Here is a 55816-nt window from a genome sequence, read left to right as displayed (position 1 = left end):
GCGATCAGCAGCCGTCCGTCCGCGGTGACGAGCTCGACCGAGATCAGCGCGTCACAGGCGAGCCCGAACTTCCGTTCCAGCCAGCCAGAACCGCCGCCGAGCGTCAGGCCCGCGACCCCGGTCGTCGACGCCCGCCCACCGGTCGTTGCCAGCAGGTACTTCTGGCAGGCCCGATCGACGTCGCCCCAGGTCGCGCCGCCGCCGACCCGCGCGATCCGGGCGAACGGATCGACCTGAACACTGTTCATCCGGCGCAGGTCAACGACCAGGCCGCCGTCGGTGACCGCGGTACCGGCCACCCCGTGACCGCCGCCGCGGACCGCGATCTCCAACCCCTGATCGGTGCCGTACCGCACCGCCGCCTGGACGTCGCCGACCGACTCGCACTGGGCGATCAGCGCGGGCCGCTTGTCGATCATCCCGTTGAAGACTGTGCGCGCCTCGTCGTACGCGGCGTCGGTGTCCCGCAGCAACTGGCCCCCGAAGCCCTGTGGACGCAGCTGTTCGGTGGTTTCGGACATGGTGGATCTCCCCCTCGCTCACTCCCCCAGGCGATCCACCGATCGTCCATCGCGCCCCGCCCGCGGTCAACGCCCGGCCGATTACCGCGCGATCACACGATCGGCTGTCCACCAAGGGCTTTCACGCGATCACGCCCCGAGATGATCTGGGCTCACCCGCCGTACGTCGGTAGTGTTCGAGCTGTGACTGATGCGGCGGTGATCGGTGGGGTGGGTCAGGTCCTGACCGAGGACGAGGTGACGGCGTTCGTCGGCGGAGTCCTGGCCGGCGCGGGCCTGGAGGGACGCAGCGTCTGCGTGATCGTCCCGGACGCGACCCGCAGCTGCCCGCTTCCCTTGCTGCTGAAGGCAGTCACGGATGCCTTGAAGGACAGCCAGGTCACGATCCTGGTTGCCCTGGGCACTCATGCGGAGATGACGCCCGAGCAGCTCCGCGAGCACCTCGGCGGCGACTACCCGAACGTGATCAACCACGAGTGGTGGAAGCCCGACACGTTCGCCGACCTCGGCACGATCGGGCCCGACCGGGTCGGGGAGATCTCGGACGAGATGCTCCGCGACGAGGTCCCGGTCCGGCTCAACCGCGCCGTCGTCGAGCACGACGTGGCCCTGGTCGTCGGGCCGGTCTTCCCGCACGAGGTGGTCGGCTTCTCCGGCGGCAACAAGTACTTCTTCCCCGGTGTCGCGGGGCAGGAGGTCATCGACTTCTCGCACTGGCTCGGTGCCCTGATCACCAGCGCGAACATCATCGGTACGCCGGGACTCACCCCGGTCCGCGCGCTGATCGACGAGGCCGCCGCGCTCATCCCGGCCGAGAAGCTCGCACTGTCGGTGGTCGCCCAGTCCGGGACGGACGCGCTGCACGCGGTCGCGTTCGGCGACACGATCTCGTCCTGGCAGGCGGCCGCCGAGATCTCCGCGCAGACCCACGTGCGCTACCTGGAGCATCCGATCCGGCGGGTCGTCTCGGTGATGCCACCGAAGTACGCCGACATCTGGACCGCGGCCAAGGGCTTCTACAAGGTCGAGCCGATCGTCGCGGACGGCGGCGAGGTGATCCTCTACGCGCCGCACGTCACCCAACTGGCCGCGATGCACCCCGAGATCGAGGAGATCGGCTACCACTGCCGCGACTACTTCGTCGGCCAGTGGGACAAGTTCCGCGACCTGCACTGGGGCGTCCTCGCGCACTCCACGCACCTGCGCGGCGCGGGCACCTGGGACCCGGTGAACGGCGAGCACCTCCGCGTCCGGGTCACGCTGGCGACCGGCATCCCGGAGGACGTCGTACGGCGGGCCAACCTCAAGTACCTCGACCCCGCGACCGTCGACCTGGCCGCGTACGAGGCCGACCCGGACACATTCGTCGTACCCAACGCCGGCGAGACCCTCTACCGGCTCAAGCCGTAGGCGGACGCCAGACACTCACCAACCGCTCCGCTCCGGCTCCGAGTCCGCCGGATCACGCTCGCGCCGGCTGCGGTGGGCCGGGTTGATGAGTGGCGCAGGTCCGCGCACCTCTTCCGTCGCAGGGTGACTCGCCGGTAACCTCGGCTGCTATGGCTGAGGTCGTCATCATCGGGTCCGGGTTCGCCGGCCTGTGTATGGGAATCAAGTTGCAGCAGGCCGGCTGTGAGGACTTCGTCATCCTCGAGAAGGCGGACGACCTCGGCGGCACGTGGCGGGACAACACGTATCCCGGGTGCGCCTGCGACATCCCGTCGTACCTGTACTCGTTCTCGTTCGAGCAGAATCCGCGCTGGACGCGGATGTTCGCGCCCTGGGACGAGATCCTCGCGTACCTGCGGCACTGCGCGGACAAGTACGGCATCGCCGGCAAGATCCGGTACGGCGCCGAGGCCACCGAAGCCGTCTTCGACGAGGCGACCGGCCGCTGGACCGTCACGGTCAACGGCGACGAGACGATCGAGACCCAGTCCCTCGTGGCCGGCGTCGGCAGCCTGCACCGGCCGAAGCTCCCGGACATCCCGGGCCTCGACTCGTTCGCGGGTACGACGTTCCACTCGGCCGCCTGGGATCACTCGGTGGACTTGCGCGGCCGGAACGTCGCGGTGATCGGGACCGGCGCGTCGGCGATCCAGTTCGTGCCGCAGATCGCTCCGCAGGTCGCCCAGCTGGACCTGTACCAGCGGACGCCACCGTGGGTGACGCCGAAGCCGGACCGCGCGATCGGCGGCTGGGAGCGCAAGCTGCACGAACGGTTCCCGGCCGGCCAGCGGACGATCCGCAACGTCATCTACTGGGGTCTCGAGGGTCGCGGCGCGGGCTTCGCCGGGAACCCGAAGTTGATGAAAGGCCTTGAACTGCAGGCGAAACGGCACCTGCACAAACAGGTCACCGATCCTGAGCTGCGGACGAAACTGACCCCGGACTACCAGATCGGCTGCAAACGGATCCTGATCTCGAACGACTACTACCCGGCGCTCGCCCGGCCGAACGTCGACGTCGTCACCACCCCGATCACCCGGGTCACCCCGACCGGCGTGGTCACCGCCGACGGCACCGAACGGGCCTGCGACACGATCGTGCTCGGCACCGGGTTCGACGTCTCCGCGAACCTGACCCGGATGCCGATCCTCGGCAAGGACGGCGTCGACCTTGCCGATCACTGGAAACGCAACGGCATCGGCGCGCACCTCGGCATCACGGTCGCCGGGTACCCGAACCTGTTCCTGCTGGTCGGCCCGAACACGGTCCTCGGCCACTCCTCGATGGTCTTCATGATCGAGGCCCAGGTCCGGTACGTGATGCAGGCCCTGCACCTGCTCCGGCAGCGCGACGCGACGTACGTCGAGGTCCGCGAGGAGGTCCAGGAACGGTTCGTGAACGGGATCCAGGGTGAGCTCGGAGACACCGTCTGGCAGTCCGGCTGCACGAGCTGGTACATGGATGCCTCAGGGCGGAACTCGACGATCTGGCCGGAGTGGACGATGTCGTACTGGCGCCGCACCCGGCGGCTCGATCCGGCGGACTTCGCGGTGGTCCACTAAGGGATGACCCGGACTCCTCTAGTAGGAGTCCGGGCGGCTCGGCGTACGACCTTGGGATGAAGGAAAGACCGATCCGGAGGCCGATGTTTCGCGGGCGCCGTTGAAGGACTCTTGAGACATGGAAATCCTCGAGATCGCCGGAGCGGCAGCCATCGTGATCGGCATCGTGATCACGGCGCTGATCGCCATCATCCCGTCAGTCGTAGACCGCTGACTCAGTCGACGGACAGATGGACCAACAGGTCCTGCCGGGTCAGTACGCCCACCGGCTTGCCGTCGTCCAGAACCATCAGGGCGTCCCTACCCTCGAGCAGTTCGACCGCCTTGGCGACCGGTTCACCGGCGCCCAGCGACGGCAGTGCCGGGTCCATGTGCTGCTCGACGATGTCGGCCAGCCGCGCCTTGCCGGAGTACAACGCGTCCATCAGCGTCCGCTCCGACACCGCGCCGGCCACCTCGGCCGCCATCACCGGCGGCTCCGCGCGGACGACCGGCATCTGCGAGACGCCGTACTCCCGCAGGATGTGGATCGCCTCGGCGATCGTCTCGTGCGGGTGGGTGTGCACCAGCGGCGGCAGGCTGCCGTCCTTGCCGGCCAGCACGTCACCGAGCGTCGTGCCCTGCTTGGTGTGCGCGAGGAAGCCGTACTGCGACAGCCATTCGTCGTTGAAGACCTTCGTCAGGTAGCCGCGGCCGCCGTCCGGCAGCAGGACCACGATGACGGCTTCGGGGTCGTCGAGCTCGTGCGCGAGCCGGATCGCGGCCGCGGCGGCCATCCCGGCCGAACCGCCGACCAGCATCGCCTCCTCACGGGCGAGCCGCCGGGTGAGCGCGAACGAGTCCGCGTCCGACACCTCGATGACGCGGTCGCAGATGTTGCGGTCGTACGTCTCCGGCCAGAAGTCCTCGCCGACACCCTCGACCAGGTACGGCCGGCCGGTGCCGCCGGAGTACACCGAGCCCTCCGGGTCGGCGCCGATGATCTGCACCCGGCCGCCGGAGACCTCCTTCAGGTACTTCCCGGTGCCGCTGATCGTGCCGCCGGTGCCGACGCCCGCGACGAAGTGCGTGATCCTGCCCTCGGTCTGCTCCCAGAGCTCCGGGCCGGTGGTCTCGTAGTGCGAGCGCGGGTTGTTCTGGTTCGCGTACTGGTTCGGCTTCCAGGCGCCCTCGATCTCGCGGACGAGACGGTCGGAGACGTTGTAGTACGAGTCCGGGTGCTCAGGGGCGACCGCGGTCGGGCAGACCACGACGTCGGCGCCGTACGCCTTGAGCACGTTGCGCTTGTCCTCGCTGACCTTGTCCGGGCAGACGAAGACGCACTTGTAGCCCTTCTGCTGGGCGACCATCGCGAGCCCGACGCCGGTGTTCCCGGAGGTCGGCTCGACGATCGTGCCGCCGGGCTTGAGCTCGCCGGAGGCCTCCGCGGCCTCGATCATCCGGACCGCGATCCGGTCCTTCACGGAGCCGCCCGGGTTGAAGTACTCGACCTTGGCGAGCACGAGGGGCTTGGCCCCGTCTGTGGTCTTGGACAGCCTCACCAGCGGGGTGTTGCCGACGAGGTCCAGGAGAGAGTCTGCGTAGCGCACGATCCTTACTGTAGTGATCTGCGTGTCCATCCCCTATTTTCACTTGCGTCGACGTAACACCGTGTAATCCTTGTCAGTATGAGCACAGCCAGGGCAGCCAAGAAGCTGGCCCAGGCCGCAGCCTTCGGGGGCGGGGGACTCGGACTCATCGGTGCCACGTTGTACGGCGTACTGACCGCTGAGGCCGAGTACGCGAAGCGCGTGATAGGACCGGCGAGGTACTACCCCACTCCGGGCGACGGCCTGTACGGCCGGTATCCAGGACATCCGATCACCTTCGCCATGCTCGGCGACTCCAGCGCCGCGGGGTACGGCACCGAGTCGCCGGACGAGACCCCGGGCGTGCTGCTGGCCTCCGGGCTGACAGATCTCGCCGAACGTCCCGTCCGACTGGTCGACGTGTCCAGGACCGGGGCGAAGTCGACGGACCTGGCGGCCCAGGTGGACGCCGCCCTGCAGGCCGGTCCGCACATCGCCGTCATCCTGATCGGCGTCAACGACGTGAAGGCGAAGATGCCCCCGTCGACGTCGGTCCAGTTGCTCTCCACTGCCGTACGCCGGTTGCGCGCCGCGAACTGTGAGGTGGTGGTGGGAACCTGCCCCGACCTGGGCGTGGTCCGGACGATCATGCCGCCGCTGCGGCAGGTCGCCCGGTCCTGGAGCCACCGGCTGGCCGCCGCTCAGACCATCGCAGTCGTCGAAGCAGGCGGCCGTTCCGTGTCCTTGGGCTCCTTGCTCGGCGAAGTGTTCCGCACCAACCCGTCGATGTGGGGCCGGGACAACTTCCACCCGTCGGCCACCGGGTACGCCGCCGCGTCGGCGGCCCTGCTGCCGTCGGTGGCCGCCGCGATGGGCGTCGGGACCGAGTCGTTCGTACACCCGGAGCCATTTCGGGGCGAGGCGATCCTGCCGATCGCGGAGGCCGCCGTACAGGCTGCTCGCCGGGCCGGCACCGAGGTCGCGGCCACCGAGGTCGCCGGCCGCTCCCGTGGTCCGCGTGGCCGGTGGGCCGAGCTGCGCCACCGCCGCCGGCATCCGAAGGCGGAGGTCGATCGGGTCGACGAACCGACGGAGGAAAGCACCGCGGCGGTGCCGGTCGGTCAATAGTTGCTGGCTTGTGCGTCCGCTGAGCGGGGACTTTCATGTCGGGAGTCTTGCCTCCGGGCGGCCACGTGGTGCACAGTCGATAACTACGCGGTACCCCGATAACGGGAGGCGAAGATGGGCTTGAACCACTCCGAAGAGACGCATCAGCGTTTGGTGGAGGCCGTGCCCAGATGCACCGGACGCGCAATGACCGAGTGGTTCCAGCTGATGAACGACGGACCGTCGTTCCTGCGCTTCGACGACAGAGTGAGATGGCTGGCCGGCGAGTACGCACTCGCGCACGGGCACGCTACCGCCATCGTGCATGAATTCGACCTGGTCAAGGCGCACCGGCGAATGAGCTGAGCCGCAAAGGAGTCGACTAGAAGACCTGCCCTTTCAGGTGGAGGGGCAGGTCTTTCACGTTCCGACCAGCACCTCGTTGCCCTCCGGATCGGCAACCAGGTAAGGCTTCTCGGCCATCAGGTGCCCACCCGCTGACAACGCTGCCTCGACGCGATTCGTCACCGCATCCTCCGGTACGGCGAGCTCGAAGCGGATCCGGTTGCGCTGCGGCCGAGGCTCCTCCAACTGCTGGAAGAACAGCACCGGATTCAACCGCCGCGGATCGTAGATGTCCGTGACGTTCGGCCTGTCGTCCTCCGCGTAGCCCAGCAGCGCCACCCAGAACGCCCGGACCGCCGGTACGTCGACCGCGTCGATCCCGAACTGCACGAACCGCAACGGCGCCAGGTCCGCCCGCAACCCGAGCTCCTTCGCCGCGGCCTCGATCTGCGCGGCCAGCTTCAGGTACGCGCCGTCGGCGTCCTCCCACTGGTCCTTGCCGCTGTCGAGCACGACGCCTTCCGCGCGTACGTCGATCATCAGCGGAACGCCCGCGGCATCGGCCAACTCGGCCGCCTTGGTCGCCAGTTGGGTGGGTGTGGACGTCGGGTAGAACGTCATCGCGGCGAACAACGCCAGCCAGTCGGTCGTGCCCGGCACCGGGTCCCCTGGCACCAGGTCGACCTCGTTCCCCTCGTCGTCGGGCAGCATCACGCCGAACGCCCCGGACGGCTCCCGACCCGTCACCGCGCGTGCCTCGTCCACCGCCGCCGACGGCCGGACCACGTCGACATGGATCCGGTTCCGCAGCGGTCGCGGCTCCGCGAGGCGACGTACCGTGAACTTCGGGTCCCGCCGCAGCGGATCCCCTCCAGCCGGCTCGTAGCCCAGCACCGTCTGCCAGAACGTCCGCACCCTCGCCGGATCTGCCGCCTCGATCACGACGTCGAGGGTCTGGACACCCGCCGGGTTCGCGGTCAGGCCGAGCTCCTCGGCTGCGATCTGGGCGTCTTCGGCAGCCCGCACACGGACGCCGGTCGAACGGATGTCGACATCCCGCACCCCATGCCGCGCGAGGCGTTCCGCCAGCGCGGCGCCGGCGGCGTGCGACGGAGCGTCGTACCAGGCTGTGGTCATGGGAACCACCGTAGAGCCGGAACCGGTCGAACTGCGTCCGGAAAGCCGGAAGGGCCGGCCCACCTGGACCGGCCCTTCCGTCGTCATGCGGTTCTGGATCAGTCGCCGCCGCGGAGGATGGCGAGGATCCGCAGGATGTTCCAGTACAGCCAGACCAGGGTGACGGTCAGGCCGAACGCGGCCCGCCAGGCCTCGTTCTGCGGGGCGCCCTGGCGGACACCCTGCTCGATCATGTCGAAGTCGAGGATCAGGTTGAACACCGCGAGACCGGCGCCGAGCGCGGCGAACAGCAGACCCATCGGGCCCATACCGCTGATGCCGGTGCTGATCCCGAAGAAGCTCAGCAGCAGGTTGATCAGCAGCACACCGGCGAATCCCGCCGTACCGATGACCACCATCCGGGTGAACTTCGGCGTCACCTTGATCGCGAAGTACTTGTACGTCGCCAGCGTCAGGCCGGCCGTCACCATCGTGGCCAGGACGGCCTGCACAATGATGGCGGAGTCGCCGACCCAGGCGGCGATGAACTTGCTGCCGATCCCGAGGAACACGCCCTCGGCGACCGCGTACAGCATCACCAGCGCCGGGTTGATCTTGCGGGAGAACGACAGCACCATCGCGAGCGCGAACCCGACCAGCGCACCGGCCAGGAACGCGGGCGTGACCAGCGATACCGGGATCATCCACCACGCGACCGCGGCAGCCGCCACGACCACGCCCAGGGTGATCGCGGTCTTGACGATCACGTCGTCCAACGTCATGGGGCGGCTCGAGGCAGGAGCCCCCTGGAACTGCTGCTGCGGCGGCATACCCGAACCGCCGTAGCCGTAGGGGCTCTGCTGACCGTACGGAGCGGCCCCCGGATAGGCCTGGCCCTGGCCAGGCGCGAACGCACTCGACCGGTTCAGCACCGGGTTACTGCTCTGCATCTCTTCCTCCTGATGACCCACATCCGGGGCCGTATCGAGATACTACGGTCCCACCCTTAACAACATCTGAGAATCGCCCCGATGTTCCCCAACCCGAAACCCCGGCAAAAACCCGGCAAGTCGCAGAATTCAATCGGCCACCGATGCAATTCCGGGATATGCCGCCCGCAACCACCCGATCCGCTCACTCGGAAGTGTCCCCGCACCGCTCCACAGCCACCGCAGGAAGTTCGCCGGGCCGAGCCGGAACTGCCGCTGCTCGAGTCCTTCCAGCACGGTTTCCGGCCCGAGGATTTCGACCATCCGGGCATCGACCTTCCGAGCGAGCCGCCGGGAATACACCGCCGAGAACGCCGTGAACAACACCCAAGCAGCCGGAATCCACCACCAGATCGCGGAACCGCCGACGCTCAGACCGAGCACGAAGCCGACCGCAGCCGTCACCGCGGTAACCCAGATCTTGAACTGCCGCTGCTGCCGGTACGCCCCGAATCGGGCACTCAGCAGGATCTCGGCGATCAGCACGTCGCGCAGACTCGAACACCAGTGAGCCGCCTCGGGCCGCAGCCGCAGAGCCGGTCCGGCGACCCGTTGTTCGTCGAACGCCACCACCCTCCCGCGAGCTTCCGTCCACTCGATCGACGGCATCGGGTACCCGATCGCAGTCGCCAGTTCGCCGACCCGGATGTACATCTCCTGCTCGTTCATATGCGGATCATCGTCAGGCCCGCACCAGCGTTACACGACAGCCGGTTGCTCGGCGTCGTGCTCGTATGGGCGGGCACGACGCCGGGACCGGCGGCCACCCGGGACGTGGTGCTCCCGCAGGCCGGATCGTGGGGTCAGATGTGCGGGCGGGCGGGTTCGTGGCTGGTGAGGGCGGCGCCGACCTGGTCGGCGAGGGCTACGGCTACCAGGCGTTGTTCCAGGTCGGGACGGGCGATGCGAGTGGCGGCGGTGAGGAGGAAGCGGCCGCGGGGTTCGCCGGCGTGCTGGACGGTGAGTTCGATCTCGGCGTTGGTCGGAAGGCCGTCGCGTTCGACCTTCAGGACGTGGGATCCGCGCGTCACCGAGCCGTCCGGGTTCAGCCGCGGACCCGAGGTCTGCTTGCTGCTGGCAACGAACTTCGCGCCGTCGATGCCCAGTACGGCGGTGAGTTCGGCGCGCACCTGCTCGATCAGGTCGTCGGTCGACCCACCGGCCGCGACCGCCTGCGAGGTGGTGATCACGCCGTCCAGGTATCCGGCGCGGCGCGACGCCTTGGCTTGTTGCCCGCGGCCCCAGATCGCGATCTGCGTGACCGCGATACCGATCACCAGCAGCAGCACGGCCTGCTCGACGTCGTTGCTGCTGTTGATGGTGAAGCTGTCGTACGGCACGGTCAGGAAGAAGTCGAACCACACCGCGCTCGACACCGCCGCGATCACCCCGGCGAGCCGGATCCCGAACACGGCCACCGCCACGATCACCACGACCAGCAGCAACGCCGCGTTCGCGTTGTCGAAGTGCTCCCGGAACGGCGTCAGCAGCGCACACACCGCCGGAGGCGCCAACACCGAGGCCGTCAGGACCGGAGTTCGATAGTTCTCCACCCCTCTATTGATGCGCACGACTCCCACCGGATCAACAGTTCTCACAAACGTCTGTCATCCGTACCGTGGTCGCATGCCCGAGATCGCCCGCATCCGGCCCGCCGAGGACACCGACGAGCGCGGCACCCTGACCGGCCTACTCGACTTCCTCCGCGCAACCGTCGAACTCAAGGCCACCGGCCTGACCGACGAGCAGGCGTTCGCCCGCCCGGTGCACCCGTCGGCGCTCACTCCGGGCGGAATCGTCAAGCATCTGACCGGGGTGGAGCGCTTCTGGTTCGCGATCGACTTCGCCGGACAGGACGTCGCGTGGCCGTGGACGGAGGAGGATCCGCACGGCTGCTTCCCGATCTCGCCCGGCGACACGGTCGACGGCGTGCTGGCGGCGTACCGCGCCGAATGCGCACGCTCCCGCGAGATCACCGCGGCCGCATCGCTCGACGAGCGGGCGCATTCGGACGGTATGACGTTCACGCTGCGCTACGCCCTCGCACACCTGATCGAGGAAACCGCCCGCCACCTCGGCCAGCTCGACCTCCTCCGCGAATCCACCGACGGCCAAGTCGGCGAATAATCCCCTTGTGACGCAGGCGCGGGTGGGTCGGCGTGATGCGGGTCGGCGTACGCCGTACCCAAGCCCTTCGACCAACCAGCCCCGGAGCCACACGCGAACGGATAACCCCTCGCGTTGGGGGTTCTCCCCTCGCACACCAGGGGAGAACCCCCAACACGCGGGGATATCCATTCATGTGACTGATCGTTGGGCGCCCCGGGATCCGGGGCGCTGGCGGCTCTGGGGGTGTTGGGGAACTTGGGCGTGTTGGGGAGGATCGCCTTCCGAAACGGGCGGGTAATCCTCCCCAACACCTCCGTCCTGGCGGAAGGAGCGGATAATCCGTCGCGCCTGGATGTTCGCCTGCGTAAGTTGCCTCGTATGCACCGGATCCGACTGGCTACGGTCGCGGACGTCACGTTTCTGGCCGATGTGACGCTGGCCGCCACCGACGCGCAGGGCCGCCTGCCCGCCGACTTCGACGAGCCTGCCTGGCGGGCGCGATTCGCCGAGTGGACTCGGGAGTCGATCGAGGATCCGACCACCGACCTGTACGTCGTCGAGGTCGACGACGTACGCGCCGGACGTCTGCGGGTCAGTCGTACGGCGGAAGGTGTCGAAGTGAATGGGATTCAGCTCCACCCGGACGTCCAGAACCGTGGAACCGGTACGGCGATCTTCACCGAGTTGCAGTCCGAGGCCGCGAGGTCCGGCGTACCGCTCACGGTGAATGTCGAGCGGGACAATCCGGATGCGCGGCGCCTGTACGACCGGCTCGGCTTCGTCAAGGTCAGCGAGGAGGGCGGCGAGGACGTGCTGCAGTGGTCCAAGGCCGCGGAGCAGACGGCACCGAGGCCCAACTCTTCCGCACCCCGCACCGCTACGTTTGGCCCGCCGAACTCGACCTGATGGCCCAACTAGCCGGCTTCGCCCTCGAATCCCGCCACGCCAACTGGACCGGAACCGAGTTCACCGCCGACTCCCGTCCCACGTTTCGGTCTACCGCCTGACCTCCTGAGCGCGACACTGTTCCAATGTCCACCGACCCGCTGTTCACCCGCCTGGCGCCGGTCCTGAACGTCTCTGACCTCGCCGCCGAGCGCGCGTTCTACGAGAAGCTCGGCCTACCGGTGATCTACGAAGGACCGGAGTACCCGGACTTCATCGCCTTCGGCACCGACACCATCCACTTCGGCATCCAGCAGGCATCCGCGCCGAACGACCCACCGAGCGTGCTCACCTGGCAGATCGCGGTCTCCGACGTGGACGCGGCCGCCGCCCGTTGCCGTGTGGCCGGACTCGAGTTCGAGCTGGAGCAGAACGACCCCGCCCCCGGCTGGACCTACCGCCGCCTCCTACTCCACACCCCAAGCGGCTACCGCCTGGCCCTGGAAGGCGAATCCGAATAGCTGGGAGTCAGCGTTCGGTCTTCGGGTAGCCGCCTAGTTGTTCGAGTACGTCGAGCCAGTCCATCACGACGTCGGTGTCGGCCATCACGCCGTCCGCGAACCTGTCCAGGGACATCCCTCGAAAGGTCACCTTCTTACCGGTTGCGGGGACTCCGAGCCACTCGCCCCGGTGCGTACCTTGATAGTCGAAGCGAACCGCCAAGCGGTCGCCCTCGACGACCCGGTGCGCTTCGGTGCAGGCGTAGTCCGGAAAGGCCGCGCGGATCTCTCCGAGACCTTTCTTGAAGTCGGCGGCCAACTCCGGGCTCATCAGCGCGTCGAATGCCCCCAGGTCACCCGCGCCGATCGCATCGGTGATCGCCTCGTCGATCCGCACCATCTCGTCGCGGTCCATGACTCTCCCCCTTCTCCTCGTTGCGACGCTAGGACGCTGCACACGACCCGGCAAGGGCCGGCTTGCGGTTGTGTGTCGGGGGTGGTGGGTACTGCCTACACGACCCACCATGAGGAGATGAGAGGTCCCTCGGGTGGGGGATGTTCGGTGGGTGAGATCACTCTCGGGAGGGTTTGTGAAATCTTTCACGAGCGTTTAGCGTTGAAGTGAACGTGAAGTCTGAGAACCACTCAGGGAGAGTGAACCGCATGACAGCCCAGGTGCCGCACATCCTCGTCGTCGGAGGCGGTTACGTCGGGATGTACACCGCGTACGGCCTGCGCCGCGCCGCCCGTCAGGGCCGGATCCGGGTGACCGTGGTCGACCCGCGGTCGGTAATGACCTACCAGCCGTTCCTGCCGGAAGCCGCGGCCGGTTCGGTGGAGCCGCGGCACGTCGTCGTGCCGCTGCGCAAGACCCTCAAGGGTTGCCGGGTGGTGACCGGCCGCGTGACGGGGATCGATCACGCGCACAAGGTCGCCAAGGTGATGCCTGAGGAGGGCCCGGAGTACGAGCTCGCCTACGACCAGATCGTCGTCGCGCTCGGCTCGATCGCCCGCACGCTGCCCATCCCCGGCCTGGCCGAGGAAGCGACCGGGTTCAAGAACGTCGAAGAGGCGATCGCGCTGCGCAACAAGGTCCTGGACCGGCTCGACGTCGCGTCGTCGCAGCCCGACCCGGCGCTGCGCAAGTCCGCGCTCACGTTCGTCTTCGTCGGCGGCGGGTACGCCGGCGTGGAGGCGTTCGCCGAACTCGAGGACATGGCCCGCTACGCCACCCGCTACTACGACAACATCGAGCCCGAGGACATGCACTGGGTCCTGGTCGAGGCCACCAACCGGATCCTCCCGGAGGTCGGCCCCGATCTCGGTCAGTACACCGTGGACCAGCTTCGCAAGCGGAACATGGACGTCCGGCTGGAGACCCGGCTGGAGTCCTGCGAGAAGGGTCATGTGATCCTCAGCGACGGCGACGAGTTCGACGCCGACACGATCGTCTGGACGGCCGGCGTGAAGGCGAACCCGGCGCTCGCCGCGACGGACTTCCCGCTGGACGAGAAGGGCCGCGTCAAGACGCTGCCGAACCTGCGGATCGAGGGTGTCGACGACGCCTGGACCGCCGGCGACAACGCCGCCGTACCGGACCTGACCAGCGAGACCGGTGCGTACTGCGCCCCGAACGCGCAGCACGCCGTACGACAGGCCAACCGGCTCGCCGCGAACATCCTGCGCGTCGTCGACGGTCAGCCGCCGCAGGACTACAAGCACAAGTACGTCGGATCGGTCGCGAGCCTCGGCCTGCACAAGGGCGTCGCCCAGCTGTACGGCGTGAAGGTGAAGGGCTGGCTGGCCTGGTTCCTGCACCGGACGTACCACGTGTCCCGCGTGCCTACCTTCAACCGGAAGGCCCGCGTCATCCTCGACTGGACCCTGGCGCTGTTCTTCCGCCGCGAGGTCACCAGCCTCGGCAGCCTGCAGACGCCGAACGAAGAGTTCCGCCGCGCGACCCAGTCGTAGGCGGCACCTGATCGGCCGGGCCTCCAACTCGCCGGAGGCCCGGCCTTCCTTTATTCGTGCAGCATTCCGGCGTCGTGGACGAGGAGCGCGATCTGGACCCGGTTGTTCAGGTCGAGTTTCGTGAGGATGCGCGAGACGTGCGTCTTCACGGTCGGGACGCTGAGGTAGAGGGTCGCGCTGATCTCGGCGTTCGACTTTCCCTCGCCGACGGCGACGGCGATCTCGCGTTCGCGGTCGTTCAGGTCTTTGAGACGTCCTAGAGCCTTGGCTTTGCGGTCGTTCTGACCGGAGTCGGCGACGCGGGTGATGAGGCGCTTGGTGACGGCCGGTGAGAGAACGGGCTGCCCGGCGGCAATTCGGCGTACCGACTCGACGATCTCGGCAGGCGGGGTGTCCTTCAGGATGAACCCGGCGGCGCCCGCGCGGAGGGCGCGCAAGACGTGCTCGTCGGCGTCGAAGGTGGTGAGGATGACGACCTCCGGTGCGCCCGAGCGCCGGCGTACCGCTTCCGTCGCGGTCAGGCCGTCGGTGCCGGGCATCCGGATGTCCATCAGGATCACGTCCGGGGCGAGCCGGTCGATCAGACCCTGTACGCCGGACCCGTCGCCGGCCTCCCCGACCACCCGGATGTCCTCGGCGCCGCCCAGCATCAACTTCAGCCCGGCCCGCAACAACGGATCGTCGTCCACGATCAGCACCCGAATGGTCATGCGGGCCACGGTAGCCAGGCGTAGAGGCGGAAGTCGCCTTCGGGGGTGCGGCCGTGTTCGACGCGGCCTTCGACCAGGGCGGCGCGTTCGCTGAGGCCCTTCAAACCTTGGCCGTCTCCGAGCCGGCGGTTCGGCGCCGGGTTCCGCAGTTCGACGGACAGTCCGTTGCCTGGGGCACCGGTCACGCTGATCGTCACCGGCTCGCCCGGCGCATGCTTGACCGCGTTCGTCAGACCTTCCTGCACGATCCGGTACGCCGTACGCCCGACGTGCTCCGGCATCGCCCCCGGCGCCTCGAGCGTCAACTCGACCGGAATCCCCGCCTCCCGCGAACCCTCCACGAGCTCGGGCAGGTCGGCGAACGCGGGCTGCGGGAGCTCGCCGACAGGAGCCCGCAGTACGCCGATCACCTCCCGGAGATCCTGCAGCGCCTGGTGTGCGCTCGCCCGGATGATCTCGGCGGCGCCGGCGACCTCTTCGGTGGATGCGTCCGGGCGGTACGCGAGCGCACCGGCATGCACGCTGAGCAACGACAACCGATGTCCGAGTACGTCGTGCATCTCGCGGGCGATCTCCTCGCGCGCCCGGAGTTGCGCCTGTTCGGCCTGCAGCGTCGCCACCGTCTCGGCCCGATCCGCCCGGTCCCGCAGCGTCTGCATGAGTTGCCGCCGGGACCGGATGTAGAACCCCCAGCCGGCCATGGCGGCGTACAGGGTGATGCCGATGACGAGCTGCGTCTTCCAGTCGTCCTTGTGCCGCACCTGGAGATAGCTGAGCGTCGCCGCACAGTTCACCGCGAAGACCCAGATCGAGGTCCGCCACGGCTTGTGGACGGCGACGGTCATGGTCAGCACCAGCACCGGCCCGGCCGCGGCGTCGGAGTACACCGAGACGGCAGCCGCGAGAAGCGCCAACGGGACGGCCCACCGGCGCCGGAACCACAGGGCCAGGCACAGCACCACCCCCGACCAGAAGTCGATCGCGAGCAGCATCCGCGGCACCGGGTCGGATTCACCCTCGCTGTAGGCGAGCAGCGAGATCAGAACCGCGAGCACGAACGCCACACTGTCCACGACCCAGTTCCGGGCAGTACGGCGCGACGTCATGCCTTGAATGTAGCGGTGGGTAAGCGATCTCCGGGCCTGGTGCGGCTGTCCGCATACCGAAGTCGGTGCGATCGGGTACTTAGGTCGGCGGTAGGTTGCCGGGCATGAGTCAGCTCGCTGTCACCGTCATCGGCCCGGACCGCCCGGGGATCATCGCCGACGTCACCGAGGCCCTGGTCGGTACCGGAGTCAACCTCGAGGACTCGACCATGACGTTGCTGCGCGGCCACTTCGCGATGATGATCGTCTGCGCCGGACCGTACGACGAGGTCAAGTCGGCGCTCGAACCGCTGCGGGGCGAACTGGTCATCACGGTCCGCAAGATGGGCCCCGAGCACGAGCACGCGCCGATCGGGGCGCCGTACATGCTGAGCGTCCATGGCGCGGACCGGCCCGGGATCGTGGCGGCGGTGACGCGGATGATCGCGGCCGCCGGCGGCACCATCACGGACCTTGCGACGCGGCTGAGCGGCGGCCTGTACGTGCTGACCGCCGAGGTCGAGCTGCCGCCGACGGCGGAGCTGGAGATGCTGGACCGGGCGCTCGAGATCACGGCCGAGGAGCTCGGGGTGGGCGTCACACTGCGCCCGGCCGAGAGCGACGACCTGTGATCACGGACTGGTCCCCGGCACGGCTCGACGTCAAGGGTGCTGTTCTCGACGTCGTCCGCGCGCCGCACCCGGTGCTCGCGACCGAGAGCGCGGAGGTGGACCCGCTCGACCCGGAGATGATCCAGCTCGCGGCGGACCTCGTCGCGACCATGCGGGTCTCCCCCGGGTGTGTCGGGCTGGCCGCGCCGCAGGTGGGCGTGGCGGCGCAGATGTTCTCGCTCGACGTGACCGATCACCCGAAGACGCGTACGTGCCACGGCGTCTTCGTACTGTGCAACGCGGTCGTCGTCGAGGCCTCGCGCAACGAGAAGGCTCGCGAAGGATGCATGTCGGTCCCGGACTTCACCGGCGACGTCAAACGCGCAACCCGACTGACGGTCACCGGCGTCCTCCCCGGTACGACGGACCAGGTCACGATCACCACCGACGCCTTCGAGGCCCGCGCCCTCCAGCACGAGATCGACCACTGCAACGGAAAGCTCTTCCTCGACCGAGTAGCCGGCGCCCACGCCGTATACCCCCGAAAGACCTACCAGTAACGAGTACTCTCGTCCCCGAGCATCCAGCCCGGGTGGCGGAACGGCAGACGCAGGGAGCTTAAACCTCCTGGCCCTCACAGGCATACGGGTTCGAATCCCGTCCCGGGCACCGTCATGTGGTGACGGAGCGGATGCCGCCGATGATGGCGAAGACGACGAAGAAGGCGTTGCCGAGGAGGGCGAGCCAGGCGATGGCTTTGCCGCGTTGGCCGGTTACCTTGATCGTTCGGAGGGCTGTGACCGCCAGATAGAGCGAGAGCGGTGCGCAGAACGCCACGGTGAGGAGTGCGGCGACCGCCTGGCCGTTCACGCCGCCGCGACGCTGCGTCTGGTACGTCGGAGCGGTGTAGGAGTCGCGGTACGGCGGGGCGACGTACGAATCGCGGTAGGGCGGATCGGCGTACGGCGACTCGGTGTACGGATCCTGGTATGGCTGCTCGTACGGTGGCGTGTACGTGTCTCGGCGCGGCGGGGTCCCGGTGCGGCCTGGGCCGGATGCCCAGTCGAAGGGGTCTGCTACCGGCTCATCGGGTTCGGCGTGGGGTTTCGGCGGGACGTAGTCCTGGGGACGTTCCTTGCGGTTCAGCAGGAGGGCGTAGTCGGCGCGCCGGGTCGGGTCGGACAGGATCTCGTAGGCGCGGTTCAGCCTGACCTGCTGCGTGGAGTCGCCGCCGACGTCGGTGTGGTGGCTTCTCGACAGGCGGCGGTAGCTGCGCTTGATCTCGTCAGCGCCGGCCTCCCGGCCGACCCCGAGCAGTTTCCAGGGATCGGCTCCGTTGAGGTCCCGGAAGTCCCGGGCGGCACTCATCGAGCGACGTCCGCCTGGTAGCAGGTCAGTCGCCAGGAGGCGTGCTGCGGATCGACGCCCTTGGGCAGCGTGCGGTGCCCGGTCGCGAACGTGACGGTCTTGTCGCCCGCGAGGTAGCACCACAGGTCGAGCTCTTCGTCGTTCCCGTAGTAGTACGACCGGTAGTGCGTGATGGGCTGCGCCCCGAGGAACGGTGTCTGCAGGCGTTGCTGCGCCTCCAGCGGCAGGTTGCCGAGGACACCACGCATCTCCTGCGTGAGGTTCAACTGCGGCGGGACCGACGGCGCGGAGTCCCGGCCACGCGACACGAGAGAGCGGAGACCGCCGCGCGGCTTCGTGGCCTGTTGCAGTACGACGGCGTGCTTGATGCTCGACGGTACGAACTTGTCGATCCGCACGCTCTGCGTCTTCTGACCCTGGTTGTTGACCCGTGGCGTCGTCACCGCGAGCCCGTTCGGCCCGAGGACCACGGCGTACGGCCTGTCGCGCTCACGCTCGTGCAGGTCGGCCCACCATTCGATCGCCGGTCCTACGTTGCGCTCGAGGTACGCCTTGACGTCGTCGTGGATCTCGCCCCACCAGTGGAACCGGTCCGGGCTGGGCACGAACCCCAACGGCGCAGCCTCGTGCGCGGCCGGCATCGAGGGCGCAGCCGGTGCGCGCTCCACACCACCACTTGCAGGCCGTTGCGCGGCCGGACGTCCCCGAGATTGCTCGGGCAGGTTGTCACGAGTCATGCGGGCTGCGGCGTGGGGCGGCATACATAGTCGAGAGCTTCCAACACGTCGGCTGCCCAGGTCAACTCTGGTTTTGCGGATCTGTGGACAAGTCGGCCAGGGTCTTGGCGCCGGTGAGTACGGCGTCGGTCATCGGCTCGGTGAGCTTGCCGGTGAACGTGTTCTGCTGGCTGGGGTGGAAACAGCCGAGGACGGTGACCTCGCCGTACGGCGTCGTGATCCGGTACTCGACCGCGTGGCCGAACTTCGGGCGCGGCCGCGGTACGTCGGCTCCGAGCGCGAGCAGCGCTACGAGCAGAGCGTCGTACGCGAACTTGCCGAGGCAGACGATCGACCTGGTGCTGGGCAGGACGAGTTCGAGCTCGCGGCGGTACCAGGGAGCGCAGGTGTCGCGCTCCTCTGGCGTGGGTTTGTTCGCGGGCGGGGCGCAGCGGACGGCGGCGATCATTCGGGTGCCGATCAGCTGCAGGCCGTCGCCGGCGTGCTCGCTGGTCGGCTGGTTCGCGAGGCCGACGCGGTGCAGGCTCGCGAACAGCCAGTCGCCGGAGCGGTCGCCGGTGAACACGCGCCCGGTGCGGTTCCCGCCGTTCGCCGCCGGCGCGAGCCCGACGATCAGGACCTGCGGCTCGGCGACACCCCAGCCCGGGATCGGCCGTCCCCAGTACGGCTGATCCGCAAACGACTTTCGCTTGCCCACGGCAACGTCTTCGCGCCATTCGACGAGCCGCGAGCAGGCCCGGCAGACCGACACCCGCGCCTCCAGGTCCGCCAGCTCATCGGTCGCCGCGAGCTCGACCACCTCGCGCGCATCCCGGGCCACCGGAGTACGCCGTACCGCAGGGTCCTCCGGCCACCCGGCCCCAGGCGGCACCGGACTCTCGAACATCTCCCCGGTCAACGGATGCGGAAGCTTCACCCACCCACCCTAGACGGGAGGTTGGGGAGGGTTTACCGCCTGAATCGGCACAAAACCCTCCCCAACCTCGGTTGTTCAGGCGGCGAACTCTTCGGCGGGTCGGGGTGCTGCGGTGGCGGTTCGGCGGGCGTTGGGGATGGCCAGCGCGAGTACGACGGCCGCGGCGGCGAAGGCGGAGAGCAGGAGGAAGGTGTCCGTGAAGCCTGCCTCCGCGGGAAGGCCCGACGGCTGGATGTGGCCGGTGATGATGGAACTGGCGAGGGCAGTGCCGATGGAGCCGCCGATGGTGCGGATGTTGGCGTTCATGCCGGTGGCCGCGCCGGTCTGCTCGCGTGGGACGTTCTGCACGATCAGGCTGGTCATGGCCGCGTACGCGAGGCCGAGCCCGACGCCGAACAGGGCCGTCGAGACCGCCACCTGCCACTGCGCATCGTGGAACTCGGCGAACATCAGCGCCGCGACCAGGCTCAACGCCGACCCGGAAACCACCTGCGCCTTGGCGCCGAAGCGCGGCGCGAGCGGGCCGCTCAACGACCCGGTGATCGCCATCGTCACCAGCATCGGCAACATCAGCAGCCCGGCCTTGGTGACGCTCGCCCCGAACCCGAACCCGGCAGCCTCCGGGATCTGCAGGAACTGCGGGACGAACGCATACACCGCGAACATCGCCGCCCCGAACAGCAGCGCCACGAGGTTCGTCGTCCACACCGCCGGGCGGCGCATCATCCGCATGTCGATCAGCGGGTTCTTGGAGCGCAGTTCGACCGTGATCCAGCCGGCGAACAGTACGACGGCCAGCCCGAAGAGTCCCGTCGTACGCACCGAGCCCCAGCCCCACGACCGGCCCGTGCTCAGCGGGAGCAGCAGCGCGATCAGCCAGCCGGACAGGAACGCGGCGGCCAGCCAGTCGATCCGGCCGGGGACACGGTTCGGGGACTCCGGGACGTAGCGCCGTACCATCACCGTCGCGAGCGCGACGACCGCCATCGGGATCCAGAACAGCCAGCGCCAGCCGAGCCACTCCACGATCGGGCCGGCCAGGACGATCCCCAGCCCGCCGCCGACCGCGATGATGGCCGACACCACGCCGACCACGGACGGCACACGTTCGGCCGGGAACTCGTCCCGGATGATCCCGAACGCCAACGGGAACACGGCTCCGCCGACGCCCTGGAAGACGCGGGCGGCGATCAGTACGCCGATGTTCGGCGCGAGCGCGGCGATCAGGCAGCCGATCGCCAGGGCGGCGAGCGCGATGAACAGCGTGCGCTCCTTGCCGACCATGTCGCCGATCCGGCCGAGCAGCGGGGTCGCGACCGAGACCGACAGCAGGAGTGCGGTGAACACCCAGGTGACCGTGCCGGGGGTGGTGTGCAGGTCGTGCTGGATGACGGGCAGCGCCGGGCTGACCAATGACTGCAACATAGAGAACGAGGCGACGACCGTGGCGAGGACCGCCAGGGTGACGCGAGGGTTTCCAGACCTGATGACAGGCATGCAGAAGTCCTTCGAGAGGAGTGGGAATGCGCCGGAGGTTGGGCGCGATATCCCCGGCCTGGTAAAGTCGAGGTATGCCTCCACTATAGCGGAGGGTTGCCTCCGCTATCAACTGGTGTCCAAGACACCCTCTAAGGTGAGCGAATGGTGACCGGTGAGAGCAGGCCCGCGTTGCGGGTCGACGTACGGCGGCCGCAGCGGGCGGACGCGCGGCGGAACTTCGACGCCCTGCTCGGCGCTGCCCGCGATGCGTTCGCGAGCAAAGGGGTCGATGCCTCGCTGGAGGACATCGCACGCCAGGCCGGCGTCGGGATCGGCACGCTCTACCGGAACTTTCCGCACCGCCAGGACCTGCTGAACGCGGTCTACTTCGGCGAGATCGAAGAGCTCTGCATCGCGGCGGAGGAGGCGGCCGAACTGCCACCGTGGGAGGGCCTCACCACCTGGCTGCACCGCTTCGTCGGGTACGCCGCGACGAAGCGCGCGATCTTCGAGTCGCTGAACCGGGACGCCGAGAACTTCAAGGCGGCCCGCGAAGCGATGTACGCCGCCGGTACGCCGCTGTTCGAACGCGCACAGGCCGCGGGCGAGGCACGCACCAACATCAGCTTCGACGACGTCCTCCGGATGGTCAGCGGGCTGACCGCCGCCAGTTTCGTCGACGACGCGCAACGCGACCGCGTCCTCGAGATCGCGCTCGACGGCGTCCGGGTGGGCTGAATTCAGTTCCCGTGAAAACCGGGCGGCTCGAGACCGGTCGCCGGCGGCTGCACGCTCGGAACTCTATGGAATGCGGCATCCTGGAGACGGGTGAGGTCACGCAGCGTTCTGAAGATCTGCACCTCCGCGGAGTTGCCGGAATCCAGGACGTCGAAGGAAAGGATCTGCTTTCCCTCGTCGTACGAGATCAGCAGCGTGTGGTCGTAGAGCGCGAAATCGCGCGGAACGGACAGCGACGGATAATTCCGCCGAAAGTCCGACACCGTGATCCAGTAACTGGCCACGTCTCCCGTATGTTCCCAGTAGAACCTCAGCAGATCCTGGTCGGCGATGTCGCGTGCCATCTGCTCGGCCCCTTGTACCACCGGAGCGTGTTCCGCTGAATTCCCTCGTAGCCGTCGGAGTGCTCGATCGCGCTGCGTAAGTACCCGAGGTAGTCGGTGGGCCCGACATACGGAATGTTCCTGAAGTTGTCGCTCATCGACGACCGGATCAACTTGGTGAGTGCGTCGTTGTGGCGTGGACAGCTGGTCAGCATCCCGAGGGCTGTCTCTTGGTAGTCGATCCGCTCGGTCAACGCGCTCAGGCTCGCATTGAGTCCGCCCAGTTGCCGCAAGGAGTCAGAAGTTGCCGAAAGCAACTGCCGGAACAGCTCGAATATCCACCCACCCAGCGTCCCGACAATCACCGCCAGCACATGACTGGGCAACTGCCGCGCGGTGAATGCGTTGGTGGCGCCCGCCGAGAACAGCAGAATCAATTCCAGCGTCAACGTCCCTACGATCGCCCCACCGGCCAGCCGCTTCGGATCAACCGGCTGAATCACGACCCTTTCGCCCGACGCACCCATCGCATCCCCCCGGCTCACATGGTCACCATTGCGGCAATCTACCCAAGCCGCTCACGACCAAACTCGACGCTCCAGCCGTCCGGCGAGACGCCGCGCCCTAGTCGCGCCGGCCGGCGATCTCGAATCCGGCATCCCTACCCGCGGCAGCGAGCCGGTAGTCGTACGTGACGAGCGCGGTGAGATCCGCACCGAGCACTCGAGCGGTAGCCAGATGAATAGCACCGATCGAGCGCAGCATTCGCTCCGGTTCGTTCATCGCCGCATCGACGATGTCGTCGTCGATGCTGATGAAATCGAAGGCGAGAAGCAGGTCCCGGGCGTCAAGCAACAAAGCCGGGAACGCTCTACCGACCGCCCTCATCACCTCAATCCGCAGCAGGCCGGAACTCACCCACGTTGCGGTCGCAGCCTCGTCATAGAATCGTGCAAACGCCTTCGAGTGGCTTTCTTCCACGAGGAGCTTGAGTGCCGCGGAGGCGTCGACGTAATAGAGGCTCACCAGGATTCCTCGGCGCGCAGAGCGGCGAGTGCATCGCTCAACCGGTCAGCGCCGTCCCCCGCTCGCATCCGCGGCCGGTAGCCGGGACGCACCGCCGTCCGGACTCACCCTTCCGCTGCAAGACGATCGAGCACCGGTGTCGGGTCGCGCTCGTCCACCGGCACGATTCGAGCGACCAGGCGGCCGTACTCGGTCACGTCGATCGTCTCGCCGTGCCGAACCCGAGCCAGCACCTCACTCGTCTTGTGGCGCAGCTCCCGCAGGCCCACCGCATGCTCGTTGGAGATCGTCATACAAACAGAGGTATCACAATTTTGTGATCACCTTTCAGGAGCGAGATCCCCTCCCACACTCAGGGCGACTCCGTCGAGGATGTCGTGTTCGGAGACGGTGAGGGGGTCGACGGCGAGGCGGTCGTGGAGGCGCTGGAGGATCAGGGCGCCTGCGCCGATGACGTCCACTCGGCCGGGGTGGATCGACCGGACGGCGGAGCGTTCGGCCCGGGTGGATGTGGTGAGCCAACTGGTGGCTTCGCGGAGCTGGTCGGCGGTGAGGCGGGCGTGGTGTACGGCGGTGCGGTCGTACTCGGCGAGGTTCAGGGCTACCGCGGCGACGGTGGTGCAGGTGCCGGCCACTCCGATGAACGCGCGGGCCTGTTCGAGGGGGACCGTGGTGGTGTCCAGGAGGGCGTCGATGTCCTTGGCGATCGCCGCTAGCTCTGTCTCGGACGTGGGGTCGGTGGTGACGTGGCGTTCGGTGAGGCGGACGGAGCCGATGTCGAGGGATTCGGCCGCGATGACACCGGCCGCGTCGCCGAGGACCAGTTCGGTGGAACCACCGCCGATGTCGGCCACCAGGTACGGCGCCGGGAGGTCGAGGGAGCTGGTGGCGCCGCGGAAGCTGAGTTCGGCTTCTTCCGCGCCGGAGATGATTTCTGGTCGTACGCCGAGACGCTCCTCGATGCCCGTGAGGAACGCATCCCGGTTGCTGACGTCCCGGGCTGCGGAGGTGGCGACGAAGCGGAGCCTGGTGACGTCGCTGGACCGAATGACGGCTGCGAAGTCCTCGCAGGCACTGAAGACGCGGGCAAGGGCTTCGGCAGCGAAGGCGCCGGTGGCGTCCACGCCCTGACCGAGGCGGACGATCGTCATCCGGCGGTCGACCTCGACGAGCCGGCCGTCGACGAGATCCGCGATCAGCAGCCGAATCGAGTTTGTTCCACAGTCGACAGCAGCAACCCGAACCGCACCCTCAGACACACGGACCTCTACGGCCCCAGTCTTCGAGGGCTTCCACGGTCTCGTCGCCCAGCGGGTTCACCCCGGGACCGGCGGCCAGCGAGTGGCCTGCCAGCACGTGCAGGCATTTCACGCGGGTCGGCATACCGCCGGCGGTGATACCGGCGATCTCCTCGACGTGTTCGATCGACTCGCGGTGCGCGAGGTACGACTCGTGAGCGGCGCGATACCGCGCGGCCAGGTCCTCGTCGTCGGCCAGGCGGTCCGTCATCTCTTTCATCATGCCGGACGCCTCGAGCGTGCCGATCGCGGACGCGAGCCGCGGACAGGTCACGTAGTACGTCGTGGGAAACGGCGTACCGTCCGGCAGCCGGGGCTCGGTCTCGACCACGTCGGGGAGGCCGCAGCTGCAGCGGTGCGCGATCGACCGGATGCCGCGGGCCGTCCGGCCGAGCTGTTTGCTGACTGCTTCTTGGTCGGCAGGGCTGACGCTCACCGGGTCACCTTAGGTGACGGCGTGAGGATCGTGTTCGGGGCAGGTTTGGCGGGGGTCGGCGTCGTGGCCGGGGCCGGCGGCGTGCCCGCGCCCTCCACACTCCCCCACAGCTTCGTGTACCAGGTCGGCTTCTGCGTGTCCGTCGTTCCGTCCGTCGGCGCCGACGGCTCCGGCGGGGCGCCCAGCGGCTTCCCGTCCGCGCCGATCACGCGGTACCCGACCTCACCGGGCATCACCCAGCCGAGCCGCTGCCGCGCCTGCGCCTTCACGTACGCGTCGTCGTCCCAGCGCGTGATCTCGTCGTTCAGCTCCCCGACCCGCTTCTCCCGGTCGCGGATCTCCTGCTGCAGCGCGCTGACCTGCTGGTGCTGGTCGAACCAGACCCGCAGGCTCTGCGCGTACGACACGATCAACGCTCCCAGCACCAGCAGCACGACGGCCGCCCGCCCGGTCAGGTTGCGGGACCCGCGGGTCCGCGCCGGGTCCGCCTGGGTTCCCGTCGTACGGCGTTTCGGCTGGTCGCCCCGCCGGGCCGGTGGACGCGACTGGGTCCGGCTCGACGGACGCGAGCCGGGGCGTGCACCGGAATCCCGACGGGACGGCATACGGCGATCCTCCTGAGTTAACCCTGGAAGCGCGGGAAGGCCGAGCGACCGGCGTACGTCGCCGCGTCGTCGAGCTCCTCCTCGATCCGGAGCAGCTGGTTGTACTTGGCGGTGCGGTCGGACCGGGCCGGGGCGCCGGACTTGATCTGGCCGCAGTTGGTCGCGACCGCGAGGTCGGCGATCGTGGTGTCCTCGGTCTCGCCGGAGCGGTGGCTCATCATGCAGGTGAAGCCGCTGCGGTGCGCCAGTTCGACGGCGTCCAGGGTCTCGGTCAGCGAGCCGATCTGGTTCACCTTGACCAGCAGGCTGTTCGCCGACTTCTCGTCGATACCGCGCTGCAGCCGCTCGACGTTGGTGACGAACAGGTCGTCGCCGACCAGCTGGATCTTGTCGCCGAGCTCACCGGTGATGGCCTTCCAGCCGTCCCAGTCCTCCTCGTTCAGCGGGTCCTCGATCGACACGATCGGGTACGACGCCACCAGGTCGGCGTAGTAGGCGATCATCTCGTCCGCCGACTTCTTGCCGCCCTCGAACGCGTACACGCCGTCGGTGAAGAACTCGCTCGCGGCGACGTCCATCGCCAGCGCGATGTCCTTGCCGAGCTGCAGGCCGGCCTTCTCGACCGCGACCGCGATCAGGTCCAGGGCGGCCCGGTTGCTGTCCAGGCTCGGCGCGAAGCCGCCCTCGTCACCGAGGCCGGTGGACAGGCCGCGCTCCTTCAGCACCGCCTTCAGGGCGTGGTAGACGCCCGCGCCCTGCATGACCGCTTCGGCGTACGTCGCCGCGCCGATCGGGGCGATCATGAACTCCTGGACGTCGACGTTGCTGTCCGCGTGCGCGCCGCCGTTCAGGATGTTCATCATCGGCACCGGCAGGACGTGCGCGTTCGGGCCGCCGACGTACCGGAACAGCGGCAGGCCGGAGCTCTCCGCCGCCGCCTTCGCGACCGCGAGGCTGACGCCGAGGATCGCGTTCGCGCCCAGCTTGGCCTTGTTCGGGGTGCCGTCCAGGTCGAGGAGCGCCCGGTCGATCAGGCGCTGCTCGTGGACGTCGTACCCGACGATCTCCTTGTCGATGTCCTCGAGGATCGCGGTGACGGCCTTCTGTACACCCTTGCCGCCGTACCGGTCCTTGTCGCCGTCACGCAGTTCCACGGCCTCGAACTGGCCGGTGGAGGCGCCCGACGGGACGGCTGCGCGGGCGATGGTGTCGTCGTCGAGCAGAACCTCGACCTCGACAGTGGGGTTGCCGCGCGAGTCGAGGATCTCGCGCGCGCCGACGGCCTCGATGGTGGCCACATTGACTCCCAAGTTCTCGATGACGAATCGCTGCTGAGCCTAGTCCCCAGACCAGCAAGCTCAGTGGACCGCGTCGACCCTAACGATCGCACCCACGGGTACCTCCCGCGTCAATAACACTCCGTTGGGCGCCCGATACACCGCCAAATCCGCACAATCCACACCCAGCAAGACTTCTACGTTTGTCCGAAGCCCCACCCGACTGTCCTTCACCGGCGCGAGATGAACATGCGTACGTCGTCCCGCACGCAACCCTTCCCGTTCAATCGCAGGCAGCGCCGCGCGATTCGTCCCGTGCCACAGGAGATCCTCGGGGTAAATGCGTTCCCAACTGTTCTCCAACGCTTCACGTGTCACGGGCATCCCCTCGAGCGAATGCCCCTGGCACGCACGGATCCGCTCCCCGTCGACCTGGAGCCGCTGCTTGTCGTTCTCGCGCACGGCGACGGACAGCCGCTCCCGGGTCAGCCCGAGAATCCGCAGTACGTCGGGGACCGCAGCCCAACCGTCCGCACTCATCGTGAGGCCGCGTTCACCCGCCGTATGGCGCAGGAGTCTGGAGACCGCCCTGCTGTCACGGCTCACGTCAGCGCCCTCCTCAGCCCGTCCACCCGGTCGTCGCGCCCCGGTCGCGTGACGACGTAGTACCGCACCGGCGGCAGGTCCTTGACCGGGATCTTCCGTACGGCGCTCGTCGTCCGGACCGAACCATTGACGACCGCCGGCCCGATACCGAGACGCACGAAGTGGACCAGCAGTTCCCACCCTTCCGCCTCTACTGCGACGGACCACCTGAGCCCTTGGTCGAGCATGCTCCGCTCCAGTTGCTGCCGATGCGGGCGATCCTTCGGCGGTACGACGAGCGCCTCGTCCTGCAGATCCTTCAACCGGACGGTACGTCGTCCCGCGAGGCGGTGATCGTTGCGCACGATGAGCGTCTGCGGGAACTGTGCGAGGAGTTCGCAGTCGAGGTCGTCGGGCGGGATGCCCAGTGCGGTCACGCCGACGTCCGCCGTACCGCCCCGGACGGCAGTCAGGGTCTCGGCTGCGCCGCCGGTGAGCAGGCGCAGCGCGCGGCCGCGGGTGAGGTAGCGGCGGAGCGGGTCGGCCAGCAGGTACAGGTACGAACCGGAGCCGGCGATCAGCACGAGCGGTCGCGGCGGTGCGGCATCGAGCGTGCGGAGGAAGTCCGCCGCGCGGTCGCGGGTGTCGTTGGCGAAGGCGGCCAAGCGTTCACCCGCGTCGGTCAGCAGCAGCTGTCGTCCTTGCTTCACGTAGAGCTGCGTGCCGAGGCGGGTCTCCAGCTTGCGGACGCGGGCGTGGAGAGCGGGCTGACTGACATGCAGCTCCTCGGCGGCACGCGTGAAGTTGCGATGCCCCGCGAACACCGCAAACGCCTGCAGATCCTCCGCCACCAGATCCATCACCAGAAACTATAGCTGTGTCGATAAGAACTAGTTCTGCTGGATAGCTCGACGCGCCGACGATGAAGGCATGAACAGATTGGGAATCGATATCGGACGTGTGATCATCGCCGGAGGGTCCGGCCCGGGCGACACGTCGTTCTTCTCCGGTGACACCACGGCCATGCTGCGAACCCCCGCCGTACCGGGTGCCTTCGCGGCGATCGCGCGGTTGGTGCCGTTGTTCGGTGAGGCGTGGCTGGTGTCCAAGTGTGGGCCGCGGGTGCAGGAGCGGTCGCTGGAATGGTTGCGCTGTCACCGCTTCTTCGAGCGGACCGGGATCCCCGCCGGGAACGTGCGGTTCTGCCTACGCCGCCCCGAGAAGGCGATCCATTGCGTCGAGCTCGGTGTCACGCACTTCGTCGACGACAAGCCGGACGTGATCGCTGCGATCACGCCGGTGGTTCCGTACCGCTACCTCTTCAAGGACTGGGAGACGACGGAGGCCGCCGTACTGCGGGACCTACAGGCCGAACGAGCGGCGGGCGTCGGCTAGGCCCTTCAGGTTGTCGGCGGGGCCGGTGATGCCGGTGAGGAGGTTGGTGGTGATGCGCCAGGCGAAGTAGCCGGCCTGGACGGCGTAGCGCACTCGCAGGAACGTGGGCAGGCCGCGCGCGAGTTCGTTGGCCAGGTCGGGTCGCCGGCTCAGGTACGCCGGGACCACCGGGTCGCCGTTGTACATGACGGCGGACGCGACGTCGTACAGGATCGGGCCCTGCATCGCGCTCCCCCAGTCGATCAGCGCGACCCGGCCGTCCGCCTGACGCCGGAAGGCCTCCGCGGCCGGATCGCCGTGCAACCACGCCCACGAGACCGGCCCGAGCGCGATCGCGTCCGCGACCGCCCCCTCGACAGCCGGCCGAATCCAAGGCTCAAGATCCAACGACCCTTCGAACGGCAGCAGGAACCGCAACCAGTCGGCGGTCTCACCGGATTCGAGCGGCGCAGCCGAGTGCACCCGCCCGAGCACATCCCCGATCGGCACCTGATCCGCAGGCACCAACTCGTCACCGTCGACATACTGCAGTACGGCGACCTGCCGCCCATCGACCCGCTCCACCAACCGCCCACGCTTACTCCACCGCGGCCGCCCGGTGGGCACGCCCGCGTCGTGCAGCCGTACAGCCAACTGCAACCCAGGCTCGAACGCTGCGTCATCAAGACCGACCGCCTTCAGCACAACCCGCTCCACCCCACACGTGGCCAGCCAAGTCGCCGAGTTCATCCCCCCAGTCAGCACCTCCAGCCGAGCCGCCTTCAAATCCCAGTGCTCCCGCAACACCTCAGCAACATCCACCCGCCCACCCTCCCAGCCACCCACCACCCCAAGCAGCCGATTTTCTGGCGTACCTAAGAACGGGTAGTGCACCACCGAGACACCGTACGCAAAACCACTCCCACGCTCAGGTGCACTACCCAACCACCGGGCACCTCCCGTCGTTAGGTACGCGGTGGAGGTCGCGTTCCTGGTCTGGATGCGGCGGCCGAAACGCCCTCCGCACTTTGCTGGACGGCCCGAAGTAGCCCTCGAGAACGTCGGCGGCGCCGATCACTCCCATTTCAGCGCATCTGGGTTCCACGACTTCGAGCTTGCCGCCCCGGCCAGCACAGGGTCGATGAAGCCCGCGACAAGTTCGGTCGCAGCGGCGACGGCGAGGCGGTCGGCGAGATGGGGAACGCGCCTTGCCATCTTGGCGTATGCCGGCCCCCAGGTCGGTGGGACTTCGAAGTGAGTGAGCGGGTGCATCCGACAGCGGCGCGCTTCGACCTCCGAAGCATGCGCGAGTGCGGTGCCATCGACGCGTTGGGTGACAGCGATGACAGCGAGGTCGACGAGATCCTTCTCGCGGCTACTCGAGCGATCGTGATGCAACTCCATCGTGGCCCAGACCTTGTCCGCGACCTGGTCGACGATCGGATAGAGCCGGTAAGGATGGCTGATCAGTCGCGGGAGAGGCAGTCGGTTTGCCGGCTCGACGGTGGTGACCGGCGCGGTCAGTCCGGCGCCGGTGGCGAGGTCGATGTTGATGCGACCCTTGTGCTGAACGCCGAGGTACACGTCGAAGGAGACGCGGAACCCATCCACGTAGGGCTGCTGCTCGCCGGCGACCGATGCGTGGTGCTCACCATAGATGAATCGGAAGTGGTCGCCGAGGTCGAGTTCCGCCAGACGGCGGAGGTCTGCCAGCGCCTGATCGACAGTGAAGCCATCGCAGTAGAGGTCGATGTCCAAGGTAGAGCGGGCGGACGGGATGCGCGCGAGCATGCCGGTTCCGCCTTTGAGGAGCCATTCGGAGTCGTCGCCTTCACTGAACACACGACTGAGAAGGCGGCGGAAGTACTCGAAGCGGATCCGCTCCGCGACCGTCAGAGATGGATCATCCTTGGTTGCAGCCGCGGCGGCGGCCTTGATCGCCGACTCGACACCGGCCGCGGACGGGTACGGTTTGAAGTCAGTCACGATTGCCACCTCGGGCGAGGGTGTCGAGTGCGCGCAGGTCGGCCGCGACCGTCGCGATCGAGGCCAGGCTCGGCTCCGCCTCGTTGGTCAGCCGCGCGATGGTCCGGCTGAGTCCACGCAGCGACCCCGACATCTCGACAAGGCGATCAAGGAGCGCGTTGCCATCACCGGCCGGGAGTCCGTTGCGGGAAGCGAGGGGGGCGAGCAGCGCCTGAAGTCGGGCGAGATCCAGATGTCCGCTGCGTAGAGCATCCCCCATGGCGTCTGCGACGAGGCTGAGGTCGGTGCGCCCTTCTACGAGGTCGGCGATCGTCCGCTCCCTGGTCGTGGCCGGGAGCCCGTGCGCGATGGTGATGTCCTGCCGAGGCAGCGCACGGGTCCGGTAGTGGATCTCGGAGCGCTGGGACTGTCGCCGCCGCGGGGTCGAGAACTCGTGACGGTCGGGCGGCAGGTCTCCGATGTGGTGCAGATGTGCCGCAGAGGCGCCGGTGACGACCACGCCATCGGCCAGACTTCGGAGGCGAATCTCGGCAATCTCTCCGGGTTGGGTGCTCAGCCATGCGGCTCGCAGCGCCTCGAACTCGTCGCTGGGCGCGCCCACATCCCGGTACACACCGTGCATCACACGCTGAAGGTGGCCGGTATCGGCCAGGCGCGACAGCATGAGCCGACTCACCCCGAGAGAAGCCGCCTGCGCGGCGGTGACCATGCCCCACTGCGAGGCTGTCACCGCGGCGAGCACCTTCAGCGCCTGGGAAGCATTCATGCTTGAAATGTATCTCTCCGGAAGAAACATTCCAAGCTTCACCTTCGCGGGAGCCTGGCGAACTCGCCCCTGCCTGGTCGGAGAGCCGTAAGCCCCGACGGATCTACTCGGTGCCTTCGGCGGCGCGGATTTCGGTGGTTAGTTGGTGGACGGCGAGGCGGAGGGCTTGTTCGGCGTCTACGCCTAGGGTGCGGGACTCGCGGACGATGGTCATGAGTTGGTGGCCGATTCGGTCGAGGTCTGTGTCGGCCGCGGGCGGGAGTTCGGCGGGGAGGACCTTGGCGGCGCGGCCCAGGACCTTGTCGGCCAGGGCCAGGGCGGGGAGTGCGAGGGGGATGCCTTCGAGGACTGAAGAGCGTTGTTTTTCGGCGGCCTTGATGGTTTCCCAGTTGGCCTCGACGGCGGCGGCGTCTGCTGCGTCGACGGTGCCGAAGACGTGGGGGTGGCGGCGGATGAGTTTTTCGACGATGTCGGCGGCTACGTCGTCGATCGTGAAGATCTCGTCGTCCTGGGCGATCCGGGAATGAAAGGCGACCTGGAGGAGCAGGTCGCCGAGTTCCTCGCGGAGGTGGTCCCGGTCGCCGGTGTCGATCGCCTCGAGCGTCTCGTACGTCTCCTCGAGCAGGTACTTCGCCAGGCTCTCGTGCGTCTGCTCCTGGTCCCACGGGCAGTTCCGCCGCAGCCGGTCCATCACCCGGACCAGATCGATCAGCCGCGCCCCAGGTACGTCGTACGCCCCGTGCAGGATCTCCACGCCGTACGCCGCCTGCGGGTCCCGGGTCCGCTCGTCCGCGACGACCCGCAGCAGTCCCGGCTCGCCGTCGTCGCCGGTCAGCCACACGACCTGCCGGCCGGCCTCGGCCGCGGACGAGAGCCACGACCAGGCGGCCTCGGCACCGGCGTCGACCTGCGTGACGACCAGGCCGGAACCGATCACGGCCTGTACGTCGGGGCGGTCCGGCCCTCCTGCCGCGCCGATCTCGTCGGCGGCCTCGAGCGCCTGCCAGGTGGCGCGGGTGAGGAGCCCGGGGGCGACACGAGGACTCGTGAGGACGACCTTGATACCACCCGCGGACCCGTCAGGCATTCGCCGTCAGCCCTGGCCCTGCTGCTGGGCGGCGGCCTCGGCGGCCTTGCGCTTGGCCGCGGTCTGGTCGGACTCCTTGGACAGCGAACCGGAGACCGCCGTGTCGAGCCGGCCGTCGCTCCACTGACCGAAGCGCGGCGCGACCGTCACCTTGATGTCCTTCGAGGCGGCGTTCAGGGCCTGCAGCCCCTCCTGCGCCTTCTGCTGGCCGTCCGTGTCGTGGATGCCCTTGCCGCCGGCGAGCTTGATCGTGACGATCAGCGTCGCGGCGAGCTTGTCCAGGAACGCGCGGGACGCCGGATCGGCCTGCAGCTTCTGGTACGCCTCGGCGCTCGGCGCCACGGCGTTCTTGGCCGCGTCGGCCACCTCCGCGTCGCTGACCGGGATCGCCTTCTGCTGCCGGACCTGCGCCGCGAGCTCGTTGCTGACCATCCCGTTCAGCGCGGCCTGGTCGGGGTACGCCTCACCGAGTGCCGCGCCGACGGCGCGCGAGGTCTTGTCGACGTCGCCGATGCTGATCTCGGTGTCACCGATCATCGCTGCCGCGCCGGGGTGGGTGCCCGCCGCACAACCGCCGGTCAGCAGCACCGTCGCCACCACCACACCGAGAGCCCGAAGCCGTGTGCTCACCGAATCTCCTCGCAATGTCCTGTCAGGTTCACGCGGGCACCACAATAGGTTCGGCGATCACGTCGTCGATCAACCGGGTGCACCATTGCAGCAGCTCCTGGTCGCGGAGCGGCTGACCGCCGATCTGCCGGGTGGCAGGTCGTGGCACCAGAATGGTATGCAGTTGCGGCTTCACCAGACTCTTCGGGTACAGCCTGTTGAGCCGGAGCACCTTCGAGTCGGGCAGTTCGACCGGTCCGAACCGGATCAGGTTCCCCTGCAGCGTGACGTCGTGCAGCCCCGCCCGGCGGGCGTGGTTGCGGAACTTCGCCACCTCGATCAGGTTCAGCACGGCCTGCGGAATGTCGCCGTACCGGTCGTGCAGCTCTTCGACCAGTTCGGCGATTCCGTCGGAGTCCCGTACGGCGGCCAGCCGCTGGTACATCTCCAGGCGCAGGCGCTGCGACGGGATGTAGTCGTGCGGCAGGTGCGCGTCGATCGGGAGCTCGATCTTGACCTCGGGCTCCTCGGCCTGGGTGTCGCCGCGGTACTCCGCGACCGCCTCGCCGACCAGCCGCACGTACAGGTCGAAGCCGACGTCCGCGATGTGCCCGGACTGCTCGCCGCCGAGCAGGTTGCCGGCGCCGCGGATCTCCAGGTCCTTCATCGCGACCGCCATACCCCCGCCCAGATCCGAGTGCTGCGCGATGGTGGCGAGCCGGTCGTGCGCGGTCTCGGTCAGCGGCTTCTCCGGCGGGAAGAAGAAGTATGCGTACGCGCGCTCCCGGCCACGACCGACCCGGCCGCGGAGCTGGTGCAGCTGGGACAGGCCGAGCAGGTCGGCGCGCTCGACGATCATCGTGTTCGCGTTCGAGATGTCGATCCCGGACTCGACGATCGTCGTACACACGATCACATCGAACTGCTTCTCCCAGAAGCCCTGGATGACGTTCTCGAGCGTGTGCTCGTTCATCTGGCCGTGCGCGACGCTGACGCGCGCCTCGGGGACCAGTTGCCGGATCCGCGCAGCCGCCTTCTCGATCGTGTTCACCCGGTTGTGGACGACGAAGACCTGGCCCTCGCGGAGCAGCTCGCGCCGGATCGCGGCGGTCACCTGGCCCTCCTCGTACGCGCCGACGAAGGTCAGCACCGGGTGCCGCTCCTCCGGCGGGGTCGCGATCGTCGACATCTCGCGGATCCCGGTGATCGACATCTCCAGGGTCCGCGGGATCGGTGTCGCGGACATCGTCAGTACGTCGACCGCGGTGCGCAGCCGCTTCAGCTGTTCCTTGTGCTCGACGCCGAACCGCTGCTCCTCGTCGACCACGACCAGCCCGAGGTCCTTGAACGCGACCTCGCCGCTGAACAGCCGGTGCGTCCCGATCACCACGTCGACCGACCCGTCGGCGAGACCGTCGATGGTGGCCTTGGCCTCCTTGTCGGTCTGGAACCGCGACAGCGGCGCCACGTTCACCGGGAACGCGGCGTACCGCTCGGCGAAGGTCGCGTAGTGCTGCTGCACGAGCAGCGTCGTCGGCACGAGTACGGCGACCTGCTTGCCGTCCTGCACCGCCTTGAAGGCGGCCCGGACGGCGATCTCGGTCTTGCCGTAGCCGACGTCGCCGCAGACGATCCGGTCCATCGGCATGACGCGTTCCATGTCGTGCTTGACGTCGTCGATGGTGGCGAGCTGGTCGGGCGTCTCCACGAACGGGAACGCGTCCTCGAGCTCGCGCTGCCACGGGGTGTCCTTGGCGAAGGCATGCCCCTTGGTCGCCTGGCGCGCGGCGTACAGCTTGATCAGCTCGCCGGCGATCTGCCGGACCGCCTTGCGGGCGCGGCCCTTGCGCTTGGCCCAGTCCCCGCCGCCCATCTTGTCGAGCGACGGCTGCTCGCCGCCGACGTACCGCGTGACCTGGTCGAGCTGGTCGGTCGGCACGTACAGGCGGTCGCCGGGTTGGCCGCGCTTGCTCGGCGCGAACTCGATCACGACGTACTCGCGGGTGGCCTTCTGGGATCCGGTGCCGACGGTCCGCTGCATCATCTCGACGTACCGGCCGACGCCGTGCTGCTCGTGGACGACGTAGTCGCCGGGCTGCAGCTCGAGCGGGTCGATCGTCTTCTTGCGGCGCGACGGCATCCGTTGCTGGGAACGGCGTTCGGCCATCGAGCGCTGGCCGGCCAGGTCGTTCTCGGTGAGCACCGCGAACTTGATGCCCTCGGCAATGAACCCCTGCTCCAGCTGGCCCTGCGAGATCAGTACGACGCCGGGCTCGGGGGTCTCCTCGATCCCGTCGACCACCCGGGCCGGCAGCTCGGCCTCGGAGAACACCTCGGCCAGCCGCTGCGCGGGACCGTGCCCTTCGGTGACGCACACGACGCGCCAGCCGTCCCGGAGCCAGCCGCGGATGTCCTCGGCTGCGGCCGCCGTCTCACCGCGGTACGGGTCGACTTCGTGGACGGCGAGGATCCTGCTGGTGACCGCACCGGCCTCGGTGTCGATGTCGAACGCGACCCGCGCCCCCATCGAGTCCCGCAGCTCGGGCGCGTCGGTCGGAGCGGCCGCGAACGGCGACATGCTCCACCAGGCCAGCCCCTTGCTCAGGGCCTGCGACCGGACGTCGCCGAGCGACATGTACGCCGCCGCGCCCAAGTCGATCGGGGCCTCCCCGCCACCGGCTGCCGCGGCCCAGGACGCCTCCAGGAACTCCTGGCTGGTCGCCACCAGGTCATGTGCCCGCGCGCGCACCCGCTCGGGATCGCTGACAACCACGTGCGTACCGGCCGGCATCAGGTCGACCAGCAGCTCCATGTGGTCGACGAGCACCGGCGCCAGCGACTCCATGCCCTCGACGGCATGCCCTTCGGCGAGCTTCTCGAACAGTTCGGCCAGCTCGGGATGTTCCTTCGCCAGTACGGCGGCCCGCGCGCGGACCTCCTCGGTCAGCAGCAGCTCGCGGCACGGAGGGGCCCACAGACCGTGCTCGGCGATCTCCAGCGAGCGCTGGTCGGCGACCGCGAAGTACCTGATCTCCTCGACGTCGTCGCCGAAGAAGTCCACCCGCAGCGGGTGCTCCTCGGTCGGCGGGAAGACGTCGATGATGCCGCCGCGGACCGCGAACTCCCCGCGCCGCTCGACCAGGTCCACCCGGTGGTACGCCGCGGCAGCGAGCCGCTCGACGACGTCCTCGAGCTCGACCGAGTCGCCGACGTGCAACTGCACGGGCCTCAGGTCCGCGAGCCCGGCGACCTGCGGCTGCAGCACGGACCGCACCGGCGCGACCAGGATCCGGATCGGACCGGTCGTCTCGTCGGACGGATCCGGATGCACGAGACGACGCAGTACGGCGAGTCGCCGGCCGACCGTGTCGGAGCGGGGCGACAGGCGCTCGTGCGGCAGCGTCTCCCAGGCCGGGTAGTAGGCGACCGTGCCGGGCTCCTCGACGAGGCACTGGAGGGCCTCGGTGAGCTCCTCGGCCTCGCGGAAGGTGGCGGTGACGGCGAGCACCGGACGGTCGGCGCCGTTCTGGGCCGCGGCGATCGCGGCGAGCAGGACCGGGCGCACCGGCGTCGGCGCGCTCAGGTCGAGGGTCGTGACGGTGTCGCCGCGGGCGTCCCGAACGGCCTCGGCCACCACCGGATCGGTGATCAGGGTGTCGACGAGACCGCTGAGTTTCACGAGTTGTACTTCCCTTGAGTTGCCTCTAGGCCGTCGGTGAGCAGGGATTCGACTGCATCTGCAGAGCGGTCGACGGCGAACGGAAGGTCCTTGCGTTCGGTCGCGGAGAACTCGTTCAGGACGAAGTCGGCGGGTGCCTGCCGGCCCGGCGGACGACCCACACCGAACCGAACTCGATAGTACTCACCGGTGCCAAGCGATTTCCGCAGCGATTTCAGCCCGTTGTGGCCGTTGTCGCCGCCGCCGAACTTGCACCGCAGGACACCGAAGTCGATGTCCAGCTCGTCGTGCACCACGACCAGGTTGGCCGGGTCCAGCTTGAAGAACTTCAGCAGCCCCGACACCGGTCCGCCGGACTCGTTCATGTACGCGCGGGGCTTGGCCAGGATCGTCCGCAGGCCGCTGATCCGGGTCTCGATCACCTCGGACTTGACCTGCTTGCTCTGCTTCCACTTCGCGCCGGTCCGGGCCGCCAGCTCGTCGGCGACCAGCTGCCCGATGTTGTGCCGGGTGCGGGCATACGAAGGGCCGGGATTCCCCAGTCCGACGACCAACCACACGTCGTCCGCCACGGATCCCGGCCCTCCCGAAGATGTCTGGTGCTGCGGCAGCAGACTACTCGGCCGCGGCGGCCACCGGCTCGGCCGAAGCGCCCTCGGCACCCTCGGCGCCTTCGGTGTCGCCCTCGAGCTGCTCGGCGGTCGGCTGCTGGGTGACGTTCACGACCAGGGTGTCCGGCTCGACGGCCAGCGTCGTACCGGTCGGCAGGGTCAGGTCGGACGCGTGGATCTGGGCGCCGATCTCGAGGCCCTCGATCGACACGGTGACACCGTCGGGGATGTGCGTCGCCTCGGCCTCGACCAGAATGCTCTGCGCCTCCAGGACGACCAGGGCGTCGCTGACGGCGTCGCCCTCGAGGTGCACGGCGATGTCGACCTGGACCTTCTCGCCGCGGCGGACGATGACCAGGTCCACGTGCTCGATGGTGCCCTTCAGCGGGTCGCGCTGGACCTGCTTCGGCAGCGCCAGGTGGGACTCGCCGTCCTCGACCTCGATCAGCAGCAGGGCGTTGGCGGTCTTCAGGGCCAGCATGGTGTCGTGACCGGGCAGCGTGATGTGCACCGGGTCACTGCCGTGGCCGTACAGGACAGCGGGAACCTTGTTGTCCCGGCGGATTCGGCGGGCAGCCCCCTTGCCGAACTCCGTGCGCGATTCGGCTTGGATCTTGACCTCGGCCACGACTGAACTCCTCAAAGCGTTGCGGTGATCTGTTGTCTGGATAGAACTCGGCTGCGGCCTCAGCGGGCGCCTGCTGACCCCGAGAAGGCGTCAGGCAACGAACCACCGCGTCGATCACGGAGCCGCGCCCAACAGTTCACGGGGGGCGTCCCTCGCCGAGGCAACCAAAACAGTCTACCCACGAGCCCGGCCAGACGGGAAATCCGTCCCGCCGAGGCATTTTGCTCCAGGTCCGACGGGGTTCCGGTGAGCGCTTTTCCGACCCTCCGGCCGGATGTGTGGGTGGCGGCGCACCCGGGGACTTGAGACAGACCCTGGAGGGCTGGAACAGCACATTTCCTGTCTCCACCCACCAACTCCTGTCTCCAGTCACGATCGCACCACCGCACCTCACCACCGCACCACACCACCCCTCGCTCGCTCGCACGCACCGCATACGAGGGGATATCCGATGGTGTTGTGGCTTCTCTGTTGGTACTAGAGGGGAGAACCCACAACATCAGGGGATATCCGGTGGTGATCGGGCTGGTGGCGGCGCGGCTGCTCGCGGCGGGGTGATGTGCACGCTCGACAGGTAGTGCACCCGCGAGACGCTGTACGCACGGACACGTTCACGCTCAAGTGCACTACCCCACCACCCGACACATCCTGTCGAGCTTGCAGATCACACCGCTTTTCAGGACCCCGGCTTCGGTACGTTGCTCCGGTGATCTCGCCGTACGCCGTGCTCAGCCTGCTGTTCCCGATCGTGCTGATCGGTGGCGTGACCGGCCTGATCGTCTGGCGGATGCGCCGCCGGCAGGAGCTGCTGAGGCAGCGCGCCGCGGAGGTGGCGTCGGTCGGGTGGTATCCGGCCCCGCCGAACCCGTGGCTGGCGCAGATCGCCGCGAACCTGTTCCGCGAGGGCGAGCCCGGCGAGACGTACGCCGGCGTGTACAACGGCCGCGGTCTGTGCGTACTCGATTACACGTACGTCACCAGCAACGGCAAGACCCAGCAGACCCACACCGTCAACCTGGTCGCCCTGACCCTCCCGGTCGCGTTGCCGCCGCTGACGATCCGGCACGAGTCGGGTCTGCGGCGGATGTTCCTCGGAGGCGATCTCGAGCTGGAGAACCAGCAGTTCAACGACCGGTTCCGCGTGGAGTGCGTCGACAAGCGGTACGGGTCGGCCGTCATGCATCCCCGGATGATGGAGTGCGTGCTGTTCAACCCGGGGCTGGAGTGGCAGATCGCCGGGAACGCGTTCGTGTCCTGGTCGGTCGACGGGTTCGTCGTACCGGATGTGCTGGCCCGGCTGGACGCGATGACGCGGCTGATCGACCTGATCCCGCCGTTCGTGCTGCGCGACTACGGGCAGCCGACGTTCAGCTGAGTTTGGTCCAGACCTGCCGGAGCGCGCGGGCCGCGTCGCCTTCGAGGCCCGCAGCGTCCAAGGTCTCGGCCAGCTCGTCGAACTCCGGACCCCACCGCCAGGCGACACCGCGGAGCTGGTCCGGGAGTCCCGGATCCTTCAGCGAGCCGCCGTCCGCGCGGGTCTGCTGCGCGATCAGCGCCTCGGTGACACCGTGCTTCTCGGCCAGCTGGAAAGCGAGCACCGCCAGCGCCGCCTTGCCCTTGTTGTATAGCGCGTACGACGATTTCGCCGCGCTGGCCGCACCCGGTTCGGCGCCGACCACCATCGGGGTGACCGCGGTCCCGGCCCACAACGCTGCGACCTGGTCGGCCGCCGTACCGGACAGCATCAGATGTGTCGGGCTAGGCCCACCAGTCGGCGGTGGCCCAACCACACCGGCGTCGACGAACGTTGCATCGGGTACGGCGGACTGGGCTTCACGCAACGACGCCGGGGACAGCGGATTCGCCTCGACGTACAAGCCCGCGAAGCCCGCAGCGCCAACCTGCCGCGCGATGTCGACCGCGCCTTGCGGTGCACACGAACAAAGCACCGCCTCCGCACCGCCCACCGCGTCCGCGAAGGACGCACCGAGCAGCCCGGCCTCGTCGGCCCGCGCCTTGGAAGCGTCACTGCGACCGTCCGGCACCCAGGACACCTCATGACCCGCGGCGACCAGCTGCGCCGCGAGCTTCGAACCCATCGCTCCCGGGTGGAAGACGGCGATCCGCATGTCAGGCGCGGCCCTCGAACAGGCTGGTCACCGAGCCGTCCTCGAACACCTCGCGGATCGCGCGGCTGATCAGCGGCGCGATCGACAGTTCGGTGAGCTTGTCGAAGCGGCGCTCCTCGGCGATCGGCAGCGTGTTCGTGACGATCACCTCGCTGGCCTGGCAGTTCTTCAGCCGGTCCACCGCAGGACCGGACAGGATCGCGTGGGTCGCGGCGATCACCACGCCCGCGGCGCCCTCGGCGTACAGCGCGTCAGCCGCCTTGGTGATGGTGCCGGCGGTGTCGATCATGTCATCGACCAGGATGCAGACCCGGCCCTTGACCTCACCGACGACCCGGTTCGCGACCGTCTCGTTCGGGCGGTCGATGTCGCGGGTCTTGTGGATGAAGGCCAGCGGCGCGTTGTTCAGCCGCGCCGACCACTGCTCGGCCACCTTGATCCGGCCGGCGTCCGGCGACACCACGGCCAGCTGTTCGTCGCCGTACTTGTTCCGGACGTACTCGCTCAGGATCGGCATCGCCATCAGGTGGTCCACCGGGCCGTCGAAGAAGCCCTGGATCTGCGAGGTGTGCAGGTCCACGCAGATCAGCCGGTTGGCGCCCGCGGTCTTGAACAGGTCGGCCATCAGCCGGGCCGAGATCGGCTCCCGGCCGCGGTGCTTCTTGTCCTGCCGCGCGTACCCGTAGAACGGGAGCACCACGGTGATCCGCTTGGCCGACGCCCGCTTCAGCGCGTCGACCATGATCAGCTGCTCCATGATCCACTCGTTGATCGGCGAGGTGTGGCTCTGGATCACGAACGCGTCGCTGCCCCGGACCGACTCCTCGAACCGGACGTAGATCTCGCCGTTGGCGAAGTCGTACGCCTGGGTCGGGACCAGGCCGGACCCGAGCTCCGTGGCCACCTCCTCGGCCAGACCGGGATGCGCCCGGCCGGAGAAAACCATCAGGTTCTTCTCGGTGGTTCGTTTCATCCCGCTCATCGCCCGCGCCTCCCGTTGTTCTCGTACCGCTCAGGCCTGCTGCTCGTCCGGCTGATCGGCGAGCGCCGCCTCGGCCGCCGCGGCGGTCTTGGTGCCGGGACGCTTCCGCGCGACCCAGCCCTTGATGTTGCGCTGCCGGCCGCGCGCGACCGCGATCTCGCCCGGGCCGACGTCCTCGGTGAGCGCCGTACCGGCCGCCAGGTAGGCGCCGTCGGCGATCGTCCGCGGCGCCACGATCACCGAGTTGCTGCCGATGAACGAGTGCTTGCCGACGTGCGTCGGGTGCTTCGCGACACCGTCGTAGTTCGCGAAGATCGTGCCGGCGCCGATGTTCGCGCCCTCGCCGATCGTCGCGTCGCCGGCGTAGGTCAGGTGCGGGACCTTCGCGCCGTCGCCGATGGTGGAGTTCTTCGTCTCGACGAACGTGCCGATCTTGCCCTTCACGCCGAGCCTGGTGCCCGGGCGCAGGTACGCGAACGGGCCGACGCTCGCGCCGTCGCCGATCACCGCGAGCGTCCCGTGGGTGCGGATGATCGTCGCGTTCTCGCCGATCTCGACGTCGGTGAGCGTGGTGTCCGGGCCGATCGTCGTACCGCTCCCGACCACGGTGGCGCCGTGCAGTTGGGTGTTCGGCAGCAGGGTGACGTCCTGGGCGAGGTCGACGGTCCGGTCGACCCAGGTGGTGTTCGGGTCGACGATCGTGACGCCCTCGCGCATGAGCTTGGTGAGCGTACGGCGGTTCAGTTCGGCGCGCAGCGTGGCGAGCTGGACCCGGTCGTTGACGCCTTCGGTCTGCATCTCGTCGTTGGTGACGTGTGAGCCGACCCGCTTGCCGTCGGTCCGGGCGATGCCGATCACGTCGGTCAGGTAGAGCTCGCCCTGGGCGTTGTCGGTGGTGAGCCGGCTGAGACCGTCCCGCAGGGTGGCCGCGTCGAACACGTAGATCCCGGCGTTGATCTCGTCGATCGCCCGCTGCTCCGCGGTCGCGTCCTTGTGCTCGACAATCGCGGCGACGGTGCCATCCGCGCCCTGCACGATCCGCCCGTACCCGGTCGGATCAGGCACCCGCGCGGTCAGGACGGTGACCGCGTTGCCGTGCTTGTCGTGCTCGGCGATCAGGTCGTGCAGCGTCTCCGCCTCGAGCAGCGGGACGTCACCCGACGTCACGATCACCGAGCCGTCGAAGTCCTTGGGTATGGCGGTGAGCCCGGCGCGGACCGCGTCGCCGGTGCCCAGCTGCCGCTCCTGGACGGCGGTGCGGGCCTCCGGGTCGACGTTCTTGAGGTGTTCCTCGACCAGTTCGCGGCCGTTGCCGACCACGACCACGAGGTGCTCCGGACTGAGCGCCCGCGCGGTGAGCACGGCATGACCGACGAGACTGCGCCCGCCGATCTCGTGCAACACCTTCGGGGTCGCCGATTTCATCCGGGTTCCGAGACCGGCGGCCATGATCACGACCGCCGCGGGGCGATGGGAAGTCACGCGGTCTTCTCCTCGAGTTCCCTGCGAGTTCTTTCGACAAGTATCAGCATGGGCACCCGAAACAGCGCCCGCGCAAGCCTACTTGCTTCCCGAACACCCGCCCGCACGGGGACCGCGAGACCGATCTCACCCCACCCGGAACACCAACCGCCCCGTCCGGTGACTCTCGGTAATCATCGTGACCTACTTCGCCACCTTTCATCGGCACGCCGGGCGGGATCCTGGTCCTGCGGTACGTCGCCTCGACCAAGTCCGACCTGGGCGCAGTACGCGGTCACCCCGTGCAGGCAGAACCCACTCGATCCGGCCGACACGCCACACGGTCCACCGGTTGTGCCTGCGTGAGGATCCGCCTGGGCCGGGCTGCGGATCGGGACGGCCCGCGTACCGGCGGAGGTGGTCGCCGCGATCCACGGGCTCGCGGTCCGTGGCCTGCCCGAGCGCCAGTTCGGTCGTTCAGCACCTGGCGCGAGCCTGCAGAAAAGCGCCCGACAACGACATGTCGAAAGACCCAGCCGCGCTGCTTGCAAGGTGTCTGTCGCTTTTCGCCCGGCGCGGAGGCTCAGGCGAACGTCATCGGATCAGGATTGTCGGAGGGGCCTGGAATCCTTGCAGTATGGGCGATTCGCTGGTGGATGTCGGGGGCGTCACGCTGTTCGTCCGGGAGCTCGGGCGGCGGAGTGATCGGCCTTCTGTGGTGGTGATGCACGGCGGTCCTGATGTCGGGCATGGGTACCTGGTGCCTGGGTTCGAGCCGTTGGCGCGGGATCACCACGTGGTGATGTTCGACTTCCGCGGGTGCGGGCGGAGTGGTCGGGGTCTGCCTGACGACGACCTGCAGCCGGAGTTCGTCGTACGGGACACGCATCGGCTGATCGAGAGACTCGGGCTCGGGGCGGTCGACCTGGTCGGGTTCTCGACAGGTGGGCGCGCGGCGATGGAGTTCGTGCACCAGCATTCCGAGCAGGTACGGCGGTTGGTGCTCGCGTCGACGTCGGCGTACTCGTCCGCGGACAGTGCTGTCTACCTCGCGGACTGGGACGAGTACCAGCGCCGCCAACGGGTCGAGGACGAGGCGAACGGCGCCCTGCGCAACTCGACGATCTTCGTGTGGGACCTCGCCCGCGCACCGGCGTACCTGCAGCTGCTCGAATCCCTCGACACCGACCTCGGCGACTGGTCCGAGGAACGCGCAATGAACGGCCTCATGCACCCGTGGATCACGGGCGACCCCGAGCAGATCCTCCGCGCCTTCGCGAAACCCGTCCTGATCCTGCACGGCGAGAAGGACATGGGCTTCCCCGTGCAACTCGCGCGCCGCCTCCACCAAGCCGTCCCCAGCCAACTCGCCGTCATCCCCGACACCGCCCACATGTGCCATTTCGAACAACCCGAAACCTGGTCCCAACACATCCGAGAATTCCTGGACAACTGAAAACCGTGTGCCGGACTCTCACGGCGTCGATACGATCCTGAGCTGAGTGTCAGAGCGAGAAGGAGGTGGTTGCTGTGCGCGATTTCTGCGCGGTGCCGCCTCGGATCTTCTGGCGGCTCTGACTCTCACCGGGGCTCACCGCATCCGACCTTCCTGCGAGGAGTCCCAGATGCATTTCGAAGCATTGAGCGCCGTACGGGCGTTGTTCACCGACTACCCCGGGCTCTACTGGATCGCCGGCGGGTGGGCGCTCGACCTGTTCGCCGATCGGGTACGGCGGCCGCACACCGACGTCGACGTACTCGCCCTGGCCCGCGACCTCGACCTGGTCGCCGCCACGTTCACCGACCCGCGGCCGACGGTCGAGAACCCGAACACCGGCGACCAACGCCCCTGGGCACCGGGTGAGTCCTTGACGCCGGGTCCCGACGTACTTGCCTTCCCCGACGACCTGTTCCCGGCGCCGGTCCGCATCATCCTCGCGGCCTCCGACGGCGACGACTGGGTCTACCACCGCGGCCGCGGCACCCTGCGCAAACCGCTCGACGAGATCACGCTCACGACGGCCGACGGTACGCCGTACCTCGCGCCGGAGATCGTGCTGCTGTTCAAGTCCCGCAGCGACCGCCCGAAGGACATCCAGGACTTCCGCGACGTCGCCGCCGCGCTCGACCCGGCCCGTCGCGCTTGGCTGCACGATCGCATCGCCTCGCGCTACCCCGACCACGAGTGGTTGCCTGCGCTGACCTGACGTTGGTGGACTGGGAACACTCGGCGGGGTCGGTGAACAAGGTATCGCCTGTGCCCCGACACCGCGGGGTGTTCCCAGACCGATGCACCCGCACGATTGCGTAGGCTGCGGTGCTGTGCAGGCGACGCGGCTCGACATGGATCGGATTCGTGCGGCGCGCGAGGTCATCGACCCGGTGTTCCTCGACAGTCCCTTGTATCGGTGCGAGGCGCTGGAACTGGTGCTCGGCTGTGCGATCAACATCAAGCTCGAGACGGCGAATCCGGTACGAAGCTTCAAAGGTCGCGGTACCGAGGTCGTCGCGACTCAGCTCGCGGGCAGCGACTCACGCGCGGTGGTGTGCGCGAGCGCGGGCAACCTCGGGCAGGCGCTCGCGTGGTCCAGCCGCGATCGCGGTCTCGACGTCACGGTCGTCGCCTCGCGGTACGCGACCACGACCAAGCTCGACCGGATCCGCGCGCTCGGCGCCAAGCTCGAACTCGTCGACGGCGACCACGAACTCGCCCGCGAACGGGCTGCCGCAATCGCGCAGTACGACGGGATCCGCCTGCTCGAGGACAGCCTGGACCTCGAGACGTGCGAAGGCGCCGCAACCATCGGCCTCGAACTCGTCCCACAGCTCGACCTGGAACGGATCGACCCGGCGCGGATCGATCAGCCACGGTTTGATCAGGCGCGGATCGAGCAGCGGCGGCTCGATCGCGCGAGCGAGCGGCCCGTGGTGCTGATTGCGCTCGGCGGGGGTGCGATGGCGACGGGTGTGGGATACGTGCTGAAGACGCTCGCGCCGGCCGTCGAGGTGATCTGCGTTCAGCCGCTCGGCGCACCGGCGTTGACGAATTCCTGGCACCAGCGCCGCGTCATCACCACCGACACAACCGACACCATCGCGGACGGGGTCGCCGGCCGCATCCCCATCCCGGAGGTCCTCGACGACCTCCTCGTCGTCGCCGACGACGCCGTACTCGTCCAGGAATCCTCGATCGTCACCGGCCTCTGCATGCTGCTCGACCACGCCGGCCTCGTCGTCGAACCGTCGGCTGCACTCGGCATCGCCGCAGTCCTCGAGGACCGCGAGCGCTTCGCCGGACGGCAGGTGTTCACGATCGTGTGCGGCAGCAACGTCGACCTGGACAAGTACCGGGGCTGGGTCGGCCTCTGATGGCGAGGCTCGCGGTGAAACTCCTGTTGCTGGACGAGAACGACCGCCTGCTCCTCATCCACGCCAAGGACCCGAAGACCGACGCCGAGTGCTGGTACCCGGTCGGCGGCGGCGTCGAACCCGACGAGTCCCTCCAGACGGCCGCCGCGCGCGAGACGTACGAGGAGACCGGTCTGCGCGACCTGCCGCCGGGGACCCACGTGTGGACGCGGGATCACACGTACGAGTTCAACGGCGAGACTGTCGACGTACACGAGGAATGGCTCCTGCACCGCGTCGGGCGCTTCACGCCGGCCCCGGCGCAGCTGAGCAACTACGAAACCACCACGATCCTCGGCTTCCGTTGGTGGACCGCGCAGGAGCTGATCGAGACTGCCAAAACCGTGTTCCCACCACAACTCGGCCACCTGCTGACCGACCTACTCAAGGTCGAACGGTGACCGCATAGGAGAATGACTTCGTGTCTGCTCCTGCGGTCGTCATCCGTCCGGCTCGGCTCGAAGACGGCGAGTACGTCTGGCCGCTCGCCCAGGCCTTCGCCACCTCGTTCACTCCCGAACGGTCCGCGTTCGACGCGACGTGGAAGCAACTGGTCGACGTACCCGACACGCTGCTGCTGGTCGCCGAAACCGCTGAAGGCATCGTCGGCTACCTCCTCGGCAACAGCCATCTCACCTTCCTCGCCAACGGTTGCGTCGCGTGGGTCGAGGAGGTCATGGTCGACGAGAACCAGCGGCAGTCCGGAATCGGTCGCCTGCTGATGGAGCATGCCGAGCGATGGGCCGAGTCCACCGGCGCCGCCTACCTCGCCCTCGCCAGCCGCCGAGCAGGACCGTTCTACCTGGCCCTCGGCTACGAAGACTCCGCCGCCTTCTTCAAGAAGACCCTGACCTGATCCGACGATCGCATCGGGCTCGAGCAGATCAGGTGTCGTAGCAGGCGCCGGGAGCGCCTAAAGCCAGGGCGGGTCGTGTCGGCTGACGTAGGCGCGTGCGCGTTCTGTCGGATCTGCCCAGTACTGGTGCGGTTGTCGATGCACGTGCCGTTCGCAGAACTCCTGAAGGTCGCTGCTGATCGTCTCCACCTCACGGACGGGGAGACCCTCGAAGTCGCTGTTGACCTGCAGGAGTTCGGACTCGAGGTTCCAACCCGACGCATCGAACACCCATGTGCCCCACCTCGCGTACACATGCAGTGGATGCTCGAAATCACCCAGGTACAGCGCCGCCAAGTCGATCCCCTGATCGGGATAGAAGTCCCTGCAGGTCCAGGCCAACACGTGGCACGCCCCACTCGAGAAGAACGCCCGATCCGTTCGCTCCCACGAGACTCGCTGATCCGCCCGCTCGATAGCGGTCCGCCGAAACACCCCAGACGCCGTGACTGCCATGGCGCGATGCTACCGACGCGGTCCCCCGATATCCCGGAGTCGTGAGCCTACGCTGAACGTGTGGAGGATCTTGAGGCCGGCCAGTTCTTGCAACGGTTCGCTCCGGACGACGTACGAGAGACGATTGCGTGGTTGATCGCCAACGGATACACCCTGAGTTCCTGCCGTGGGGAAAGTACGTTCGGCGCCGAGATCGTCTATGTGGGAGATGCAGAGATACGCATCACCGTGGACCACTCACAGTGGCTTCTTGACGTCGCACCAAGGCCCGGGACGAAGGCATGGCAGTACGACCTACTGATCGCGGCGCGGACCGGTCAGCCCTACGGAGAGGTCTTTTCAGGAGCAGGATCGAGGTCGGCGGGAGACCCGCTCCCCGACAAGTTGCCCGAGGGCGTGAGCTGGCGAGAGACCCTGCCCGGCATCCTCCGGTGGGTCGATGGTGAGGGCGTCCAGGCTGCCGTCGACGACGCCGGGGGAACGATCCGTCACTCAATCCACCGGGAAGAACCCGGTCCTAGCTCCCCCGCCAGGTTTCGATCCTGGTCTTCGAGATTCAAAGTCTCGCGGGCTGCCGATTACCCCACGGGGGATCGTGGTTGCCGGGACAGTTTGCCATGAGTGGGGTGGATGACACGCTGAGGGGTTCCTACCTACGGTCCCGTAGGTTACGGTAGCGTAGGTAAGGACACGCTGAGCTGAGGGATTGACAGATATGACTCCACCCGCCGTTGCCGCTCCGGATGCGCCCGCCCGTACCGCGCCGGTCGTCGAGGACGTGAACACCGGAACGCTCGGCGGTGAGCAGAAGAAGCTGTGGGAGCAGGTCGCGCTGGCGCTGTTCATCGGCATCCCGTTCCTGGCGGTGCTGGCGGCGGTGCCGATCGCGTGGGGCGGGTTCCTCGGCTGGCGGGACGTCGTACTCGCGGTGGTCTTCTACACGGTCGCCGGCCACGGGATCTCGATCGGGTTCCACCGGCTGTTCACGCACAAGTCGTTCAAGCCGAACCGCCCGCTGAAGTACGCGCTCGCCATCGCCGGCTCGCTGGCGATCGAGGGCCCGGTGATCCGCTGGGTGGCCGATCACCGCAAGCACCACAAGTTCTCCGACCGTGACGGCGACCCGCACAGCCCGTGGAAGTACGGGAACACGCTGGGCGCGCTCACCAAGGGCTTCTACCACGCGCATGTCGGCTGGCTGTTCGACACCGAGCAGACCCGGCAGCGGCAGTACGCGCCGGATCTGCTGAAGGACAAGGACGTCGTCCAGGTGTCCCGGATGTTCCCGCTCCTGGTCGCCGTGAGCCTCCTCGCGCCGGCGGTCATCGGCGGCCTCTGGTCCTGGTCGTGGATGGGCGCGCTGACCGCGTTCTTCTGGGCCAGCCTGGTCCGGATCGCGCTGCTGCACCACGTCACCTGGTCGATCAACTCGATCTGCCACACGATCGGCGACCGGCCGTTCAAGAGCCGCGACAAGTCCGGCAACGTGTGGTGGCTGGCGATCCTGAGCCAGGGCGAGTCGTGGCACAACCTGCACCACTCGGACCCGACGTGCGCGCGGCACGGCGTACTCAAGGGACAGCTCGACACGTCCGCCCGCTGCATCTGGATCTTCGAGAAGAGCGGCTGGGCCAGCGACGTCCGCTGGCCGGTGCGTGAGCGCCTGGAGGCCCGCCGCGCCGACGGCAACGCCAAGACACTGAAAGCGGCTGCCTGAGGCACCATCGGCCGTAAATCGTCCACCGGCAACACCGAAGTGCGGCATGATGCTGACGTGATCACGACGTGACGGAACCCAAACCGCGGCGGTCCGGCCGAATCCGGATGACCAGTGCCGAACGTCGCGAGCAGCTCATCACCATCGCCCGCGGCCTGTTCGCCCAGAAGGGGTACGAGGCCACCTCGGTCGAGGAGATCGCACACCGTGCCGAGGTCTCCAAGCCGGTCGTCTACGAACACTTCGGCGGCAAGGAAGGTCTGTACGCCGTTGTCGTCGACCGTGAGGTACGGGCGTTGCTCGACGGTGTCACCGGCGCGCTGACGGCCGGCCGGGCGCACGAGCTCGTCGAGCAGGCGGCGCTGGCGCTGCTCGACTACATCGAGAACAACTCCGACGGCTTCCGGATCCTGGTCCGCGACTCACCGGTCGGTTCGTCGACCGGCTCGTTCATCTCGATCCTCAGCGACGTCGCGACCCGGGTCGAGCACATCCTGGCCGAGGAGTTCAAGCGCCGCGGGCTGGACCCGAAGAACGCCCCGATGTACGCCCAGATGCTGGTCGGCATGGTCGCACTCACCGGGCAGTGGTGGCTGGACGCCCGCAAACCGAAGAAGCAGGACGTCGCCGCGCACCTCGTCAACCTCGCCTGGAACGGCCTGTCCGGCCTCGAGGTGAAGCCCGTTCTCGCGACCCGGCCGCACAAGTAACAGCCTCTGGTCGTACGCCGACATCCGACCGTGGAATGACCCCCGCCAAGACCGGGCCCCGTACCCTGGCCAGCATGACGGGGATGCTGACCGCGCGGCCGCTGCCTGCCCGGAGCAGGGCGTTCGACCTGCTGCTGGCCGGTGGCCTCTGCATGATCTTCGGCTTCCTGTCACTCGCGCAGGCGCACCTGAGCGGCGTCCTCGCGTTCGGCATGCTGGTCCCGCTGATCTGGCGCCGTACCCACCCCGAGCTGGTCTTCTTCGTCGTCTGCTCGGTCGCGGTCCTGCAGTGGCTCGGCGCCGTCGAGCTGATGCCCGGCAACGTCGGCCTGCTGGTCGCGCTGTACGCGATCTCCGTGTACGGCGACGTACGACTGAGCCGGATCGCGCTGGGAATCGGCGGTCTCGGTGTCCTGATGGCGACCTCGCGGTACTGGTCGAACTCGGACTGGAAGCAGCAGGTCACGATGATGGTCGCGCTCGGCGCGCTCGTCTTCGGCGTCTGGGCGCTCGGCGAGCGCCGCCGTACCCGCGGCCTGTACGTCGCTCAGCTCGAGGAGCGGGCCGCCCAACTCGAACGCGACCGGGACCGCGAGTCGAAACTGGCCGTGAGCAACGAACGGACCCGGATCGCCCGCGAGATCCACGACGTGGTCGCGCACGGTCTGTCGATCATGATCGTCCAGGCCGACGGCGGGCTGTACGCCGCGGACCAGTCACCCGAGGCGGCGAAGAAGGCGCTCGCCACGATCGGCGACACCGGCCGCGCGAGCCTGACCGAGATGCGCAAGATGCTCGGCCTGCTCAAACAGGACGAGCAGAACGACCTCGACCCGAACCAGCCGCGCCCGCAGCCCGGCGTCTCCAGCCTGCCCGAGCTGATCGAGAACGTCCGCGAGGCCGGGCTCAGCGTCAGCTACGAGGTTACCGGGCAACCCCGCGATCTCCCGGCGCTGCTCGGGCTGACGGCGTACCGGATCGTGCAGGAGGGGCTGACGAACACGCTGAAACACGCCAGGCCCGGGGCGCGCACGTCCGTCAGTCTGGACTTCGGGCGCGAGATGCTGACCGTGGTGGTCACCGACGACGGCCGCGGCGCCGGCGTCGCGCCGAGCTCGGACCCGGGTCACGGCCTGGTCGGGATGCGGCAACGCGCCTCGGTCTCGGGCGGTACGGTGAGCGCCGGACCGAAGGCGGGCGGTGGTTACGAGGTGATCGCCCGACTGCCGTACAACCTGCCGACTGGAGAGTAATGGACGACGTGATCCGCGTGTTCCTGGTGGACGATCAGGAACTCGTCCGGGCGGGTTTCACGATGCTGGTGGACTCGCAGGCCGACATGCGGGTGGTCGGCCAGGCGGGCGACGGCGGCGAGGCACTGGAGAAGATCCAGGTGACCGCGTGCGACGTCGTACTGATGGACGTCCGGATGCCACGGTTGGACGGCGTCGAGGCCACGCGCCGGCTGCAGTCGTTGCCCCAGGCATCAACACAGCCACCGAGGGTGATCGTGTTGACCACGTTCGATCTGGACGAGTACGCGTTCGCTGCGATCAAGGCCGGCGCGGCCGGCTTCCTGCTCAAGAACACCCCACCAGCCGATCTGCTGAGCGCGATCCGCCAGGTGCACTCCGGTGACGCCGTGGTGTCTCCCAGTACGACGAAACGCCTGCTGGAGCACTTCGCCGGAGCACTGCCCGACACCGAGACCGAACGCCCCGACCTGGCCGACCTGACCGCCCGCGAACGCGAGGTACTGGTCGAGGTCGCCCGCGGCCTGTCGAACACCGAGATCGCCAAACTCTTCACGTTGTCCGAGGCAACAGTCAAGACCCACATCGGCCGAATCCTCGCCAAAACCGGCCTCCGCGACCGGGTCGCCCTAGTTGTCCTCGGCTACGAGACCGGACTGGTCCGACCGACCAAGTAATGGTGGCTCTTGCGACTGCTGTGTGGGTGGTCGCAGGGCTTGATGTGATGTGCACGCTCGACAGGATGTGTCGGGTGGCCGGGTAGTGCACCTGAGCGCGAACGCGTCCGCGCGTACACCGTCTCGCCGGTGCACTACCTGTCGAGCGTGCACATCACCCCGCCGCAACCAGCCGCGCCACCACCAACCCGATCCCCCAGCCGACTCCCCCGGCCGGGGCAGCCTCATGCCGGCCCATCGGCAGGTCACCACGCTCGACCTCCAAACCCACCTCGGCGCACTGGCGGGTTATCTCACCACTGGCCTCCTACTTCCCGCCATCGCACACACAACCCACCAGCCGGCACCACAACACCCACCCAGCCGACACGAGACCGGATATCCCCTGGCGTTGTGGGTTCTCCCCTCTAACACCAACAGAGAACCCACAACACCATCGGATATCCCCTCGTGTGCGGAGGACCTCGCCGCGCGCGCCGGCACTGGCCGACACCGGTCGGCGACACGGATCGGGCGGTGCATACCGGGCGCGGTGCGTGCGGTGGTCGCGGAGCGAGCGGTGGCGCGGTGCGACCGGTGGTGTGGTGCGGTCGGTGGTGTGGTGCGGTGCGGGTAGGGACTGGGGAGCGGAGGGGCGTAATACCTAGGTAGGACGTGCGGTCCACACCCTGGTCCGACGAATCGGGGGCCCGGGATCACTAGTTTCTTGGGCAACATCACGTTGATCCGAGGAGTGACATGAGTTTGCAGACCGGGGAGCTTGCGGCTGGGCGGTTGCCGCAGGACGGGGAGCCGCGGACCGCGATCCGGGCGCACGAGTTGCGCAAGGTGTACGGACAGGGCGATACCGCGGTCGCCGCGCTCGACGGGGTCTCGGTCGACTTCGGCGTCGGCCAGTTCACCGCGATCATGGGCCCGTCGGGGTCCGGCAAGTCGACGCTGATGCACTGCCTGGCCGGGCTGGACACCCCGACCGAGGGCCAGGTACTGCTCGGCGAGACCGAGCTGACCCGGCTGCCGGATTCCGAGCTGACCAAGATCCGCCGCGATCGGGTCGGCTTCGTGTTCCAGTCGTTCAACCTGCTCCCGATGCTGTCCGCGAACGACAACATCCTGCTCCCGCTGGAGCTCGGCAATCGCAAGCCGGACCAGGAGTGGCTCTCCACGCTGATCGAGGTACTAGGGCTGAGCGACCGGCTCACCCACCGCCCGTCGGAGCTGTCCGGTGGCCAGCAGCAGCGGGTCGCGGTGGCGCGGGCCCTGGTCGGCCGCCCGGAGGTCGTGTTCGCGGATGAGCCGACCGGCAACCTGGACTCGCGGTCCGGCGCCGAGGTGCTCGGCTTCCTGCGCCGCTCGGTGCGTGAGTTCGGTCAGACCGTGGTGATGGTGACGCACGATCCGCTCGCGGCGTCGTACGCCGACCGCGTCGTGATGCTTGCCGACGGCAAGCTGGCCGGCGAGCTGCGGCAGCCGACGCCGGAGAGCGTTCTCGACGCGCTGCGTCAGCTGGGGGCCTGACGTGCGACGTTCGCTCCTCTCCTCGCTGCGCGCCCACCTGGGCCGCCTGATCGCCGCCTGTCTGGCGATCGTCCTCGGGGTCGGTTTCGGCTCGCTCGCGATGACCGTGCACTCGTCCGCGTCACACGGTGTCGACGAAACGATCGGCGCGCAGTACAAGGGCGTTGACGCCGTCGTCTACCCGGACCAGTCGACCATCTCCCCCGACGACATCGCCAAGGTCCAGAAACTGCCGCAGGCCGCGGCGGTCGTCACGCTGACAACGGCGTACATGGACGTCGCATTCCCCGACCTGGTCCGCGGGACCACGGTCCCGATCGACGCGCTCTACAGCACAGCGCAGATCGCCGGCCCCGGCACCTCGTCCGGACGGTTGCCGACCGCAACGAACGAGATCGCCCTCCCGGCAAGGACCGCGGCCAAGCACAAGGTCGGCGTCGGCCAGAGTCTGCGGATCAGCTCGTACGACGACAAGTCGTGGACCGTCACCGTCGTCGGGCTGCTGGACGACTCGAAGTACGTCGGCAGCGCGTCCGCGGTCGCGACTCCGGCCGCGGTGAAGATCTTCGACCCGGGCGCGTTCACTCAGGGGATCGCACTGGCCGCGAAGCCCGGCGTCACCCAGCAGCAACTCGCGGACGCCGCGCAGTCCGTGGTGGCGAGCGGTCTCACCGTCTACACCGGTGAGGCCTTCATTCAGCACGAGGTGGAGGGCCTGACTCACGGCATCGATGTTCTCGGCGGGGTGTTCGGGATGTTCGCCGTGATCGCGTTGTTCGTGGCCTGCTTGGTGATCGGCAACACCTTCACGATCGTGATCGCCCAGCGCACCCGCGAGATGGCGCTACTGCGCTGCGTCGGCGCGTCCCGCAGGCAGGTGTTCTCCTCGGTCCTCGCGGAGGCCGCCGTGGTCGGCGTGATCGCGTCCGCGATCGGAGTCGTCTTCGGCGTCGCGCTCTCCGCCCTGGCGCTGGCGCTGTCCCGCGAGTTCGACTGGGGTATCCCTCCGGTGCCGTTGCACCTCGACCTGTCGTCGATCTTCCTGCCGCTCCTGCTCGGCACAGTGGCCACTTTGATCGCAGCCGTCGTACCGGCTCGGCGGGCGACGAAGGTGGCGCCGCTTGCCGCACTCCGTCCCGAGGCGGCTCCGGCCGCCGCGACCAAGGCCGGCGTACTGCGTTTGGTGCTGGGCTTCCTGCTCCTCGCCGGCGGCGGCGTACTGCTGGCGGCCGGGGCGAAGCAGCACCAGGTACTGATCGGTGTCGCGGGCGGCGCGATCTCGTTCCTCGGCATCCTCGCGATCGGCTCGCTACTCGTCCCGGCGCTGATCCGCGTGATCGGCGCGCTCCCCGCCCGCAGTGGCGGCGTACCCGCCCGGATCGCCGTCGCGAACGCGGTCCGCAACCCCCGGCGTACGGCGGCCACCACGTCGGCGCTGCTCATCGGCGTGACGCTGATCAGCCTCACCTGCGTCGGGATCGCCTCCGTACGGAAAACGTTTGACGTATCGATGGACGGCCAGTATCCGGTCGACCTGATGGTGACGACGTACAAGGAGAAGATGCCGGCCGGCGCCGAGCAGCAACTCCGTGACATCAAGGGCATCACCCAGGTCGTCCCGATCAGTACGGTGACCGTGAAAGCCGGCGGCGAGGAGATCGACGTCACCGGTATCGACGCGGACAAGGCCGGCGCGGTGATCCACAACTCCGCGCTGAGCGCGAAGCTGAAGCCGGGTACGGCGCTGGTCACCTACCCGATCATGAAGCGCCTGAAGCTCGAGGAGGGCTCGCCGGTGACGATCGTGTCGGGACAGCACAAGGTCACACTGACCGCCCGGCTGGCGATCGGGGTCGACCCGATCACGCTGACGGCGGCCGATCTGTCGAAGCTCGCGCCGAGCGCGCCGGTGACCGGGTTCTGGCTGGCGTCGGACCCGAAGGCCGACGGCGGGGACGTCGTCGATGCCGTGGAGCAGTCGATTCCGACCGTCAAGGATCTGTCCGTGCAGGGCGGACTGGCCGAGCGGACCAGCTACACGAAGATCTTCGACGTACTGCTGATCGTCGGCGTCGGTCTGCTCGGGGTGTCGGTGCTGATCGCGCTGGTCGGCGTCGGCAACACGCTCAGCCTGTCGGTGCTGGAGCGGACCCGGGAGAACGCCCTGCTCCGGGCGATGGGCCTGTCCCGCCGTCAGCTGCGCGGGATGCTCGCGATCGAATCGTTGCTGATGGCACTGGTCGCGGCCGGTCTCGGGATCGTCCTCGGTCTGATCTACGGCTGGACCGGAACGAGCGCGCTGATGGGCGGCCAGACGGTCGAGGGCGGCGTCGAGTACGCCGTACCCGGGACCCTGCTGATCGTCATCGCCGCCGTGGCCGCGATCGCGGGCCTACTCGCCTCAGTACTCCCCGCCCGCCGCGCGGCCAAGGTCGCACCAGCCGGCGCACTGGCGACCGAATAAGCCAGCGGCGGGCCCCGGGTGTGGGGGCCGGGCGGGCCGCGTCAACCCCCCCCCCCCACGCCGGCCTGCCGGCGCGGCAGACGCGAGGTT

At 68.3% G+C, this 55816-nt stretch carries 59 protein-coding genes and 2 tRNA genes (1 of these 61 running past the window's edge); 25 read left to right on the top strand and 36 right to left on the bottom strand.

The features are described from left to right. On the bottom strand, positions 1-521 hold the 5' portion of the coding sequence (locus ACWF0M_RS31525; protein ID WP_452239371.1) for an FAD-binding oxidoreductase. 859 nt of this gene lie to the left of the window's left edge; 521 of the gene's 1380 nt are visible here — the first part of the coding sequence; its start codon is at positions 519-521; the stop codon falls past the left edge of the window. A 183-nt stretch (positions 522-704) separates the two neighbouring features. Between ACWF0M_RS31525 and ACWF0M_RS31520 the strand changes: the two genes are divergently transcribed. After that, positions 705-1931 (top strand): lactate racemase domain-containing protein, encoded by a 1227-nt coding sequence (locus tag ACWF0M_RS31520; protein WP_452239370.1) that lies wholly within the window; start codon positions 705-707, stop codon positions 1929-1931. A 149-nt stretch (positions 1932-2080) separates the two neighbouring features. Beyond that, complete coding sequence (locus ACWF0M_RS31515; RefSeq protein ID WP_452239369.1) at positions 2081-3532, top strand: flavin-containing monooxygenase; 1452 nt, start codon at positions 2081-2083, stop codon at positions 3530-3532. Between the two features lie 215 nt (positions 3533-3747). On the opposite strand, the gene ACWF0M_RS31510 is transcribed toward ACWF0M_RS31515, so the two are convergent. Beyond that, positions 3748-5121 carry a cystathionine beta-synthase gene (locus tag ACWF0M_RS31510; RefSeq protein WP_452239368.1) on the bottom strand — a complete coding sequence of 458 codons (1374 nt, stop codon included), beginning with the start codon at positions 5119-5121 and terminating at the stop codon, positions 3748-3750. 78 nt (positions 5122-5199) lie between these two features. Here ACWF0M_RS31510 and ACWF0M_RS31505 point away from each other — a divergent pair, with 78 nt between their 5' ends. Together ACWF0M_RS31505 and ACWF0M_RS31500 are read left to right on the top strand one after the other, a co-directional pair. Beyond that, the gene (locus ACWF0M_RS31505) at positions 5200-6228 is read left to right on the top strand and encodes an SGNH/GDSL hydrolase family protein (protein ID WP_452239367.1); all 1029 of its coding nucleotides are present in this window, start codon (positions 5200-5202) and stop codon (positions 6226-6228) included. Between the two features lie 114 nt (positions 6229-6342). Continuing rightward, a complete protein-coding gene (locus tag ACWF0M_RS31500; RefSeq protein WP_452239366.1) occupies positions 6343-6573 on the top strand; it encodes a DUF4287 domain-containing protein in 231 nt (76 codons plus the stop codon). A gap of 54 nt (positions 6574-6627) precedes the next feature. Here the strand turns inward: ACWF0M_RS31500 and ACWF0M_RS31495 are convergent, their stop codons facing one another. The 4 genes from ACWF0M_RS31495 to ACWF0M_RS31480 form a co-directional block, all read right to left on the bottom strand. Beyond that, on the bottom strand, positions 6628-7689 hold the full coding sequence (locus ACWF0M_RS31495) for a VOC family protein (protein WP_452239365.1): 1062 nt from the start codon (positions 7687-7689) through the stop codon (positions 6628-6630). Positions 7690-7787: 98 nt separating this feature from the next. After that, complete coding sequence (locus ACWF0M_RS31490) at positions 7788-8618, bottom strand: Bax inhibitor-1/YccA family protein (RefSeq protein ID WP_452239364.1); 831 nt, start codon at positions 8616-8618, stop codon at positions 7788-7790. 129 nt (positions 8619-8747) lie between these two features. Then, positions 8748-9326: a hypothetical protein gene (locus ACWF0M_RS31485; RefSeq protein WP_452239363.1), complete on the bottom strand. Its 579-nt coding sequence runs from the start codon at positions 9324-9326 to the stop codon at positions 8748-8750. A gap of 134 nt (positions 9327-9460) precedes the next feature. Beyond that, on the bottom strand, positions 9461-10210 hold the full coding sequence (locus ACWF0M_RS31480) for a DUF4118 domain-containing protein (RefSeq protein ID WP_452239362.1): 750 nt from the start codon (positions 10208-10210) through the stop codon (positions 9461-9463). Between the two features lie 73 nt (positions 10211-10283). On the opposite strand from ACWF0M_RS31480, the gene ACWF0M_RS31475 reads away from it, so the two are divergent. From ACWF0M_RS31475 to ACWF0M_RS31465, 3 genes are all read left to right on the top strand, one after another. Then, positions 10284-10784, top strand: coding sequence for a DinB family protein (locus tag ACWF0M_RS31475; protein ID WP_452239361.1), 501 nt, complete (start codon positions 10284-10286; stop codon positions 10782-10784). Between the two features lie 360 nt (positions 10785-11144). Beyond that, the gene (locus tag ACWF0M_RS31470) at positions 11145-11672 is read left to right on the top strand and encodes a GNAT family N-acetyltransferase (protein WP_452239360.1); all 528 of its coding nucleotides are present in this window, start codon (positions 11145-11147) and stop codon (positions 11670-11672) included. A gap of 125 nt (positions 11673-11797) precedes the next feature. Then, a complete protein-coding gene (locus ACWF0M_RS31465) occupies positions 11798-12172 on the top strand; it encodes a VOC family protein (protein ID WP_452239359.1) in 375 nt (124 codons plus the stop codon). 7 nt (positions 12173-12179) lie between these two features. Here ACWF0M_RS31465 and ACWF0M_RS31460 read toward each other — a convergent pair whose 3' ends face one another. Further along, positions 12180-12566 (bottom strand): ester cyclase, encoded by a 387-nt coding sequence (locus tag ACWF0M_RS31460; protein WP_452239358.1) that lies wholly within the window; start codon positions 12564-12566, stop codon positions 12180-12182. A 248-nt stretch (positions 12567-12814) separates the two neighbouring features. Here ACWF0M_RS31460 and ACWF0M_RS31455 point away from each other — a divergent pair, with 248 nt between their 5' ends. Beyond that, the gene (locus ACWF0M_RS31455) at positions 12815-14122 is read left to right on the top strand and encodes an NAD(P)/FAD-dependent oxidoreductase (protein ID WP_452239357.1); all 1308 of its coding nucleotides are present in this window, start codon (positions 12815-12817) and stop codon (positions 14120-14122) included. A 50-nt stretch (positions 14123-14172) separates the two neighbouring features. Here the strand turns inward: ACWF0M_RS31455 and ACWF0M_RS31450 are convergent, their stop codons facing one another. Beyond that, a complete protein-coding gene (locus tag ACWF0M_RS31450) occupies positions 14173-14832 on the bottom strand; it encodes a response regulator transcription factor (RefSeq protein ID WP_452239356.1) in 660 nt (219 codons plus the stop codon). Next, entirely contained in the window at positions 14829-15938 is a 1110-nt protein-coding gene (locus tag ACWF0M_RS31445) for a sensor histidine kinase (protein WP_452239355.1), read from the bottom strand. Before ACWF0M_RS31445 ends, ACWF0M_RS31450 begins: the two co-directional genes overlap by 4 nt. A 104-nt stretch (positions 15939-16042) precedes the next feature. Here ACWF0M_RS31445 and ACWF0M_RS31440 point away from each other — a divergent pair, with 104 nt between their 5' ends. The 3 genes from ACWF0M_RS31440 (at position 16043) to ACWF0M_RS31430 (ending at position 17197) form a co-directional block, all read left to right on the top strand. Then, complete coding sequence (locus ACWF0M_RS31440) at positions 16043-16549, top strand: glycine cleavage system protein R (protein WP_452239354.1); 507 nt, start codon at positions 16043-16045, stop codon at positions 16547-16549. Continuing rightward, on the top strand, positions 16546-17088 hold the full coding sequence (gene def, locus ACWF0M_RS31435) for a peptide deformylase (RefSeq protein ID WP_452239353.1): 543 nt from the start codon (positions 16546-16548) through the stop codon (positions 17086-17088). The genes ACWF0M_RS31440 and def overlap by 4 nt, the downstream gene beginning before the upstream one ends. Before the next feature lie 26 nt (positions 17089-17114). After that, a tRNA-Leu gene (locus tag ACWF0M_RS31430) sits at positions 17115-17197 on the top strand. 3 nt (positions 17198-17200) lie between these two features. On the opposite strand, the gene ACWF0M_RS31425 is transcribed toward ACWF0M_RS31430, so the two are convergent. The 4 genes from ACWF0M_RS31425 to ACWF0M_RS31410 form a co-directional block, all read right to left on the bottom strand. Then, positions 17201-17896: a DnaJ domain-containing protein gene (locus ACWF0M_RS31425; protein WP_452239352.1), complete on the bottom strand. Its 696-nt coding sequence runs from the start codon at positions 17894-17896 to the stop codon at positions 17201-17203. Further along, entirely contained in the window at positions 17893-18564 is a 672-nt protein-coding gene (locus ACWF0M_RS31420; RefSeq protein ID WP_452239351.1) for a hypothetical protein, read from the bottom strand. Before ACWF0M_RS31420 ends, ACWF0M_RS31425 begins: the two co-directional genes overlap by 4 nt. Positions 18565-18694: 130 nt before the next feature. Further along, positions 18695-19549 (bottom strand): uracil-DNA glycosylase, encoded by an 855-nt coding sequence (locus ACWF0M_RS31415; protein WP_452239350.1) that lies wholly within the window; start codon positions 19547-19549, stop codon positions 18695-18697. A gap of 75 nt (positions 19550-19624) precedes the next feature. Continuing rightward, positions 19625-21046: an MFS transporter gene (locus ACWF0M_RS31410; RefSeq protein ID WP_452239349.1), complete on the bottom strand. Its 1422-nt coding sequence runs from the start codon at positions 21044-21046 to the stop codon at positions 19625-19627. 144 nt (positions 21047-21190) lie between these two features. Here ACWF0M_RS31410 and ACWF0M_RS31405 point away from each other — a divergent pair, with 144 nt between their 5' ends. Continuing rightward, positions 21191-21766, top strand: a complete 576-nt coding sequence (locus tag ACWF0M_RS31405) for a TetR/AcrR family transcriptional regulator (RefSeq protein ID WP_452239348.1) — start codon at positions 21191-21193, stop codon at positions 21764-21766. 2 nt (positions 21767-21768) lie between these two features. Here the strand turns inward: ACWF0M_RS31405 and ACWF0M_RS31400 are convergent, their stop codons facing one another. The 10 genes from ACWF0M_RS31400 to ACWF0M_RS31355 all read right to left on the bottom strand — a co-directional run bounded on the left by ACWF0M_RS31400 (position 21769) and on the right by ACWF0M_RS31355 (position 28176). After that, on the bottom strand, positions 21769-22110 hold the full coding sequence (locus ACWF0M_RS31400; protein WP_452239347.1) for a hypothetical protein: 342 nt from the start codon (positions 22108-22110) through the stop codon (positions 21769-21771). Next, on the bottom strand, positions 22077-22616 hold the full coding sequence (locus ACWF0M_RS31395; protein WP_452239346.1) for a hypothetical protein: 540 nt from the start codon (positions 22614-22616) through the stop codon (positions 22077-22079). Before ACWF0M_RS31395 ends, ACWF0M_RS31400 begins: the two co-directional genes overlap by 34 nt. Before the next feature lie 97 nt (positions 22617-22713). Further along, positions 22714-23115 (bottom strand): type II toxin-antitoxin system VapC family toxin, encoded by a 402-nt coding sequence (locus ACWF0M_RS31390; protein WP_452239345.1) that lies wholly within the window; start codon positions 23113-23115, stop codon positions 22714-22716. A gap of 104 nt (positions 23116-23219) precedes the next feature. Beyond that, positions 23220-23408, bottom strand: coding sequence for a type II toxin-antitoxin system Phd/YefM family antitoxin (locus ACWF0M_RS31385; protein WP_452239344.1), 189 nt, complete (start codon positions 23406-23408; stop codon positions 23220-23222). A 27-nt stretch (positions 23409-23435) separates the two neighbouring features. Further along, positions 23436-24374 carry a Ppx/GppA phosphatase family protein gene (locus tag ACWF0M_RS31380; RefSeq protein ID WP_452239343.1) on the bottom strand — a complete coding sequence of 313 codons (939 nt, stop codon included), beginning with the start codon at positions 24372-24374 and terminating at the stop codon, positions 23436-23438. Continuing rightward, positions 24367-24849: a DUF501 domain-containing protein gene (locus ACWF0M_RS31375; protein WP_452239342.1), complete on the bottom strand. Its 483-nt coding sequence runs from the start codon at positions 24847-24849 to the stop codon at positions 24367-24369. Before ACWF0M_RS31375 ends, ACWF0M_RS31380 begins: the two co-directional genes overlap by 8 nt. Then, on the bottom strand, positions 24846-25454 hold the full coding sequence (locus tag ACWF0M_RS31370) for an FtsB family cell division protein (protein WP_452239341.1): 609 nt from the start codon (positions 25452-25454) through the stop codon (positions 24846-24848). The genes ACWF0M_RS31375 and ACWF0M_RS31370 overlap by 4 nt, the downstream gene beginning before the upstream one ends. A 17-nt stretch (positions 25455-25471) precedes the next feature. Then, positions 25472-26752, bottom strand: coding sequence for a phosphopyruvate hydratase (eno, locus tag ACWF0M_RS31365; protein ID WP_452239340.1), 1281 nt, complete (start codon positions 26750-26752; stop codon positions 25472-25474). Between the two features lie 60 nt (positions 26753-26812). Continuing rightward, positions 26813-27337 (bottom strand): RNA 2'-phosphotransferase, encoded by a 525-nt coding sequence (locus tag ACWF0M_RS31360; RefSeq protein WP_452239339.1) that lies wholly within the window; start codon positions 27335-27337, stop codon positions 26813-26815. Continuing rightward, complete coding sequence (locus ACWF0M_RS31355; RefSeq protein WP_452239338.1) at positions 27334-28176, bottom strand: LysR family transcriptional regulator; 843 nt, start codon at positions 28174-28176, stop codon at positions 27334-27336. The genes ACWF0M_RS31360 and ACWF0M_RS31355 overlap by 4 nt, the downstream gene beginning before the upstream one ends. Positions 28177-28246: 70 nt before the next feature. Between ACWF0M_RS31355 and ACWF0M_RS31350 the strand changes: the two genes are divergently transcribed. Next, the gene (locus ACWF0M_RS31350) at positions 28247-28711 is read left to right on the top strand and encodes a hypothetical protein (RefSeq protein ID WP_452239337.1); all 465 of its coding nucleotides are present in this window, start codon (positions 28247-28249) and stop codon (positions 28709-28711) included. Here the strand turns inward: ACWF0M_RS31350 and ACWF0M_RS31345 are convergent. The 8 genes from ACWF0M_RS31345 to ACWF0M_RS31310 form a co-directional block, all read right to left on the bottom strand. Beyond that, positions 28679-29512, bottom strand: coding sequence for a phosphotransferase enzyme family protein (locus ACWF0M_RS31345; protein WP_452239336.1), 834 nt, complete (start codon positions 29510-29512; stop codon positions 28679-28681). The genes ACWF0M_RS31350 and ACWF0M_RS31345 overlap by 33 nt on opposite strands. Before the next feature lie 252 nt (positions 29513-29764). Next, positions 29765-30676 (bottom strand): nucleotidyl transferase AbiEii/AbiGii toxin family protein, encoded by a 912-nt coding sequence (locus ACWF0M_RS31340; protein ID WP_452239335.1) that lies wholly within the window; start codon positions 30674-30676, stop codon positions 29765-29767. Beyond that, entirely contained in the window at positions 30669-31472 is an 804-nt protein-coding gene (locus tag ACWF0M_RS31335) for a type IV toxin-antitoxin system AbiEi family antitoxin domain-containing protein (RefSeq protein WP_452239334.1), read from the bottom strand. Before ACWF0M_RS31335 ends, ACWF0M_RS31340 begins: the two co-directional genes overlap by 8 nt. Positions 31473-31545: 73 nt before the next feature. Further along, the gene (locus ACWF0M_RS31330; RefSeq protein WP_452239333.1) at positions 31546-32529 is read right to left on the bottom strand and encodes a MazG family protein; all 984 of its coding nucleotides are present in this window, start codon (positions 32527-32529) and stop codon (positions 31546-31548) included. A 6-nt stretch (positions 32530-32535) separates the two neighbouring features. Continuing rightward, positions 32536-33159 carry a hypothetical protein gene (locus tag ACWF0M_RS31325; RefSeq protein ID WP_452239332.1) on the bottom strand — a complete coding sequence of 208 codons (624 nt, stop codon included), beginning with the start codon at positions 33157-33159 and terminating at the stop codon, positions 32536-32538. A gap of 28 nt (positions 33160-33187) precedes the next feature. Beyond that, positions 33188-36817 (bottom strand): transcription-repair coupling factor, encoded by a 3630-nt coding sequence (gene mfd, locus ACWF0M_RS31320; RefSeq protein ID WP_452239331.1) that lies wholly within the window; start codon positions 36815-36817, stop codon positions 33188-33190. Further along, complete coding sequence (gene pth / locus ACWF0M_RS31315) at positions 36814-37389, bottom strand: aminoacyl-tRNA hydrolase (RefSeq protein WP_452239330.1); 576 nt, start codon at positions 37387-37389, stop codon at positions 36814-36816. Before pth ends, mfd begins: the two co-directional genes overlap by 4 nt. A gap of 43 nt (positions 37390-37432) precedes the next feature. Further along, complete coding sequence (locus tag ACWF0M_RS31310; protein ID WP_452239329.1) at positions 37433-38056, bottom strand: 50S ribosomal protein L25/general stress protein Ctc; 624 nt, start codon at positions 38054-38056, stop codon at positions 37433-37435. Positions 38057-38762: 706 nt separating this feature from the next. Between ACWF0M_RS31310 and ACWF0M_RS31305 the strand changes: the two genes are divergently transcribed. Continuing rightward, positions 38763-39431: a hypothetical protein gene (locus tag ACWF0M_RS31305; protein ID WP_452239328.1), complete on the top strand. Its 669-nt coding sequence runs from the start codon at positions 38763-38765 to the stop codon at positions 39429-39431. On the opposite strand, the gene ACWF0M_RS31300 is transcribed toward ACWF0M_RS31305, so the two are convergent. The 3 genes from ACWF0M_RS31300 to glmU are packed head-to-tail and all read right to left on the bottom strand — an operon-like array spanning position 39424 to position 42649. Then, positions 39424-40185 carry a DUF1932 domain-containing protein gene (locus tag ACWF0M_RS31300; protein ID WP_452239327.1) on the bottom strand — a complete coding sequence of 254 codons (762 nt, stop codon included), beginning with the start codon at positions 40183-40185 and terminating at the stop codon, positions 39424-39426. The genes ACWF0M_RS31305 and ACWF0M_RS31300 overlap by 8 nt on opposite strands. Before the next feature lies 1 nt (position 40186). Next, a complete protein-coding gene (locus ACWF0M_RS31295; RefSeq protein ID WP_452239326.1) occupies positions 40187-41167 on the bottom strand; it encodes a ribose-phosphate diphosphokinase in 981 nt (326 codons plus the stop codon). A 30-nt stretch (positions 41168-41197) separates the two neighbouring features. After that, positions 41198-42649: a bifunctional UDP-N-acetylglucosamine diphosphorylase/glucosamine-1-phosphate N-acetyltransferase GlmU gene (gene glmU, locus ACWF0M_RS31290; RefSeq protein WP_452239325.1), complete on the bottom strand. Its 1452-nt coding sequence runs from the start codon at positions 42647-42649 to the stop codon at positions 41198-41200. 616 nt (positions 42650-43265) lie between these two features. Here glmU and ACWF0M_RS31285 point away from each other — a divergent pair. The 5 genes from ACWF0M_RS31285 (at position 43266) to ACWF0M_RS31265 (ending at position 46892) form a co-directional block, all read left to right on the top strand. Continuing rightward, positions 43266-44084: an alpha/beta fold hydrolase gene (locus tag ACWF0M_RS31285; protein WP_452239324.1), complete on the top strand. Its 819-nt coding sequence runs from the start codon at positions 43266-43268 to the stop codon at positions 44082-44084. Positions 44085-44253: 169 nt separating this feature from the next. After that, positions 44254-44835, top strand: coding sequence for a nucleotidyltransferase domain-containing protein (locus ACWF0M_RS31280; protein WP_452239323.1), 582 nt, complete (start codon positions 44254-44256; stop codon positions 44833-44835). Positions 44836-44950: 115 nt separating this feature from the next. Continuing rightward, a complete protein-coding gene (locus ACWF0M_RS31275; protein WP_452239322.1) occupies positions 44951-45997 on the top strand; it encodes a threonine ammonia-lyase in 1047 nt (348 codons plus the stop codon). Beyond that, a complete protein-coding gene (locus ACWF0M_RS31270) occupies positions 45997-46437 on the top strand; it encodes an NUDIX hydrolase (RefSeq protein ID WP_452239321.1) in 441 nt (146 codons plus the stop codon). Before ACWF0M_RS31275 ends, ACWF0M_RS31270 begins: the two co-directional genes overlap by 1 nt. 20 nt (positions 46438-46457) lie before the next feature. Beyond that, entirely contained in the window at positions 46458-46892 is a 435-nt protein-coding gene (locus tag ACWF0M_RS31265) for a GNAT family N-acetyltransferase (protein ID WP_452239320.1), read from the top strand. Positions 46893-46949: 57 nt separating this feature from the next. On the opposite strand, the gene ACWF0M_RS31260 is transcribed toward ACWF0M_RS31265, so the two are convergent. Together ACWF0M_RS31260 and ACWF0M_RS31255 are read right to left on the bottom strand one after the other, a co-directional pair. Beyond that, positions 46950-47387, bottom strand: coding sequence for a hypothetical protein (locus ACWF0M_RS31260; protein ID WP_452239319.1), 438 nt, complete (start codon positions 47385-47387; stop codon positions 46950-46952). Between the two features lie 521 nt (positions 47388-47908). Beyond that, a tRNA-Gln gene (locus ACWF0M_RS31255) sits at positions 47909-47980 on the bottom strand. Between the two features lie 122 nt (positions 47981-48102). On the opposite strand from ACWF0M_RS31255, the gene ACWF0M_RS31250 reads away from it, so the two are divergent. The 6 genes from ACWF0M_RS31250 to ACWF0M_RS31225 all read left to right on the top strand — a co-directional run bounded on the left by ACWF0M_RS31250 (position 48103) and on the right by ACWF0M_RS31225 (position 55726). After that, positions 48103-49104: an acyl-CoA desaturase gene (locus tag ACWF0M_RS31250; RefSeq protein WP_452239318.1), complete on the top strand. Its 1002-nt coding sequence runs from the start codon at positions 48103-48105 to the stop codon at positions 49102-49104. A 68-nt stretch (positions 49105-49172) separates the two neighbouring features. Continuing rightward, positions 49173-49814, top strand: coding sequence for a TetR/AcrR family transcriptional regulator (locus ACWF0M_RS31245; protein ID WP_452239317.1), 642 nt, complete (start codon positions 49173-49175; stop codon positions 49812-49814). Positions 49815-49888: 74 nt separating this feature from the next. After that, entirely contained in the window at positions 49889-51067 is a 1179-nt protein-coding gene (locus ACWF0M_RS31240) for a sensor histidine kinase (protein WP_452239316.1), read from the top strand. Beyond that, a complete protein-coding gene (locus tag ACWF0M_RS31235; protein ID WP_452239315.1) occupies positions 51067-51744 on the top strand; it encodes a response regulator transcription factor in 678 nt (225 codons plus the stop codon). Before ACWF0M_RS31240 ends, ACWF0M_RS31235 begins: the two co-directional genes overlap by 1 nt. A 738-nt stretch (positions 51745-52482) precedes the next feature. Beyond that, on the top strand, positions 52483-53262 hold the full coding sequence (locus ACWF0M_RS31230; protein ID WP_452239314.1) for an ABC transporter ATP-binding protein: 780 nt from the start codon (positions 52483-52485) through the stop codon (positions 53260-53262). A 1-nt stretch (position 53263) separates the two neighbouring features. After that, complete coding sequence (locus tag ACWF0M_RS31225) at positions 53264-55726, top strand: ABC transporter permease (RefSeq protein WP_452239313.1); 2463 nt, start codon at positions 53264-53266, stop codon at positions 55724-55726. Positions 55727-55816: the final 90 nt, after the last annotated feature.

The organism is Kribbella sp. NPDC055110 (genome assembly GCF_053607525.1).
Note: the sequence above shows the minus strand (reverse complement) of the source record. Positions and strands in the feature narration are given on the sequence as shown.

What these genes read in the sequence shown, in the direction of transcription:
- ACWF0M_RS31440 (WP_452239354.1), top strand. Translation starts at nt 16,043, where the DNA reads ATGAGTCAGCTCGCTGTCACCGTCATCGGCCCGGACCGCCCGGGGATC.
- ACWF0M_RS31285 (WP_452239324.1), top strand. Translation starts at nt 43,266, where the DNA reads ATGGGCGATTCGCTGGTGGATGTCGGGGGCGTCACGCTGTTCGTCCGG.
- ACWF0M_RS31395 (WP_452239346.1), bottom strand. Translation starts at nt 22,616, where the DNA reads ATGGGTGCGTCGGGCGAAAGGGTCGTGATTCAGCCGGTTGATCCGAAG.
- ACWF0M_RS31235 (WP_452239315.1), top strand. Translation starts at nt 51,067, where the DNA reads ATGGACGACGTGATCCGCGTGTTCCTGGTGGACGATCAGGAACTCGTC.
- ACWF0M_RS31460 (WP_452239358.1), bottom strand. Translation starts at nt 12,566, where the DNA reads ATGGACCGCGACGAGATGGTGCGGATCGACGAGGCGATCACCGATGCG.
- ACWF0M_RS31455 (WP_452239357.1), top strand. Translation starts at nt 12,815, where the DNA reads ATGACAGCCCAGGTGCCGCACATCCTCGTCGTCGGAGGCGGTTACGTC.
- ACWF0M_RS31505 (WP_452239367.1), top strand. Translation starts at nt 5,200, where the DNA reads ATGAGCACAGCCAGGGCAGCCAAGAAGCTGGCCCAGGCCGCAGCCTTC.
- ACWF0M_RS31240 (WP_452239316.1), top strand. Translation starts at nt 49,889, where the DNA reads ATGACGGGGATGCTGACCGCGCGGCCGCTGCCTGCCCGGAGCAGGGCG.
- ACWF0M_RS31445 (WP_452239355.1), bottom strand. Translation starts at nt 15,938, where the DNA reads ATGACGTCGCGCCGTACTGCCCGGAACTGGGTCGTGGACAGTGTGGCG.
- ACWF0M_RS31280 (WP_452239323.1), top strand. Translation starts at nt 44,254, where the DNA reads ATGCATTTCGAAGCATTGAGCGCCGTACGGGCGTTGTTCACCGACTAC.
- ACWF0M_RS31330 (WP_452239333.1), bottom strand. Translation starts at nt 32,529, where the DNA reads ATGCCTGACGGGTCCGCGGGTGGTATCAAGGTCGTCCTCACGAGTCCT.
- ACWF0M_RS31410 (WP_452239349.1), bottom strand. Translation starts at nt 21,046, where the DNA reads ATGCCTGTCATCAGGTCTGGAAACCCTCGCGTCACCCTGGCGGTCCTC.
- ACWF0M_RS31370 (WP_452239341.1), bottom strand. Translation starts at nt 25,454, where the DNA reads ATGCCGTCCCGTCGGGATTCCGGTGCACGCCCCGGCTCGCGTCCGTCG.
- ACWF0M_RS31230 (WP_452239314.1), top strand. Translation starts at nt 52,483, where the DNA reads ATGAGTTTGCAGACCGGGGAGCTTGCGGCTGGGCGGTTGCCGCAGGAC.
- ACWF0M_RS31295 (WP_452239326.1), bottom strand. Translation starts at nt 41,167, where the DNA reads ATGAGCGGGATGAAACGAACCACCGAGAAGAACCTGATGGTTTTCTCC.
- ACWF0M_RS31425 (WP_452239352.1), bottom strand. Translation starts at nt 17,896, where the DNA reads ATGAGTGCCGCCCGGGACTTCCGGGACCTCAACGGAGCCGATCCCTGG.
- ACWF0M_RS31470 (WP_452239360.1), top strand. Translation starts at nt 11,145, where the DNA reads ATGCACCGGATCCGACTGGCTACGGTCGCGGACGTCACGTTTCTGGCC.
- ACWF0M_RS31270 (WP_452239321.1), top strand. Translation starts at nt 45,997, where the DNA reads ATGGCGAGGCTCGCGGTGAAACTCCTGTTGCTGGACGAGAACGACCGC.
- ACWF0M_RS31500 (WP_452239366.1), top strand. Translation starts at nt 6,343, where the DNA reads ATGGGCTTGAACCACTCCGAAGAGACGCATCAGCGTTTGGTGGAGGCC.
- ACWF0M_RS31490 (WP_452239364.1), bottom strand. Translation starts at nt 8,618, where the DNA reads ATGCAGAGCAGTAACCCGGTGCTGAACCGGTCGAGTGCGTTCGCGCCT.
- ACWF0M_RS31335 (WP_452239334.1), bottom strand. Translation starts at nt 31,472, where the DNA reads ATGTTTCTTCCGGAGAGATACATTTCAAGCATGAATGCTTCCCAGGCG.
- ACWF0M_RS31300 (WP_452239327.1), bottom strand. Translation starts at nt 40,185, where the DNA reads ATGCGGATCGCCGTCTTCCACCCGGGAGCGATGGGTTCGAAGCTCGCG.
- ACWF0M_RS31465 (WP_452239359.1), top strand. Translation starts at nt 11,798, where the DNA reads ATGTCCACCGACCCGCTGTTCACCCGCCTGGCGCCGGTCCTGAACGTC.
- ACWF0M_RS31450 (WP_452239356.1), bottom strand. Translation starts at nt 14,832, where the DNA reads ATGACCATTCGGGTGCTGATCGTGGACGACGATCCGTTGTTGCGGGCC.
- ACWF0M_RS31485 (WP_452239363.1), bottom strand. Translation starts at nt 9,326, where the DNA reads ATGAACGAGCAGGAGATGTACATCCGGGTCGGCGAACTGGCGACTGCG.
- ACWF0M_RS31385 (WP_452239344.1), bottom strand. Translation starts at nt 23,408, where the DNA reads ATGACGATCTCCAACGAGCATGCGGTGGGCCTGCGGGAGCTGCGCCAC.
- ACWF0M_RS31355 (WP_452239338.1), bottom strand. Translation starts at nt 28,176, where the DNA reads ATGGATCTGGTGGCGGAGGATCTGCAGGCGTTTGCGGTGTTCGCGGGG.
- ACWF0M_RS31405 (WP_452239348.1), top strand. Translation starts at nt 21,191, where the DNA reads ATGGTGACCGGTGAGAGCAGGCCCGCGTTGCGGGTCGACGTACGGCGG.
- ACWF0M_RS31475 (WP_452239361.1), top strand. Translation starts at nt 10,284, where the DNA reads ATGCCCGAGATCGCCCGCATCCGGCCCGCCGAGGACACCGACGAGCGC.
- ACWF0M_RS31350 (WP_452239337.1), top strand. Translation starts at nt 28,247, where the DNA reads ATGAACAGATTGGGAATCGATATCGGACGTGTGATCATCGCCGGAGGG.
- ACWF0M_RS31495 (WP_452239365.1), bottom strand. Translation starts at nt 7,689, where the DNA reads ATGACCACAGCCTGGTACGACGCTCCGTCGCACGCCGCCGGCGCCGCG.
- ACWF0M_RS31400 (WP_452239347.1), bottom strand. Translation starts at nt 22,110, where the DNA reads ATGGCACGCGACATCGCCGACCAGGATCTGCTGAGGTTCTACTGGGAA.
- ACWF0M_RS31250 (WP_452239318.1), top strand. Translation starts at nt 48,103, where the DNA reads ATGACTCCACCCGCCGTTGCCGCTCCGGATGCGCCCGCCCGTACCGCG.
- ACWF0M_RS31515 (WP_452239369.1), top strand. Translation starts at nt 2,081, where the DNA reads ATGGCTGAGGTCGTCATCATCGGGTCCGGGTTCGCCGGCCTGTGTATG.
- ACWF0M_RS31260 (WP_452239319.1), bottom strand. Translation starts at nt 47,387, where the DNA reads ATGGCAGTCACGGCGTCTGGGGTGTTTCGGCGGACCGCTATCGAGCGG.